The organism is Vibrio sp. B1FLJ16 (assembly GCF_905175385.1).
Taxonomy (GTDB): domain Bacteria; phylum Pseudomonadota; class Gammaproteobacteria; order Enterobacterales; family Vibrionaceae; genus Vibrio.
This window is the reverse complement of record NZ_HG992749.1, coordinates 2,768,230-2,825,900: the sequence shown is the minus strand read 5'-3', so window position 1 is coordinate 2,825,900 and position 57,671 is coordinate 2,768,230. Positions and strand designations below refer to the sequence as shown.

The 57,671-nt window shown below is 46.8% G+C and carries 51 protein-coding genes, 11 tRNA genes and 3 pseudogenes (2 of these 65 only partly in view); 46 read left to right on the top strand and 19 right to left on the bottom strand.

What is annotated here, in order from left to right; translation table 11 throughout:
• The 4 genes from cysE to KHN79_RS12920 form a co-directional block, all read right to left on the bottom strand.
• Nucleotides 1–425, bottom strand: partial view of a serine O-acetyltransferase gene (gene cysE, locus KHN79_RS12935; RefSeq protein ID WP_182011368.1) — the 5' portion only. It extends 397 nt beyond the left edge of the window; only the first 425 of its 822 coding nucleotides appear in the window; the start codon lies at nt 423–425; its stop codon lies off the left edge, out of view.
• A 72-nt stretch (nt 426–497) separates the two neighbouring features.
• Complete coding sequence (gene gpsA / locus KHN79_RS12930; RefSeq protein WP_182011369.1) at nt 498–1,535, bottom strand: NAD(P)H-dependent glycerol-3-phosphate dehydrogenase; 1,038 nt, start codon at nt 1,533–1,535, stop codon at nt 498–500.
• Nucleotides 1,536–2,000: 465 nt separating this feature from the next.
• Nucleotides 2,001–2,471 carry a protein-export chaperone SecB gene (gene secB / locus KHN79_RS12925; RefSeq protein ID WP_182011370.1) on the bottom strand — a complete coding sequence of 157 codons (471 nt, stop codon included), beginning with the start codon at nt 2,469–2,471 and terminating at the stop codon, nt 2,001–2,003.
• 201 nt (nt 2,472–2,672) lie between these two features.
• Nucleotides 2,673–3,110 carry a rhodanese-like domain-containing protein gene (locus KHN79_RS12920; RefSeq protein WP_182011371.1) on the bottom strand — a complete coding sequence of 146 codons (438 nt, stop codon included), beginning with the start codon at nt 3,108–3,110 and terminating at the stop codon, nt 2,673–2,675.
• A gap of 486 nt (nt 3,111–3,596) precedes the next feature.
• On the opposite strand from KHN79_RS12920, the gene gpmM reads away from it, so the two are divergent.
• A complete protein-coding gene (gene gpmM / locus KHN79_RS12915) occupies nt 3,597–5,129 on the top strand; it encodes a 2,3-bisphosphoglycerate-independent phosphoglycerate mutase (protein WP_182011372.1) in 1,533 nt (510 codons plus the stop codon).
• A gap of 85 nt (nt 5,130–5,214) precedes the next feature.
• Here gpmM and KHN79_RS12910 read toward each other — a convergent pair whose 3' ends face one another.
• From KHN79_RS12910 to rsgA, 4 genes are all read right to left on the bottom strand, one after another.
• Nucleotides 5,215–6,102, bottom strand: coding sequence for a DMT family transporter (locus KHN79_RS12910; protein WP_182011373.1), 888 nt, complete (start codon nt 6,100–6,102; stop codon nt 5,215–5,217).
• 263 nt (nt 6,103–6,365) lie between these two features.
• A complete protein-coding gene (locus KHN79_RS12905) occupies nt 6,366–7,781 on the bottom strand; it encodes an SLC13 family permease (protein WP_182011374.1) in 1,416 nt (471 codons plus the stop codon).
• A gap of 176 nt (nt 7,782–7,957) precedes the next feature.
• Nucleotides 7,958–8,815, bottom strand: a complete 858-nt coding sequence (gene asd, locus KHN79_RS12900) for an archaetidylserine decarboxylase (protein ID WP_182011375.1) — start codon at nt 8,813–8,815, stop codon at nt 7,958–7,960.
• A gap of 119 nt (nt 8,816–8,934) precedes the next feature.
• Nucleotides 8,935–9,999 carry a small ribosomal subunit biogenesis GTPase RsgA gene (gene rsgA, locus KHN79_RS12895; RefSeq protein WP_182011376.1) on the bottom strand — a complete coding sequence of 355 codons (1,065 nt, stop codon included), beginning with the start codon at nt 9,997–9,999 and terminating at the stop codon, nt 8,935–8,937.
• Nucleotides 10,000–10,128: 129 nt separating this feature from the next.
• On the opposite strand from rsgA, the gene orn reads away from it, so the two are divergent.
• The 12 genes from orn (at nt 10,129) to KHN79_RS12835 (ending at nt 12,231) form a co-directional block, all read left to right on the top strand.
• Nucleotides 10,129–10,674 (top strand): oligoribonuclease, encoded by a 546-nt coding sequence (gene orn, locus KHN79_RS12890; protein ID WP_182011377.1) that lies wholly within the window; start codon nt 10,129–10,131, stop codon nt 10,672–10,674.
• A gap of 156 nt (nt 10,675–10,830) precedes the next feature.
• A tRNA-Gly gene (locus tag KHN79_RS12885) sits at nt 10,831–10,906 on the top strand.
• A 55-nt stretch (nt 10,907–10,961) separates the two neighbouring features.
• Nucleotides 10,962–11,038: transfer RNA gene (locus KHN79_RS12880), tRNA-Met, on the top strand.
• A 30-nt stretch (nt 11,039–11,068) separates the two neighbouring features.
• Nucleotides 11,069–11,144 (top strand) — tRNA-Gly (locus tag KHN79_RS12875).
• A 39-nt stretch (nt 11,145–11,183) separates the two neighbouring features.
• Nucleotides 11,184–11,260, top strand: a tRNA-Met gene (locus tag KHN79_RS12870).
• 118 nt (nt 11,261–11,378) lie between these two features.
• Nucleotides 11,379–11,454, top strand: a tRNA-Gly gene (locus KHN79_RS12865).
• A gap of 50 nt (nt 11,455–11,504) precedes the next feature.
• Nucleotides 11,505–11,580: transfer RNA gene (locus tag KHN79_RS12860), tRNA-Gly, on the top strand.
• Between the two features lie 39 nt (nt 11,581–11,619).
• Nucleotides 11,620–11,696: transfer RNA gene (locus KHN79_RS12855), tRNA-Met, on the top strand.
• A 30-nt stretch (nt 11,697–11,726) separates the two neighbouring features.
• A tRNA-Gly gene (locus tag KHN79_RS12850) sits at nt 11,727–11,802 on the top strand.
• Nucleotides 11,803–11,857: 55 nt separating this feature from the next.
• Nucleotides 11,858–11,934: transfer RNA gene (locus KHN79_RS12845), tRNA-Met, on the top strand.
• 105 nt (nt 11,935–12,039) lie between these two features.
• Nucleotides 12,040–12,115: transfer RNA gene (locus KHN79_RS12840), tRNA-Gly, on the top strand.
• Nucleotides 12,116–12,154: 39 nt separating this feature from the next.
• Nucleotides 12,155–12,231 (top strand) — tRNA-Met (locus KHN79_RS12835).
• A 617-nt stretch (nt 12,232–12,848) separates the two neighbouring features.
• Here KHN79_RS12835 and queG read toward each other — a convergent pair.
• Nucleotides 12,849–13,976: a tRNA epoxyqueuosine(34) reductase QueG gene (gene queG, locus KHN79_RS12830; RefSeq protein WP_182011615.1), complete on the bottom strand. Its 1,128-nt coding sequence runs from the start codon at nt 13,974–13,976 to the stop codon at nt 12,849–12,851.
• Nucleotides 13,977–14,274: 298 nt separating this feature from the next.
• Here queG and tsaE point away from each other — a divergent pair, with 298 nt between their 5' ends.
• The 8 genes and pseudogenes from tsaE to hflC all read left to right on the top strand — a co-directional run bounded on the left by tsaE (nt 14,275) and on the right by hflC (nt 23,431).
• The gene (tsaE, locus tag KHN79_RS12825; protein WP_182011616.1) at nt 14,275–14,739 is read left to right on the top strand and encodes a tRNA (adenosine(37)-N6)-threonylcarbamoyltransferase complex ATPase subunit type 1 TsaE; all 465 of its coding nucleotides are present in this window, start codon (nt 14,275–14,277) and stop codon (nt 14,737–14,739) included.
• Nucleotides 14,733–16,448 (top strand): N-acetylmuramoyl-L-alanine amidase, encoded by a 1,716-nt coding sequence (locus KHN79_RS12820; protein ID WP_182011617.1) that lies wholly within the window; start codon nt 14,733–14,735, stop codon nt 16,446–16,448. The genes tsaE and KHN79_RS12820 overlap by 7 nt, the downstream gene beginning before the upstream one ends.
• Before the next feature lie 17 nt (nt 16,449–16,465).
• Nucleotides 16,466–18,482, top strand: a pseudogene (mutL, locus tag KHN79_RS12815) (DNA mismatch repair endonuclease MutL).
• Complete coding sequence (gene miaA / locus KHN79_RS12810) at nt 18,479–19,411, top strand: tRNA (adenosine(37)-N6)-dimethylallyltransferase MiaA (RefSeq protein ID WP_182011618.1); 933 nt, start codon at nt 18,479–18,481, stop codon at nt 19,409–19,411. Before mutL ends, miaA begins: the two are co-directional and overlap by 4 nt.
• A gap of 192 nt (nt 19,412–19,603) precedes the next feature.
• Nucleotides 19,604–19,867: an RNA chaperone Hfq gene (gene hfq / locus KHN79_RS12805; RefSeq protein ID WP_182011619.1), complete on the top strand. Its 264-nt coding sequence runs from the start codon at nt 19,604–19,606 to the stop codon at nt 19,865–19,867.
• 37 nt (nt 19,868–19,904) lie between these two features.
• On the top strand, nt 19,905–21,194 hold the full coding sequence (gene hflX, locus KHN79_RS12800; protein ID WP_182011620.1) for a ribosome rescue GTPase HflX: 1,290 nt from the start codon (nt 19,905–19,907) through the stop codon (nt 21,192–21,194).
• A gap of 45 nt (nt 21,195–21,239) precedes the next feature.
• Nucleotides 21,240–22,448 (top strand): FtsH protease activity modulator HflK, encoded by a 1,209-nt coding sequence (gene hflK / locus KHN79_RS12795; RefSeq protein WP_182011621.1) that lies wholly within the window; start codon nt 21,240–21,242, stop codon nt 22,446–22,448.
• 2 nt (nt 22,449–22,450) lie between these two features.
• The gene (gene hflC / locus KHN79_RS12790; RefSeq protein WP_182011622.1) at nt 22,451–23,431 is read left to right on the top strand and encodes a protease modulator HflC; all 981 of its coding nucleotides are present in this window, start codon (nt 22,451–22,453) and stop codon (nt 23,429–23,431) included.
• A gap of 233 nt (nt 23,432–23,664) precedes the next feature.
• On the opposite strand, the gene KHN79_RS12785 is transcribed toward hflC, so the two are convergent.
• Nucleotides 23,665–23,850: a DUF2065 domain-containing protein gene (locus KHN79_RS12785; RefSeq protein WP_182011623.1), complete on the bottom strand. Its 186-nt coding sequence runs from the start codon at nt 23,848–23,850 to the stop codon at nt 23,665–23,667.
• A gap of 162 nt (nt 23,851–24,012) precedes the next feature.
• Between KHN79_RS12785 and KHN79_RS12780 the strand changes: the two are divergent.
• Both KHN79_RS12780 and KHN79_RS12775 read left to right on the top strand, forming a co-directional pair.
• Nucleotides 24,013–25,328: pseudogene (locus tag KHN79_RS12780) on the top strand (adenylosuccinate synthase).
• A 236-nt stretch (nt 25,329–25,564) separates the two neighbouring features.
• Nucleotides 25,565–26,200 (top strand): tetratricopeptide repeat protein, encoded by a 636-nt coding sequence (locus KHN79_RS12775; RefSeq protein WP_182011624.1) that lies wholly within the window; start codon nt 25,565–25,567, stop codon nt 26,198–26,200.
• Nucleotides 26,201–26,278: 78 nt separating this feature from the next.
• Here the strand turns inward: KHN79_RS12775 and hmpA are convergent, their stop codons facing one another.
• Nucleotides 26,279–27,463 (bottom strand): NO-inducible flavohemoprotein, encoded by a 1,185-nt coding sequence (hmpA, locus tag KHN79_RS12770; RefSeq protein WP_182011625.1) that lies wholly within the window; start codon nt 27,461–27,463, stop codon nt 26,279–26,281.
• A 110-nt stretch (nt 27,464–27,573) separates the two neighbouring features.
• Between hmpA and nsrR the strand changes: the two genes are divergently transcribed.
• From nsrR to KHN79_RS12720, 10 genes are all read left to right on the top strand, one after another.
• Nucleotides 27,574–27,999 (top strand): nitric oxide-sensing transcriptional repressor NsrR, encoded by a 426-nt coding sequence (gene nsrR / locus KHN79_RS12765; RefSeq protein WP_182011626.1) that lies wholly within the window; start codon nt 27,574–27,576, stop codon nt 27,997–27,999.
• Between the two features lie 121 nt (nt 28,000–28,120).
• A complete protein-coding gene (gene rnr, locus KHN79_RS12760) occupies nt 28,121–30,640 on the top strand; it encodes a ribonuclease R (protein ID WP_182011627.1) in 2,520 nt (839 codons plus the stop codon).
• A gap of 98 nt (nt 30,641–30,738) precedes the next feature.
• Complete coding sequence (gene rlmB / locus KHN79_RS12755; protein WP_182011628.1) at nt 30,739–31,482, top strand: 23S rRNA (guanosine(2251)-2'-O)-methyltransferase RlmB; 744 nt, start codon at nt 30,739–30,741, stop codon at nt 31,480–31,482.
• A 92-nt stretch (nt 31,483–31,574) separates the two neighbouring features.
• A complete protein-coding gene (locus KHN79_RS12750) occupies nt 31,575–32,261 on the top strand; it encodes a phosphoglycolate phosphatase (RefSeq protein ID WP_182011629.1) in 687 nt (228 codons plus the stop codon).
• A 114-nt stretch (nt 32,262–32,375) separates the two neighbouring features.
• A complete protein-coding gene (gene trpS / locus KHN79_RS12745; RefSeq protein ID WP_182011630.1) occupies nt 32,376–33,392 on the top strand; it encodes a tryptophan--tRNA ligase in 1,017 nt (338 codons plus the stop codon).
• A gap of 214 nt (nt 33,393–33,606) precedes the next feature.
• Nucleotides 33,607–34,194: an aminodeoxychorismate/anthranilate synthase component II gene (locus KHN79_RS12740; protein ID WP_182011631.1), complete on the top strand. Its 588-nt coding sequence runs from the start codon at nt 33,607–33,609 to the stop codon at nt 34,192–34,194.
• Nucleotides 34,195–34,556: 362 nt separating this feature from the next.
• On the top strand, nt 34,557–35,768 hold the full coding sequence (locus tag KHN79_RS12735; protein WP_182011632.1) for an aspartate aminotransferase family protein: 1,212 nt from the start codon (nt 34,557–34,559) through the stop codon (nt 35,766–35,768).
• A gap of 308 nt (nt 35,769–36,076) precedes the next feature.
• Entirely contained in the window at nt 36,077–37,096 is a 1,020-nt protein-coding gene (gene astA / locus KHN79_RS12730; RefSeq protein WP_182011633.1) for an arginine N-succinyltransferase, read from the top strand.
• A 28-nt stretch (nt 37,097–37,124) separates the two neighbouring features.
• A complete protein-coding gene (gene astD, locus KHN79_RS12725; protein ID WP_182011634.1) occupies nt 37,125–38,582 on the top strand; it encodes a succinylglutamate-semialdehyde dehydrogenase in 1,458 nt (485 codons plus the stop codon).
• Between the two features lie 123 nt (nt 38,583–38,705).
• Nucleotides 38,706–39,497, top strand: a complete 792-nt coding sequence (locus tag KHN79_RS12720) for a DUF1338 domain-containing protein (RefSeq protein WP_182011635.1) — start codon at nt 38,706–38,708, stop codon at nt 39,495–39,497.
• 317 nt (nt 39,498–39,814) lie between these two features.
• Here KHN79_RS12720 and crp read toward each other — a convergent pair whose 3' ends face one another.
• From crp to KHN79_RS12690, 6 genes and pseudogenes are all read right to left on the bottom strand, one after another.
• The gene (gene crp, locus KHN79_RS12715) at nt 39,815–40,447 is read right to left on the bottom strand and encodes a cAMP-activated global transcriptional regulator CRP (protein WP_005381432.1); all 633 of its coding nucleotides are present in this window, start codon (nt 40,445–40,447) and stop codon (nt 39,815–39,817) included.
• Nucleotides 40,448–40,687: 240 nt separating this feature from the next.
• Complete coding sequence (locus KHN79_RS12710) at nt 40,688–41,557, bottom strand: phosphoribulokinase (protein ID WP_182011636.1); 870 nt, start codon at nt 41,555–41,557, stop codon at nt 40,688–40,690.
• A gap of 391 nt (nt 41,558–41,948) precedes the next feature.
• Nucleotides 41,949–42,161: a YheU family protein gene (locus tag KHN79_RS12705; protein ID WP_182011637.1), complete on the bottom strand. Its 213-nt coding sequence runs from the start codon at nt 42,159–42,161 to the stop codon at nt 41,949–41,951.
• A gap of 33 nt (nt 42,162–42,194) precedes the next feature.
• The gene (locus KHN79_RS12700) at nt 42,195–43,202 is read right to left on the bottom strand and encodes a hydrolase (protein WP_182011638.1); all 1,008 of its coding nucleotides are present in this window, start codon (nt 43,200–43,202) and stop codon (nt 42,195–42,197) included.
• A gap of 85 nt (nt 43,203–43,287) precedes the next feature.
• Entirely contained in the window at nt 43,288–43,776 is a 489-nt protein-coding gene (locus tag KHN79_RS12695; RefSeq protein WP_182011639.1) for a TIGR02444 family protein, read from the bottom strand.
• Nucleotides 43,773–45,693 (bottom strand): annotated as a pseudogene (locus tag KHN79_RS12690) (ABC transporter ATP-binding protein). Before KHN79_RS12690 ends, KHN79_RS12695 begins: the two are co-directional and overlap by 4 nt.
• 209 nt (nt 45,694–45,902) lie before the next feature.
• Here KHN79_RS12690 and kefG point away from each other — a divergent pair.
• The 5 genes from kefG (at nt 45,903) to KHN79_RS12665 (ending at nt 50,241) form a co-directional block, all read left to right on the top strand.
• Nucleotides 45,903–46,499: a glutathione-regulated potassium-efflux system ancillary protein KefG gene (gene kefG, locus KHN79_RS12685; protein WP_182011640.1), complete on the top strand. Its 597-nt coding sequence runs from the start codon at nt 45,903–45,905 to the stop codon at nt 46,497–46,499.
• Nucleotides 46,483–48,282 (top strand): glutathione-regulated potassium-efflux system protein KefB, encoded by a 1,800-nt coding sequence (gene kefB / locus KHN79_RS12680; RefSeq protein ID WP_182011641.1) that lies wholly within the window; start codon nt 46,483–46,485, stop codon nt 48,280–48,282. Before kefG ends, kefB begins: the two co-directional genes overlap by 17 nt.
• Before the next feature lie 33 nt (nt 48,283–48,315).
• Nucleotides 48,316–48,516 carry a YheV family putative zinc ribbon protein gene (locus KHN79_RS12675; protein ID WP_014233181.1) on the top strand — a complete coding sequence of 67 codons (201 nt, stop codon included), beginning with the start codon at nt 48,316–48,318 and terminating at the stop codon, nt 48,514–48,516.
• Between the two features lie 88 nt (nt 48,517–48,604).
• A complete protein-coding gene (gene slyD / locus KHN79_RS12670) occupies nt 48,605–49,174 on the top strand; it encodes a peptidylprolyl isomerase (RefSeq protein ID WP_182011642.1) in 570 nt (189 codons plus the stop codon).
• Nucleotides 49,175–49,299: 125 nt separating this feature from the next.
• Nucleotides 49,300–50,241, top strand: coding sequence for an isoaspartyl peptidase/L-asparaginase (locus KHN79_RS12665; RefSeq protein ID WP_182011643.1), 942 nt, complete (start codon nt 49,300–49,302; stop codon nt 50,239–50,241).
• Nucleotides 50,242–50,301: 60 nt separating this feature from the next.
• Here the strand turns inward: KHN79_RS12665 and KHN79_RS12660 are convergent, their stop codons facing one another.
• Nucleotides 50,302–50,529 carry a SlyX family protein gene (locus KHN79_RS12660; protein WP_182011644.1) on the bottom strand — a complete coding sequence of 76 codons (228 nt, stop codon included), beginning with the start codon at nt 50,527–50,529 and terminating at the stop codon, nt 50,302–50,304.
• Nucleotides 50,526–51,512 (bottom strand): PQQ-binding-like beta-propeller repeat protein, encoded by a 987-nt coding sequence (locus tag KHN79_RS12655; protein ID WP_182011652.1) that lies wholly within the window; start codon nt 51,510–51,512, stop codon nt 50,526–50,528. The genes KHN79_RS12660 and KHN79_RS12655 overlap by 4 nt, the downstream gene beginning before the upstream one ends.
• 128 nt (nt 51,513–51,640) lie before the next feature.
• Between KHN79_RS12655 and fkpA the strand changes: the two genes are divergently transcribed.
• From fkpA to fusA, 8 genes are all read left to right on the top strand, one after another.
• Nucleotides 51,641–52,420 carry an FKBP-type peptidyl-prolyl cis-trans isomerase gene (gene fkpA / locus KHN79_RS12650; RefSeq protein WP_182011645.1) on the top strand — a complete coding sequence of 260 codons (780 nt, stop codon included), beginning with the start codon at nt 51,641–51,643 and terminating at the stop codon, nt 52,418–52,420.
• A gap of 147 nt (nt 52,421–52,567) precedes the next feature.
• A complete protein-coding gene (locus KHN79_RS12645) occupies nt 52,568–53,284 on the top strand; it encodes a transcriptional regulator (protein WP_182011646.1) in 717 nt (238 codons plus the stop codon).
• 2 nt (nt 53,285–53,286) lie between these two features.
• Complete coding sequence (tusD, locus tag KHN79_RS12640; protein WP_182011647.1) at nt 53,287–53,682, top strand: sulfurtransferase complex subunit TusD; 396 nt, start codon at nt 53,287–53,289, stop codon at nt 53,680–53,682.
• Nucleotides 53,679–54,035 carry a sulfurtransferase complex subunit TusC gene (gene tusC / locus KHN79_RS12635; RefSeq protein ID WP_182011648.1) on the top strand — a complete coding sequence of 119 codons (357 nt, stop codon included), beginning with the start codon at nt 53,679–53,681 and terminating at the stop codon, nt 54,033–54,035. The genes tusD and tusC overlap by 4 nt, the downstream gene beginning before the upstream one ends.
• A gap of 7 nt (nt 54,036–54,042) precedes the next feature.
• The gene (gene tusB / locus KHN79_RS12630; protein ID WP_182011649.1) at nt 54,043–54,318 is read left to right on the top strand and encodes a sulfurtransferase complex subunit TusB; all 276 of its coding nucleotides are present in this window, start codon (nt 54,043–54,045) and stop codon (nt 54,316–54,318) included.
• Nucleotides 54,319–54,496: 178 nt separating this feature from the next.
• Nucleotides 54,497–54,871, top strand: coding sequence for a 30S ribosomal protein S12 (gene rpsL, locus KHN79_RS12625; RefSeq protein ID WP_004399892.1), 375 nt, complete (start codon nt 54,497–54,499; stop codon nt 54,869–54,871).
• A 100-nt stretch (nt 54,872–54,971) separates the two neighbouring features.
• Nucleotides 54,972–55,442 carry a 30S ribosomal protein S7 gene (gene rpsG / locus KHN79_RS12620; RefSeq protein WP_021707400.1) on the top strand — a complete coding sequence of 157 codons (471 nt, stop codon included), beginning with the start codon at nt 54,972–54,974 and terminating at the stop codon, nt 55,440–55,442.
• Nucleotides 55,443–55,578: 136 nt separating this feature from the next.
• Nucleotides 55,579–57,671: the 5' portion of an elongation factor G gene (gene fusA / locus KHN79_RS12615; RefSeq protein WP_182011650.1), read on the top strand. The gene runs 7 nt beyond the window's last position; only the first 2,093 of its 2,100 coding nucleotides appear in the window; it begins with the start codon at nt 55,579–55,581; its stop codon lies off the right edge, out of view.

The following is a 57,671-nucleotide window of genomic DNA, read 5'->3' as shown; positions in this document are numbered from 1 at the left end:
ACCTGACACGCGACGGAGATCTGGTTTTGCAGATAGGTCGCCAGTGCATGACGGCCTTGCGACCACAACCAGTTTGCTACGCGGTAGCCTTGCAGTGCGTGGTAGCCTTTCAGGTACAACAGTGGCATTGAGTACATAGAAACCGCTGGGTCACGGTTAACCGTTGCACAAATATCACATGCTGCGCAGTCGGTAATGCTTGGGTCAGCAGCAAAGGCTTCCTCAATCACTTCCCGCACTGCCATGGCAGGCATGGATGCTGTGTCTAGTTTATTAGCCAGAATGTAACTCAGAGCCGAACACAAACTGTCATGCTTGATGATCGTTGCATGGTAAAAGCTGGCCAGCATCGGCTCCTGCTCTGACATTTCGCGTGCTTCTGAAACAATTCTGTCCCAGACTTTCTGTTTTTCGCAGTGTTTCATTCTCAAAATCCTGAGTGGTTCTTCTTCCGTGACCCGACAACTTATATTCTTCTCAGATGAGGTGTTAGAGTGCTATTTGCCTTCTGACTTCTTATCACGGGCAAGTAAATCTTGCGCTGCCAGGCGCGCGTCTTTTCCTTGATACAGCACTTGATAAATTTGGTCAACAATTGGCATTTCTACGCCCATACGCTGGGATAGCATCCAGACCTCTTTGGTATTGCGATAACCTTCTACAACCTGACCAATTTCTTCTTGTGCGGTATCGACATCTTTGCCCTGACCTAATGCCAGACCAAAACGGCGGTTACGTGACTGGTTATCGGTACAAGTGAGTACTAGGTCACCTAAACCAGCCATACCCATGAAGGTTTCTGGTTTCGCACCAAGCGCGGCACCTAAACGGCTCATTTCTGCCAGGCCACGGGTGATAAGCGCAGTACGGGCATTCGCGCCAAAACCAATACCATCAGACATGCCCGCGCCAATCGCGATTACGTTTTTCACAGCGCCACCTAGCTGCATGCCGATGAAATCGTCGTTTGCGTATACACGGAAGGTTTTACTGCAGTGGATTTTTTCTTGCAGATCCGCGACAAACTGTGCGTCTGGTGAGGCCACTGAAATTGCAGTTGGTAAGCCCATCGCAAGTTCTTTGGCAAAGGTCGGCCCTGACAGTACAGCCAGTGAGTAATTCTCACCGATGATGTCGAAGGCTACCTCTTTAAGCAGACGGCCAGTTTCTGGTTCCAGACCTTTGGTCGCCCAACAGATACGAGTATCATCGCGCAGGAAAGGCTTGCAGCTTTTTAATACGATGCCAAATACGTGACTAGGGACTACTACCAATAAGTCACGGCTTGCCTGAACTGCTTTTTCTAAATCGGATTCAATAATCAGACTTTCAGGAAAATCGATGCCAGGCAAAAATTCGTGGTTGGCACGATCCGCTTCCAGGCGCGCCATGTGCTCTGGTTCGTGACCCCAAAGGATGACGTTGGCACCGTTACGCGCCAGAGAAATTGCCAGCGAGGTACCGTAAGAACCTGCGCCGATTACCGTCATTGCGATATCTTTGCCGTAAGCACTATTTGTTTTTGTTTGTGTCATGCTGCCGCCTAATAGTCTTTCTACTAGTAGAATCTAGTTCATAATCGCCAGATTTTACGCTGTCTAGAGGCTAGGAACTAGGGTCTGTTAACCTTTCGAGGTTAAATTTTGTTCGAGATAAAAGCGTTTTAATCGCGGCGAGAGGGTTGTAGCCTAGTCATTCTAAGCAAAACACCTCTCAACAAAGAGTAAAACGCTTTTAGCCGAACCCTTCGGGCAGCGTTTGTGGTTCCTTTTTACTGCGTTATCGGCTTATCAGGTAGGTCAACTACATTTCAAAGCCTCTGCCTTGTATAAAGAACCCACAAACTGCTGCGAAAATCAGCTCGAAAGGTCAACAGACCCTAAGAACTAATCAGAAATAAAAAATGCACATTGCATCACTAAGAGGATGCTTTGTGCATTTTCTTGGGTAGGTGACGCATTAAGCTGTGTTGAACATATTACGTCACTTACAAATGTGAATTACGCTTCAGCTTCGCCTTCACCTTGTTGAGCTTGCTGTTGCAGGTAGTTCATGAATAGCGCGTCAAAGTTAACTGGCGCTAGGTTCAGTTGCGGGAACGTACCTTTCACTACTAGGCTTGAGATAGTTTCGCGAGCGTATGGGAATAGGATGTTAGGACAGAATGCGCCCAGGCAATGCGCTAGCTGACCAGCTTCCATTTTTTCAGCTGTGAAGATACCACCTTGCTGAACTTCACATAGGAACGCATTCTCTTCTTCGTTCTTAACAGTAACTGTCAGACGCAGAACAACTTCGTAAACGCCTTCACCCAGCTCACGGCTTTGAGTGTCTAGGTCTAGTTTAACGTCTGGGTTCCATTCTTTTTGGAACACTACTGGAGAGTTTGGAGCTTCGAAAGATACGTCTTTCAGAAAGATACGTTGAATTGCGAAGTTTTGTTGTGCGTCTTGTGGTGTAGCTTCAGCCATTTTTAAATCCTTAAATAAATATTTATTGGGTTTAGAACGCCTAAACCCAGAAAACTGGTTTGTCCTGAGACTAACTGAGCAAGTCTACCTTGACTAGATGAAGCGTGTATTACGTGCAAAGCGTCACAACTTAAGACTTCAACTGCTTTCTATTTGCTCAGTTTATAATCCACGAGGCTCTAATTGCGATGAAGGTGAACCTTATTTTTTGTTACCACGTACCAAAGGAAGGTTCGCTTCGTTCCATGCAATCAAACCGCTCTTCAGTAGGCTTACATTGGTAAAGCCTGCTTTTGCCAGTAGGTTTGCGCTCTCCTGAGCGGTTTGGCCCGTCTTGCATACTATGATGATTGGGTCGGATTTATGGTTTTCAAGGCTACCGAAGCTACCCGCTTTGATGTCTGACGGCAAAATGTGAAGTGAGTCGGTGATATGACCTTTTTTGTATTCATCCTTGGTACGGATATCCACCACAACACCGTTTTCGCGGTTAATCAGGTGTGTCAGCTGGTTTACGTTGATTTCTTTATACGCAGCCGTTGCTGACTTCACGATATTCATGATTAATGCGATAAGAAGACCTACCCAAACCAAAGATAGAATCATGTTCTGTTGGAAAAATTGAATGTACTCTTGCATGTCTTGAGCTCTTGCACTGTTGGCGGAAAAATAAAGCAGAAGTATAGCGAGGTTAGGTCTCTTAGGCGAGAGGGTTAAAATTTTCTAACGAATAATTGAGATCTCAGCGCTTGCCTTGGGCTGCGTCCACACTTGTTGTTCTCGACAATTTATTATCACTGACTCCTATCAGTCTAATCGGTGTAATCGACTTTTCTTCCGCTCGTAAAAGCGCACAATGAACACGAATTGAAAGTTTTTCACCAAAGTAATTCGGCGGTCGTACAAAGCGTCTTGAAAGTGACTATGCTTGTTGAATAGGTTTGCTGACAAAGTTACGTTGCTCGCTAAACTGTAAGATAGCAACAATAAATCGCAAACATTATTTGATCTTAACCTACAGTTTTGGTTAAAAAGTGTAGTAAAATTACGCTAGTTTTGTTTCAAGGTTAGATGGGGCAGCTAAGTCCTACGCCAAAAGTTACTAAATTTGATGAGGTCATCACTATGTCAGCTAAGAAGCCATTGGCTCTAGTTATCCTTGACGGTTACGGTTACCGTGAAGACACAGCAAGTAACGCAATTGCAAATGCGAAAACTCCAGTAATGGATGCACTGATTGCGAACAACCCAAACACTCTAATCTCTGCATCAGGTATGGATGTTGGCCTTCCTGACGGTCAAATGGGTAACTCAGAAGTTGGTCACACTAACATTGGCGCAGGTCGCGTTGTATACCAGGATCTAACTCGTATCACTAAGTCTATCGCTGACGGCGAGTTTGCACAGACGCCAGCTCTGGTTGAAGCTATCGACGCTGCTGTGAAAGCAGAAAAAGCGGTACACATCATGGGGCTGATGTCTCCGGGTGGCGTACACTCTCACGAAGACCATATTTACGCGGCAGTTGAAATGGCGGCAGCACGTGGCGCTGAAAAAATCTACCTGCACTGCTTCCTGGACGGTCGTGATACGCCGCCACGCAGCGCACAAAATTCTTTGCAACGTTTCCAGGACCTGTTTGCGAAACTAGGTAAAGGCCGTGTTGCTTCTCTGGTTGGTCGTTACTACGCAATGGACCGTGACAACAACTGGGAACGTGTTCAGGTAGCTTACGATCTTCTAACTCAGGCGAAAGCAGAGTTCACTGCAGAAACGGCAGTAGCTGGTCTTGAGGCGGCTTACGCTCGCGAAGAAAATGATGAGTTCGTAAAAGCGACTGCAATTAAGGCAGAAGGCCAAGAAGACGCAGTTATGCAAGATGGCGATGCGGTTATCTTCATGAACTACCGCGCTGACCGTGCTCGTCAAATTACTCGTGCATTCGTTCCTGGATTTGACGGCTTCGAGCGCGCTGCATTCCCGGCAATCAACTTTGTAATGCTGACTCAATACGCGGCAGATATCCCTCTGGCGACAGCATTCCCACCTGCATCTCTGGAAAATACTTACGGTGAGTGGTTATCTAAGCAAGGTCAAACTCAGCTACGTATCTCTGAAACAGAGAAATACGCACACGTAACGTTCTTCTTCAACGGTGGTGTTGAGAACGAATTCGAAGGCGAAGAACGTCAGCTAGTTGCTTCTCCAAAAGTAGCGACTTACGACCTTCAACCAGAAATGAGTTCTCCAGAGCTAACTGAGAAGCTAGTTGCGGCTATCAAATCTGGCAAGTACGACACTATCATCTGTAACTACCCGAACGCAGATATGGTTGGTCACACTGGTGTTTACGAAGCGGCAGAAAAAGCTATCGAAGCACTAGATGAAAGCGTTGGTAAAGTGGTTGAAGCGATCAAAGAAGTTGGTGGCCAACTACTTATTACTGCTGACCACGGTAACGCAGAGATGATGGTTGACCCTGAAACTGGCGGTACTCACACTGCGCACACTAACCTGCCAGTACCACTAATCTACGTGGGTGACAAAGCGGTTGAGTTTAAACAAGGCGGTAAACTGTCTGACCTTGCGCCAACCATGCTTTCTCTGTCTGGCTTAGAAATTCCTGCAGAAATGTCTGGTGACATTCTGGTTAAGTAATTAATTAGAGAATGGAATATGAAAGCCCGAGTGAATCTCGGGCTTTTTTGTATTTCGCTTAAGTTGCTAGGTCTTGCTGGTGGCACTACTGTACCAGAATACCTGCTCCTATCACCGCTAAGGCTGCTCCTAACCAAGCAAATCGGTTTGGGCGGCGCTTGGTGTATATCCATAGCAGTGGCAGCAGCATGATAGGTGTTGTTGACGATAGTAGCGCGACCATGCCGACATTCCCTTCACGTAGTGCATAAAGAATCAGTGTCATCCCAATGGCCATCGCCAGAAAGCCGTTCAACGCGGTAATACCAAAGACTCGCCAGGTGATACGCTGTGTCGGTCTGGCGACTTTGACTCCGATGACAAGCAATAAGCAATGTGCAATGAACGCACTGATCATACGAATCGCCGACGCTGCAACAGGGTCAACACTGGTCTGCATCACTGGCTTGGCAATGATACCGCCGAGTGCCTGACACATCGCTGCTGTGAGTCCCAGGCCAATACCAATCCAGATATTGCCTTTTACCTCTTCGAGAACGTTGTTGGTTTGCCCTCGTCGCCCAAAGAAAATCGCCATCACCACGCCACTAAATACCAGTGCGGATCCAAGCAGTTCCATGGTAGTCATGCTTTCGCTGAACAAAAAGAAGCCTAATATGGTTGAGAATACTGCATGGCAGGAGAACAGGAGTCCTGCTTGTCTTGGCCCCATACGGTTCATACACGCGAACAGGGCTGTATCGCCAATAAAAATACCAATTAAGCCAGATGCCATCATCGGAGTAACATGCTCGACAGAAACACTCAGCCATCCGCCAGTTACCCATGCCATGGTAGTCAGGATTACTGCTGTGCACCCCATTCGCCAACGACTATAAGAAAATGCGCCCAGGTGTTGCGCTGGAATGACGGAGATTAGGCTGGAGATAGCCCACAAAAAAGCAGCACAGAGTGCTAGCCATTCATAACCCATGATTGAGTGAGATCCTGTTGGTTCGGGAAGAGGGCACTAATATGCATGAAATGTTATTGATGTAAAAGAACAAGTTATTGTTAAGAAAAAGTATCCCAGTTTATCTCGTCATTCTGAACAGCGAGGCACGAGCGTGATTCAGAATCTACTCTCGGAGCGCTATGTTGCCAAGGCAATGCCTGACTTTCAAAGCGCTGTTAATAGATTCCTAGTCTCGCTAAAGCTCGCTGGAATGACCCGGTAATGGTTCTAAAACGCAACAATTAAAACAGAATAAGAACAGCTCCATATACAATCAACAAACCGACAACGCCGAGGACAAGACCGACTTTTGCCATGTCTTTACTTTCAATTAATCCTGTCGAATAAGCCAGCGAGTTTGGCGGAGTTGAGACAGGCAAGATCATGCCCAGTGAAGCGGAGAAGGCGACTACAACCAGTAAGCCTTGAAGCCCTCCGATAGAGGCAAGGCTCGGCATTGACACGCCTATAGCCGCAGCGATAGGCATCAACAAGTTAGCCGTTGCGGTATTGGACATAAAGTTTGCCATCAGCCAACAGACTAAGGAGAGTGCGACCACAACCGCAAATGGAGAAAGGGCTTCGTAGTCAATAGCATGAGCAAGTGCCTCAGCCAAGCCGGTTTTATCCAGAGCGATACCTATTGCAATACCACCCGCAACCAGCCACAAAACGTCCCAGTTAATCAGTTTCAGTTCTTCCTTGCCCATGATGCCAGTTAAAGTAAAGACGGCCAGAGGAATAATCGCAACAACATAGGTGTTCATCCCGTGAGCCTTAGTCGTCATCCACAATAAAATTGTCAGAGCAAACGTCACATAGACCACATAAGCGCGCCAGCTTCTCTTAAACGTACCGTCTAGTTTGAGCTTCATTTCTGCTTCACTGGAAGGGAAGAGCTTCTGCAGTAAAAACCAGGCAATGGTGAGCTGAACTAGCACAAAGGGTAAGCCCATCATCATCCAGCTCAGAAAGTCGATGCTGTTTTCTCCGGTCAGATATTGCAACGCAATGGCATTGGGCGGAGTACCGATAGGTGTTGCTATCCCACCAGTATTAGCAGCAATAGGAATACACAGCACCAGCGCTTTAATGCCTAAATCGCCTTTCGGTGCGGACGCAACAATTGGACCGAGCAGAGCCAGCATCATGACCGTTGTCGCAGTATTGGACATAAACATGGAGAATACAGCAGTGATCAGCATCAGACCGAGCATGATGAACTTAGGTTGTGTACCAAACGGTTTGAGAAGCACTCGGGCTAAGTTGTTGTCGAGTTCATACTTGGAAGCGGCTATCGCCAGCGCAAATCCCCCCATGAACAGAATGATGATTGGAGATGAAAAGGCGGAAAAAATATCGGTGTAGGCGATTAAGTCACCGAGGTCATGACCCGCTGGAGGACTGCGGAATAGATGTAAGCCTTTATCGGATATCATGATCAGCTCTAGAGCGATGATCAGAATCGAGGTAGCGAAAACGGGTACAGGCTCCAGCACCCAAAGCAATGCAGCAAGGAGAAAGATAGCCAGCAGACGATGTTGAATTAAAGTGAGATCGTCAATAGGAATAGCGTCGATCGGCATCATCAGGACACCGAGAGGAATCAAAATACACACCAGCAGTTTGGCCAGTGTGTTTGCACTTATCTTTGGCATTGGCTGCCCCTTTAAATCATCGTCTATCAGCACAGATTAATGGATCGTGCTTTTATGTACTTAGAGGCAGGTATGAGTTTGTAAAAGAGGGGCCGGATTTCGCACAGAGTTTTGTTTTTCGTCAATAAAAAACCTCCGCATGCGGAGGTTCTTGTAATTTAAACTTATTTGATGGTTTACTGCTTGTGAGCGTAAGGAGTACCCATCACAGTTGGCTTACCATTATCCATACTTTCATCGAATGTGATTGCATCTTTCGCGAAAAGGTTGATAACAGTCGAGCCTAGCTTAAAGCGACCCATCTCTTCGCCTTTCTTCAGGATAACCGCCTTATTGCCTTCAGCAGGGTAGTCCCATTTGTAGACTGTGTTACCGCGTGGCGGAGTAATCGTGCCCGCCCAGACTTGCTCGATGCTGCCTACAATCGTTGCACCAACCAGTACTTGTGCCATTGGACCAAACTCGGTATCGAAGATACATACTACACGTTCGTTACGCGCAAATAGGTTTGGTACGTTTTCTGCTGTTAACGGGTTTACTGAGAACAGATCGCCCGGAACGTAAATCATCTGACGTAGTGTACCGTCACATGGCATATGTACACGGTGGTAATCTCGCGGTGACAGGTATAGTGTTGCAAATGACCCGTCCTGGAACTCTTCTGCCAGCTTTGCGTCACCGCCGAGCAGTTCTTGTGCTGAGAAGTTATGACCTTTTGCCTGAATCAATTGGCCGTCTTCTATCGGACCGAACTGACTGACACACGCATCTGCAGGGTGAGTGATCACGCCTTCGTCTTCAGTAATCGAACGCGCGCCTTCTTTTAGCTCACGAACAAAAAACTCGTTGAATGTTTTAAAGTGCTTAGGATCAGAGTGCTTAGCCTCGTCCATGTTCACATTGTACTGTTTGATAAACCAGCGAATAACTGCTGTGGTCAGACTGCCAGCTTCTGATGAAGCCAGTTTACCCATCAGGCGAGTTAAACCATGTTGTGGGATCCAGTACTGCAGTCCAACTTTAATCTTGTCCATCTTTAATTCCGATACTTCTATTATTAGATTCGCGCTTTAGGGCGCGTGATGTTACTGAAATTTGATTTGCTTGTCAGTATACAGTGAAGAATTATTACACAGTTGCGGTAACTGTCCGGTTACAGGTCCGCCTTCTTATTGCGTGAATATTGACGATTTGCCTTATTCTCCACCATGCTTTCGAGAATGCGATGGTAATTTTCAAATCGAACTTCACTGACCTCACCTTTCTCTACTGCTTCGCGTAAAATACAGCCCGGATCATCATTGTGTTTACAGTCTCGGAATTTACAGCCGCCAAGATATGGGCGGAATTCAACGAACGCTTTCGTTACTTCTTCGGCTTCTAAGTGCCACAGGCCAAACTCACGAACCCCCGGAGAATCAATCAAATCACCACCGGTTGGAATGTGATACAAGCGTGCTGCGGTGGTGGTGTGCTGTCCTAAACCAGAGTTCTCGGAAATTTCACCTTCTTCAACTTCTTGTTCTAATTCAGGCATCAGTGCATTAACTAAGCTGGATTTGCCCACGCCAGACTGGCCGACAAAGACGTTGATACCACCATGCAGCTTCTCTTCTAGCGCCTTAATGCCTTCGCCGGATTTTTTACTGACAAACAGAACTTGATAGCCGATACGTTGGTACTCTTTAAGCCACTCTTCATAAGTCGCTCGATCGCCGGCTTCTAGCAGGTCGACTTTGTTAAGAACCAGTAATGGCGCGATGTTAAGCGTTTCTGCTGCAACCAGGTAACGATCGATGATATTAAGTGACAGTTCAGGCAGGACCGATGATACGATCACCATCTGATCAATGTTTGCAGCAACAGGTTTAAGACCATCGTAGTAATCAGGGCGCGTCAGTACTGATGTTCGGGGCTCAACCGCCTCCACCACACCAGATATTCCTGCCATTGACTCAAGACCCTCACGCCATAGTACGCGATCACCAGAGACGAGTGATTCTATACCACGACGAAGATTACAGCGCTGAACCTCGCCGGTTTCCAGATCTTCGATGTCAGCATGCTGGCCAAAACGAGTAATCACTAAACCCTGCTTACTGGCGCCAAGCATGTTTTCATCCCACTGGATGGAGTCTTCTTGCTTTTTAAGACGTTTTTGTTGGTTACTACGAACGCGTCGTACCTGACCTTTGGTTAACTTTTTCTTTTTTGTCACAATTCTGTACTTAATGTGAATTAACTCAAACGATTGAGCTTGTTTTTGGCTCAGTCTAGTGAGTATCGTGTTTCAACGGTTTTAAGGTATAGTACCTCTTTTAGCGATAAACAAATAGGCGGCGTAACCATGTCCTTTAGCGATCAAAACCTGATTTGGGTGGATTTAGAGATGACGGGGCTCGATCCTGAAACGCACAAAATCATCGAAATTGCTTCTATCGTCACTGACAGTGAGCTGAATATATTGGCGGAAGGGCCTGTGCTTGCTGTTCATCAACCGGAAGACGAGTTGGCGAAAATGGACGATTGGTGTACCAATACGCATACAGCAAGTGGTCTGGTTGAGCGTGTGCGCAACAGCAAAGTTTCTGAGCAAGATGCGATTGAGCAAACTATCGCTTTTCTTGAAAAGTGGGTGCCGAAAGGGGTTTCGCCGATTTGTGGTAACAGCATCGGTCAGGATCGTCGGTTCTTATACAAACATATGCCTGAGCTGGAAGAATATTTCCATTACCGTTATGTGGATGTAAGCACACTGAAAGAGCTAACGCGTCGTTGGAAGCCAGAAGTACTGGATGGTTTTTCAAAACAGGGTACGCATTTGGCATTGGATGATATTCGTGAATCCATTGCTGAGTTAAAGTACTATCGCGAGACGATCTTCAAGATCTAACGATTACGGCTGCGATCTAAATCCTGTCATTGATAACTGTTTTGCTTGCTTTTTCATCGTTTAGAGAAAATTTGAAGTTTTTTTTGAAGGAAGGACTTGCATCACAAAAAAATGCTCTTATAATTCGCAGCCCTGAACAGCGGAAACGTTGTTGATGCGACACTAGCTCAGTTGGTAGAGCGCAACCTTGCCAAGGTTGAGGTCACGAGTTCGAACCTCGTGTGTCGCTCCACTTTCTTTTAAATAGAAAGTGATAGCTCTCATTGTGCTTAACAATGAAATACGGACGCGGGGTGGAGCAGCTTGGTAGCTCGTCGGGCTCATAACCCGAAGGTCGTCGGTTCAAATCCGGCCCCCGCAACCAAATTTAATCAATAGCTCTTGCTGTTGATATGCGACACTAGCTCAGTTGGTAGAGCGCAACCTTGCCAAGGTTGAGGTCACGAGTTCGAACCTCGTGTGTCGCTCCAGTTTGATAGCTCTCATTGTGCTTAACAATGAAATACGGACGCGGGATGGAGCAGCTTGGTAGCTCGTCGGGCTCATAACCCGAAGGTCGTCGGTTCAAATCCGGCTCCCGCAACCAAATTCAAGATAGTTTGATTGTTATTTATCATAACCCTCATGCCGTCGACGGATGCGCCGCCCGGATCAAATCCCGGCTCCCGCAACCAAATTTATTCAATAGCACTTGCTGTTGATATGCGACACTAGCTCAGTTGGTAGAGCGCAACCTTGCCAAGGTTGAGGTCACGAGTTCGAACCTCGTGTGTCGCTCCACTTTCTTTTAAATAGAAAGTGATAGCTCTCATTGTGCTTAACAGTGACATGCGACACTAGCTCAGTTGGTAGAGCGCAACCTTGCCAAGGTTGAGGTCACGAGTTCGAACCTCGTGTGTCGCTCCAGTTTGATAGCTCTCATTGTGCTTAACAATGAAATACGGACGCGGGATGGAGCAGCTTGGTAGCTCGTCGGGCTCATAACCCGAAGGTCGTCGGTTCAAATCCGGCTCCCGCAACCAAATTTAATCAATAGCTCTTGCTGTTGATATGCGACACTAGCTCAGTTGGTAGAGCGCAACCTTGCCAAGGTTGAGGTCACGAGTTCGAACCTCGTGTGTCGCTCCACTTTCTTTTAAATAGAAAGTGATAGCTCTCATTGTGCTTAACAATGAAATACGGACGCGGGGTGGAGCAGCTTGGTAGCTCGTCGGGCTCATAACCCGAAGGTCGTCGGTTCAAATCCGGCCCCCGCAACCAAATTCAAGATAGTTTGATTGTTATTTATCATAACCCTCAAGCCGTCGACGGATGCGCCGCCCGGATCAAATCCCGGCCCCGCAACCAATTCTCTTATGAGAATATGCGACACTAGCTCAGTTGGTAGAGCGCAACCTTGCCAAGGTTGAGGTCACGAGTTCGAACCTCGTGTGTCGCTCCAATTTGATAGCCCTCATTGTGCTTAACAATGAAATACGGACGCGGGATGGAGCAGCTTGGTAGCTCGTCGGGCTCATAACCCGAAGGTCGTCGGTTCAAATCCGGCTCCCGCAACCAATTTCAAGATAGTTTGATTGTTATTTATCATAACCCTCAGGCTGTCGACGGATGCGCCGCCCGGAACAAATCTCGGCTCCCGCAACCAATTCCACATCGCTCTTTTCATTATTGCTGTGAAGCATGAATCCCCTAAAACTAAAGTTTAATCCGCATTATATGATGTCGGACTATTTCGTTTGTGTAAAAAACACGATTTGAATCGGAAGACACTAGAATATTCTGGTTTGCGGAGTGTTTTGCTATGTTTCATTAACAGAGTTATCCACATACGACGTTCTGTGGATAAGTTAGTTGATAAAGTGTTTTTAGCTTGACAATTTTTGTTAGTAAACGAAGATCTTTTCACTTGGAAATATTAGAAATAGTGCTCTAATTTTATTTAAGTTGCTGTTTTTAAAAGGTTTGGTGTGGGTTTTTCTGGATCGAGTACGTTAAAATACGATCATTAGGTTGTTTTTTTTTTGATCCTAGTCATTTACTACGATTGTGTTTAACTTTTTTCTCAGCCACACTTTTTACTAAATCTCAAAATTTTTTCCACATTACAAAATTGAGAACGAAGTCATGGATTGTGCGCGTAAAAGTATTCTCACTTTTTTGTGTATAGACTACGACTAAGCATCTCTTGGTAGACCTTTCTCGATAATTCTGATTAGCCTGTTTTTCTTGATTTCAATTGATTCAATATCTTCGCCCGGAAGTTGACTTAGGTGCTGAGTTAATGCCCAATTGATATGCTGATCGAGTAAGTCACTTTCCCCCTGACGAGATGTTAATGCATCTATGATTCGCTGACTGTATTCAGCGTTGCCAAGTGCCACTGCAATATTACGTAGCCATTGTAAGTGACCAATGCGACGAATTGCTGAGCCTTCCATGTTCTTCAAAAAGGTTGCTTCATCCCAATAAAACATATCGACTAAATCTGGGTGTTGAAAACTATCGCGGCGGTGGAAATCCTCTTGTTCGGTGATCTCTGCATACCGGTTCCATGGGCATACGAGCTGGCAGTCATCACAGCCGTAAATACGATTGCCCATAGCGCTACGGAATTCTTCTGGAATTACACCATCAAACTCAATCGTCAGATAAGAGATGCAACGCCGAGCGTCCACGACCTTATCTTCGACTATCGCTTGAGTTGGACAAGATGTGATGCACGCTTTGCATTTTTCACATTGGTCGATACTAGGCTGATCGACGGGTAACGGTATATCTACCAGTAACTCTCCTAGGAAGAACCACGACCCACACTCTTTATCTAAAATTAGTGAGTGTTTTCCCGTCCACCCCAGTCCGGCTTTTTGTGCCAAAGGCCGTTCTAAAATAGGTGCAGAGTCGACAAAAGGTCGGTAGCCAAACTGGCCGACTTCTTCTTCGATTAATCTACCAAGTTTATTGAGCTGTTTTCTCACTAGCTTGTGATAATCACGTCCTAGCGCATAACGACTAATATAAGCGTGATTTTTATTCGCGAGATTAGAAGCGAATTGCGCTTCAGGTGGGAGGTAATCCATACGAGCACTAATCACACGTACCGTATTTGGTAGTAATTCATGTGGTCTCGCGCGCATCATTCCGTGACGAGCCATCCAGTCCATGGAGCCGTGATAACCTGCGTCCAGCCATTTTTCCAGCATGGCTTCATGTTCGCTAAGATTAACATCGCAGATCCCTACTTTCTGAAAGCCGAGCTCTTTTCCCCAAAGTTTGATTTGTTGTGCGAGTTGTTCGTAGTTCATGTGTACCACCGAAAAAAAGGGGAGCGGATCTTAACGGATCTATGACATTGGTGCTACCACAAACTGGAGATCGAATGTGTTTTCTCGTGGAACCTTTAGTAATCCGCTGCATTCTTAAAAGTGTGGGTTAAACTCTTAATTGCTTGAAACAGATGTGCGTGACAATAAGATACCGTTATCCGGTTACTTTTTTCGTATATATGACATTTGAAAGCTTGTCTCCCAAAACCAACACAGTTTACTATTCTTGTCCTTTTGATTTTTATATAGTCAATGATCATTAGTTAGAGAAGTATCAATGAGCACGAAACATTTTAATTTGAAAGATGAGCACGAAACGGTCGCGTTAGGTACCGCGTTGGCTCAACTTTGTTCTCAACAAACGACCATTTACCTGCATGGCGATTTAGGTGCAGGTAAAACAACCTTCAGTCGTGGTTTTGTCCGTGCTCTTGGGCACCAGGGAAACGTTAAAAGTCCTACCTATACCTTGGTTGAACCTTATCAATTAGACAAATGGCAAGTTTATCACTTCGATCTTTATCGTCTTGCAGACCCTGAAGAACTTGAGTTCATGGGCATTCGAGATTATTTCACTGATGATGCAATTTGTCTGGTTGAGTGGCCTGAAAAAGGGCATGGCTTGCTACCAAAGCCCGATCTTGATGTAAACATTCGCTATCAGGGTGAAGCGCGTATTGCCGAACTTATCGCGAATAATGATTATGGTGTGCAGTTACTCAGTAAACTGGAGTTATGTTGAGTTTTTTAAAATTTAGAGTAGTGGCGGCATTTGTCGCCACTTTTCTCCTTATTATTCCCAATTTAGCGTTGGCTAACGTTGTTAAAAGTTTCCGGGTTTGGCCTTCACCTGATGAGACTCGCGTTGTCATCGACTTGGGCTCGGAAGCTGACTACTCCTATTTCTCTTTGTCTGGACCGGATCGTTTGGTTGTGGATTTGAAAAACACCACCATGCAAGCTAAATTGCCGGTTTCTGTTTCGGACAGCCCGGTACTAAAACTGGTTCGAAAAAGCTCGCCACCAGAGAAAGGCACCTACCGTTTAGTATTTGAGTTGAAAAAAAGCGTTCGTGCCGATCTGTTCAAATTAAGCCCGACACCTGGCGGGCAATATGGCCATCGATTGGTCATTGATCTGCCTCATAGTAAAAAATCCCCGGCAGCAGAATCAAAACCAGCTAACACGACGTCTTCCGGTAAAGACATGAGTTCCGTGAAACGTGCTCAAGAGGTGTTGATTGTTATTGACCCTGGGCATGGTGGAGAGGATCCTGGCTCGATTGGCCCTTCGCGTCGTAAGTATGAGAAAGATGCAGTACTGAGCATCTCCCACAAGATCGCAGCACAGCTTAATGCAACTCCGGGGATCAAAACTCGTCTGACACGCAGCGGGGATTACTTTGTTAACCTTAACCGACGGGTTGCATTCGCTCGTGAAAATGATGCTCACTTACTTATTTCGATTCACGCGGATGCGTTTACTTCACCAAAACCTCGTGGTGGCTCGGTTTTCGTATTGAATACACGTCGAGCGAATACTGAGATTGCTCGTTGGGTAGAAAATCATGAGAAACAGTCAGAGCTTTTAGGTGGTTCTGGCAACGCTTTTGTTACAAATACCAAAGATCGTAATGTTAACCAGACCTTGCTGGATCTTCAGTTCAGCCATTCACAGAAAGAAGGCTACAAATTAGCGACAGATATCCTGGGTGAAATGGGACGTGTTGCTCATTTACACAACAGCAAGCCGATCAATACCAGTCTGGCGGTATTGCGTTCACCTCAAATTCCGTCGGTACTAGTAGAAACAGGATTTATCTCTAACCCTACTGAAGAGAAGTTGTTATTCCAGCGTGCGCACCAAGACAAATTAGCCCAAGCGATATCAAGAGCGGTGGTTAAGTACCTGAAAGATAATCCACCAGAGGGAACAGTATTCTCGTCTTCAGTGAAGCCAATGGTGCATATTGTGAAGAGTGGTGAATCACTGTCGGTGATCGCAAACAAATACGGTACAAGCACTAAGACATTGATGGCTGAAAATAACTTGAAATCGACCGGTTTGGCCGTAGGGCAGAAACTACGAATTCCTACCGTCGGCAGCATTAAGGTACCGAGCCAGCCGATCACCGTTGAAACTGAAACCATTACTCACACAGTTAAATCAGGCGAGTTCTTAGGTAAGATAGCTAACCACTACAAAGTGAAGATCTCAGATATTCGCCGCGAAAATAATCTCAAATGGGACACGTTGTGGGTTGGTCAGAAACTCAAGATTACGGTTGCCGTTAAAGATAAGCCGATCCGAAAACACAAAGTCTCCCGAGGTGAGTTCCTTGGTAAGATTGCATCTAAGTACGGTGTAAGCGTAGAGAGTATTCGTCAGGCGAATAAGTTACGCTCAGATCAACTCGCCGTAGGGCAAGTGTTGATAATCCCAAATAAGTAAGTGAGCGCTAACGTATTATGACGATTAAAATTCTGCCAGCCAGGCTTGCCAACCAGATAGCCGCAGGAGAGGTGGTAGAAAGACCGGCTTCTGTTATTAAAGAATTGGTTGAGAACAGCTTAGATTCTGGTGCAACCCGTATCGATATCGATATTGAGAAGGGGGGGCGCTAAGCTGATTCGTGTTCGCGATAATGGTAAAGGTATCGCGAAAGACGAGTTGGGGCTGGCATTAAGTCGTCATGCAACGTCTAAGATCCATACCTTAGATGATTTAGAAGCAATCATGAGTCTGGGTTTCCGGGGAGAAGCACTCGCAAGTATCAGCTCGGTTTCCCGACTGACGTTAACCTCACGCCCGGCGGCGCAAGAGGAAGCCTGGAGCGCTTACTCTGAAGGACGCGATATGCAGGTTAAACTTCAACCTGCTGCTCACCCGATTGGTACTACAGTGGAGGTGTTGGATCTTTTCTTCAACACGCCGGCTCGCCGCAAGTTTCTGCGTACTGAGAAAACGGAGTTTTCTCATATTGATGAGCTGTTAAAACGTATCGCACTTAGCCGTTTTGATGTGTCGATTAATGTTCGTCACAACGGCAAAATCATTCGCCAATACCGAGCGGCAAAAAATCAGCTGCAAACTGAAAAACGTATCGCTGCTGTGTGCGGCAATGGGTTCGTGAGCAATATGCTCCGTATTGAGCTTGAGCATCAAGGGTTAAAGCTGCACGGTTGGATTACGACACCTGACGGTGCCCGTCAGCAAAGCGATTTACAATACTGTTATGTGAATGGTCGCATGATGCGCGACAAGCTGATCAATCATGCTATCCGTCAGAGCTATGAAATGAGCCTGAAGCCGGATCAGTTTGCAGCCTATGTGCTGTTTATTGAACTCGATCCTCATCAGGTTGACGTGAATGTGCATCCGGCTAAACATGAGGTTCGTTTTCATCAGGCTCGACTGGTGCATGATTTTATCTATCAGGCATTATCGGATGCGCTGGTGCAAAGCGCTGTGATTGAACAGCCGCACGTCAATGAGTCTGCATTTTATCACTCAGATACATCCGAGAACCGCCAGGCAAGTCAATCAGCTTCCGAAGCTCCGTTGGAACAAACAGAGGTCTCGTCTCCAGTTCCGGAGTGTGTTTATCAAGCGATAGAGAATACGCCTGCGTATCCCGGTCGGGGAGATTACGAAGCGAAGCCACGTGAGAGATCTGGCTCTGGCCCTTCAGTAAGGGAAGCCAGACAGTCTGATTCTTATCAGCGTTCGGATTGGATTGAATCCAAGCCAGCACCTAAACCTGTACACAGCAAAGAGCGCCATGCAGACCCCGCTCCGAGTAAACAGGAAGTCAGTGCTTATCATGAGCTATTAAAAACGCCAGACTTTGAGCCGGGGGCGGTGCCTAAGGCTGCAGTAGTGAGATCCGATGCAGAAGTGGCATCTCCTCAGGTTACTGTATTAGCTAAAGCATTAACTGTCGTGGACGATCAGTTTGCCCTGATGAGCAGTGACAGTGGCGTTGCATTGGTGTCATTGTCCCGAGCGGAGTTTTACAGAACCAAAGGCCAGTTAACGCCATCTGAAGGTGCATTAAAAGCGCAGCCATTGCTGGTTCCGTTATCAATAACACTGGATGCGGATTTGGTGCAACTTGCTCAGGATTACCAGCAAGACTTTGCTCAGCTTGGTATCCAGTTGAAAGCCAGAAATGATAAGGCACTAATGGTCATGGGTGTGCCTGCTCCATTACGTCAACAAAACTTACAAAAACTGGTGCCAGATCTGTTATCTTACGCGCAAACTTGGGTAAGGGGAGAGCAGGCTGTGACTAATATGATGTCTGCGATGATCGATTGGCTTGCTGTGCAGGTAACGACAGTAAAGAGCCACTATACTCTCTCCGAAGCCATTCAAATTATTGCGGAACTTGAACAGTTAGGAAATGGTCAATTACCATTAAAAGATACCCAGTTTGTATCTGCTGTTGATTTCTCTGCCACGATAGCCAAATTAACACCATGACAGAAAAACTACCTTTGGCTCTGTTTTTAATGGGGCCTACTGCATCAGGTAAAACAGAGCTTGCGATTCGACTGAGACAAAAATTCCCGATTGAAATCATCAGTGTTGATTCTGCATTGATTTATAAAGGGATGGATATTGGTACCGCAAAGCCTGATGAGCGTGAGTTGAGCTTAGCTCCTCACCGGTTAATTGATATTTTAGACCCGAGTGAATCCTATTCTGCGGCGGACTTTCGCCGTGATGCCCTACAGGCGATGGATGATATTGTTGCAGAAGGGAAAATTCCGTTACTTGTTGGCGGTACAATGCTGTATTACAAAGCATTACTTGAAGGTTTATCACCTCTTCCTGCTGCAAACCCTGAAATTCGTCAGCAAATTGAACAAGAAGCATTGACTAAGGGTTGGTCGGTGTTGCACGATGAACTGCAAGAGATTGACCCTGTGTCTGCTGCGAGAATTCACCCTAATGATCCTCAGCGATTATCCAGGGCATTGGAAGTTTTCCGCATTTCAGGTAAAACTCTTACTGAGTTGACTCAGACTAAAGGTGAAAGCCTGCCGTATCGAGTCAAGCAGTTTGCTATAGCTCCCAAGGACAGGGCAGAACTCCACCGTCGTATTGAACTGCGTTTCGAGAAAATGATGGAAGCGGGTTTCGAAGATGAAATGAACGCATTATATGCGCGCAAAGATCTTCATCCGGATCTTCCTTCTATCCGATGCGTAGGTTACAGGCAGATGTGGGAGTATTTAGACGGAGAGTGCACGCGAGACGAAGCTGTGTTTCGTGGCGTATGTGCGACTCGTCAATTGGCCAAGCGTCAAATCACCTGGTTACGCAGCTGGGATGACTTAACTTGGTTGGATAGTGAGAACATTGAGCAGGCTCTAGAAACCATTTCGGAAGCGATAGCATCTGAATGAGATAGCTGTGTATAATGTGATCGTTTTTGCGTGAACGCACTCAAGGGATCTGTTGTTGGCGGTTTTATACTATTCTGCTAATTACTCAGAGTGCATTTTGATTCGTTTAGCTCAGATGCAAAAGCAGTATATTTTGCATTGCACCACTAGCTAAATAATTACAACTACAAATATTAAATAAGGAAAATAAAAATGGCTAAGGGGCAATCTCTACAGGACCCATTTCTAAATGCGCTACGTCGTGAGCGTATTCCGGTATCTATCTACCTTGTGAACGGTATCAAACTACAAGGTCAGATTGAATCATTTGATCAGTTCGTGATCCTTTTGAAAAACACAGTTAACCAGATGGTGTACAAGCACGCGATTTCAACAGTTGTGCCGGCTCGTCCAGTGAGCCACCACAGCGGTGAACGTAGCCAAGGTGATCGTCCACAAGAAAAATCAGAAGATTAATTTTTTATCGAATATTTTAAAGTAAGGAGTTGATTGCTTGTTTGACCGTTATGAATCCGGTGAGCGAGCCGTACTTGTTCATATCAACTTCACGCAAGAAGGTGAGTGGGAAGATCTGGCTGAATTCGAAATGCTGGTATCTTCCGCTGGGGTAGAGACGCTACAAGTGGTAACTGGTAGTCGTCAATCCCCGCACCCGAAATACTATGTCGGAGAGGGCAAGGCACAGGAAATTGCTACTACGGTACAATTAACTGGTGCTGAAATTGTGATCTTTAATCACTCCCTCTCTCCTGCCCAAGAACGTAACCTCGAAGCACTGTGCAAATGTCGAGTTCTCGACCGCACTGGTCTTATCCTCGATATCTTTGCTCAACGAGCGCGAACACATGAAGGTAAGCTACAGGTAGAGCTGGCTCAGCTTCGTCATATCTCTACTCGTTTGATTCGTGGTTGGACGCACCTGGAAAGGCAGAAAGGTGGTATAGGTTTACGCGGTCCGGGTGAAACCCAGTTAGAAACTGACCGTCGTTTATTGCGTGATAGAATCAAAGCCATTCTGCGCCGCTTAGAAAAAGTGGCCAAGCAGCGTGAACAAGGGCGTCGCGCCCGAAATAGAGCAGAAATCCCAACGATTTCTCTCGTGGGCTACACCAACGCGGGTAAGTCGACACTGTTTAACCGCATAACCGAAGCGGGTGTCTATGCCGCAGACCAATTATTTGCAACTTTGGATCCTACATTACGTAAGATTGAGTTAGCCGATGTAGGGCCTGCGATACTTGCCGACACGGTTGGTTTTATTCGACATTTACCTCACGATCTGGTCGCTGCCTTTAAGGCAACCTTGCAAGAAACGCAAGAAGCTGACATTTTGTTACATGTTGTTGATGCCAGTGATGAGCGTTTTCGTGAGAATATTCAAGCTGTTCATGAAGTATTAGAAGAGATTGACGCGCACGAAGTGCCAAGTCTCGTCGTTATGAACAAAATTGACAATCTAGAATCGCAGAAGCCTCGCATAGAGCGTGACGAGGAAGGCGTACCTCGCGCGGTCTGGGTATCTGCAATGGAAGGAATAGGCATCGACCTCCTGTTTGAAGCGCTGACTGAACGTCTTGCGTCTCAGATGGTTGAGCATAAGCTGTGTATTCCTCCACAGTATCAAGGACGGTTCCGTAGTACATTCTTCCAAATGAAGTGTATTCAAAGTGAAGAATATGACCAGGAAGGTAACTTGTTGATCGATGTTCGAATGCAGCAAGTAGATTGGTCTAGACTTGAAAAAAGAGAAGGGGCAGTTTTGACTGGCTTTATAGTCACTTAAAGGACTGCTACAGTATAACGTCATATCAAATGATGGAGCTTTCTAATGGCGTGGAATGAGCCTGGAAATAACAACGGCAATGATGGCCGCGATAACGACCCTTGGGGTAATAATAATCGTGGTGGCCAGCGTCCTGGTGGCCGAGATCAGGGTCCGCCAGATTTAGATGAAGTGTTCAGTAAACTGAGTCAAAAGCTGGGTGGCAAGTTTGGTAAAAAAGGTGGTGGCGGTGGTTCCTCTATCGGCGGTGGCGGCAGCGCAATTGGCTTTGGTGTCATTGCACTGATTGCTGTTGCAGTTTGGTTCTTTGCTGGTTTTTACACCATCGGTGAAGCAGAGCGTGGGGTTGTATTACGTTTAGGTAAATACGATCGTATCGTAGAGCCGGGTCTGAACTGGCGTCCTCGCTTTATTGATGAATATGAGGCAGTTAACGTACAGGCGATCCGTTCACTTCGTGCATCTGGTCTAATGCTGACTAAAGATGAAAACGTTGTAACGGTGGGAATGGATGTTCAGTACCGTGTTACTGACCCGTACAAATACCTGTATCGTGTAACTAATGCGGACGATAGCTTGCGCCAGGCGACGGATTCTGCTCTTCGCGCTGTCATTGGTGACTCGCTGATGGATAGTATCCTGACCAGTGGTCGTCAGCAAATTCGTCAGACTACCCAAGAAACACTGAACCAAATCATCGATAGTTATGATATGGGACTTGTACTTGTTGACGTAAACTTCCAGTCCGCACGTCCGCCAGAGCAGGTTAAAGATGCGTTTGATGATGCTATTGCAGCACGTGAGGATGAAGAGCGTTTCATCCGTGAAGCAGAAGCATACAAAAACGAGATTCTGCCGAAAGCAACAGGCCGTGCTGAGCGTTTGAAGAAAGAGGCGCAAGGTTACAACGAACGTGTAACTAACGAAGCTCTTGGTCAGGTAGCGCAGTTTGAACAGTTACTACCAGAATATCAGGCAGCTCCGGGCGTAACCCGTGACCGTCTGTACATCGACGCGATGGAAGAGGTTTACACAAGCACATCTAAAGTGCTGATTGACTCTGAATCAAGCGGCAACCTGCTTTACCTGCCAATTGATAAGTTAGCGGGTCAGGAAGGTCAAACTGACACTAAACGTAAGTCGAGATCTTCGTCAGCCTACGACCAGATTGAACTTGAATCTGATCGTACACAACAAGAAGACACCTCGAACCCGCAGTCTCGTTCAACTGGTTCACGTCAAGGGAGATACTAAGAATGCGTAAGTTAATGATCCCTGTACTGGTAATTGCACTGGCATTGTTGCTGATGTCTCTGTTTGTGATTCCTGAAGGTGAGCGCGGTATCGTGGTTCGATTTGGTCGTGTTCTGAAAGACAATAACGATATCACTCGTATTTACGAGCCTGGTCTGCATTTCAAAATGCCACTGTTTGATCGCGTAAAAACACTGGATGCACGTATCCAAACAATGGATGGCCGAGCTGACCGTTTTGTAACGTCTGAGAAAAAAGATGTCATCATTGATACCTACGTAAAGTGGCGTATTGAAGACTTTGGGCGTTATTACCTGGCAACAGGTGGCGGTAATGCACTGACGGCAGAAGCGCTTCTTGAGCGTAAAGTGACCGACGTGCTTCGTTCTGAAATCGGTGCTCGTGAAATCAAGCAAATCGTTTCTGGTCCACGAAACAACGACGTGTTACCAGAAGACGCAAGCAGTGAGGAAGTGACCACAGAAGCAGCGCGTGAAGCATTAGAGATTGATGGTGAGCGCGACCTAATCATGTCTAACGTGTTGAGAGACACACGTGAAAGCGCGATGAAAGACTTAGGTGTGCGTGTGGTTGATTTCCGTATGAAGAAAATCAACCTGCCAGATGAGATTAGTGAATCTATCTACCGTCGTATGCGTGCAGAGCGTGAGTCGGTAGCTCGTAAGCACCGTTCTCAAGGTCGTGAGAAAGCGGAAGTTATCCGTGCTCAGGCTGAACTGGAAGTGGCGACAATTCTGGCTGAAGCAGACAAAACAGCGCGTGTAACGCGAGGTCAAGCGGATGCAGAAGCGGCGAAGATTTACGCCAATGCTTACAACAAGGATCCTGAATTCTTCAGCTTCCTGCGTTCACTGAGAGCATACGAAAAATCGTTCAGCTCTAAGAACGATATTCTTGTTCTGGATCCGAAGAGTGACTTCTTCCAGTACATGAATAACGCGAAAGGCGTAAAAGCTGAGTAGTAATCACACCAGTAATTAAAAAGGCTCCGTCAGGAGCCTTTTTTGTATCTGTAGTTCTGAAACGGTGTTATACCAATTCCAGTAATTATCTAATCATTCTTGCTGGTTAAAATCGCTGATAGCTACGTTAGGATTTTTGCAATTAGAACCACTAGTTACTGCAAATTCTGCCTTGCTCTAAGCGATTTTTCCTGCGTAACTTTCTGATCATTAAATTACAGGCATTGGTATTATTAACTCATCATGATAGTGATCACTATTCCCGCAACGACCAGGCATCCACCAATCCGGCGTAGCTGATTATCTGGCTGCTCGCTCAACTGGGAAACCATCGCACGCCAGCCATTTGGGGCGATTAGCGGACCGATGCCTTCAACAATCAAAACAAGCCCTATCGCTAGCCATATAGACTCAGACATAACCTTTCCTAGTTTAATTCTTAAAGCCAAATAATATCAGTGATATGCTGATTTCTAAATGTACGATTACTCTGAGCCTGTTAGTCTGTGAACAAAAAATGACTGCAAGAACTGTGATTTGGTGCTAGAATCCATTTTTAACTAGCTATCAGACTTGGAAAGATGGGAAATAACGTAGTCGTTCTAGGCACCCAATGGGGTGACGAAGGTAAAGGTAAAATCGTAGACCTTTTAACTGAAGATGCAAAGTACGTGGTACGCTACCAGGGCGGTCACAATGCAGGTCACACTCTCGTAATTGACGGTGAAAAAACCGTTCTTCACTTAATTCCATCAGGTATCCTTCGCGATAACGTAAAATGTGTTATCGGTAATGGTGTAGTACTATCACCTGAAGCGCTACTTAAAGAAATGAAACCTCTTGAAGAGCGTGGTATTCCTGTACGCGAGCGTCTTTTCATTTCTGAAGCATGTCCTCTGATTCTTCCTTACCACGTTGCAATGGACCAACTCGCGAAATCGCTCGCGGTAAAAAAGCTATCGGTACAACAGGTCGTGGTATCGGTCCAGCATACGAAGATAAAGTTGCTCGTCGCGGTCTGCGCGTTGGCGATCTATTCGATATGGAAGCATTCGCTGAGAAACTAAAAGAAGTAATGGAATTCCATAACTTCCAGCTAGTGAACTTCTACAAAGCTGAGCCTGTAAGCTACGAAGCAGTACTTGAAGAAGCAAAAGGCTACGCTGAGCTACTGACTTCAATGGTTATCGACGTAACTGACGAACTAGACGCAGCACGTAAGCGCGGCGACAAGATTATGTTCGAAGGTGCTCAAGGTACGCTACTGGATATCGACCATGGTACTTACCCGTACGTAACGTCTTCTAACACGACTGCTGGTGGTGTTGCTGCAGGTTCTGGTTTCGGTCCTCGTCACATCGGTTACATTCTGGGGATCGCGAAAGCATACTGTACTCGTGTAGGTGCTGGTCCATTCCCGACTGAACTATACGACGGTTTAGACAAGCAAGACCCAGTTGGTAAACACCTTGGTACTGTTGGCCATGAGTTTGGTGCAACGACTGGTCGTCTGCGCCGTACAGGTTGGTTCGATGCTGTTGCAATGCGTCGCGCAATTCAAATCAACTCAGTATCTGGTTTCTGTCTAACCAAACTAGACGTACTAGATGGCCTAGAAGAGCTAAAAATCTGTACTGGTTACAAGATGGAAGATGGTTCTGTAATGGAAGTGTCTCCAATGGCTGCTGAAGCATTCGAAAAAGCAACGCCAATCTACGAAACTATGCCAGGTTGGTCTGAGAACACATTTGGTGCTAAGACACTGGACGCTCTACCTAAAGCGGCTCTAGACTACATCAAGCGTATTGAAGAGCTAACTGGTGTGCCAGTCGATATCATCTCAACTGGTCCAGATCGTAACGAAACTATCATCAAGGTTCACCCATTCGAATCTTAATGAATATTCGCTAGATATTTTTATGAAAGCCGACCGATTTAAGGTCGGCTTTTTTGTATCTAATGAAAAATAGCAGTTGTGGAATGAGCTTCTCACTGTGGCAATCTGTTGCCGCTGAGCCTGAGGTAAGAGGCAAGAATTGTCTAAAGATTAGCAGGGTCTTGCCGATACTCTTATCAAGCAGAGCAGATCCATCAGCGATCTTTTGTTTTTCAGATACCTTGAAGAGAAAGTTTATGAAGTTACGGACAGTGGCTGCTTCACTGTTATTGATGCTGGCGACGAATGCAACAAACGCGAGTACCGCGGATATCGGAGCGCCGGTTCCAATCTATACCGAAGCAGAACTGATAACGCTTATTGAGCAGAATAAGCATCTGCAGCGTGTACGCGCTGACAACTGCCAACTGGTAGAAGACATTGTTGCGCGCGCGACGCGAATTAGCCTGCCTGCGTATGAGTTCCTTTATGGTGACATGCTGGCCTGGGGTGTTTGTGTCGAGCAGGACGTAGAGCTCGGTCTGTACTATATGGAGAATGCAGCACACCAAGGCTTACCTGCCGCACTTGAGCAAATAGGACGTTACTACTCTCTTGGTACGCTGGTTCAGCAAGATAAAGAACGTGCGATACCATACTTGCGAGAAGCTGCATCCATGGGTAACCTGAATGCGCGTATTCACCTAGCGGAGTTACTGCTGCGTGATTACGGCAGCCCGCTTGATTATGAAGATGCCTACCGCTGGTTATATAACTCAGTCACCGCTGATACAAGACAGCATAAACGCATTGCCATTTTACGTAATGGTCTCGAACAGCGTATGCCACAAAACATTATCGCTCGAGCTAAGCGGCGCGAGACCTTCTGGTAGAATAGCGACAAAGTAACTTCATACAACAAAGCCCACATTTGGTGGGCTTTGTTGTATTTAGCAGGGATGGTTTTAGTCTTAAATGATTTTATGTGGCCCAAAGCATTCGTAATGGAACTGTTCTTGCGGAACGCCCATCTTGAGCAGTTGATTAGATACATACTGCATAAATCCGGCTGGGCCGCAGAAGTAAATCTGAACATGACTTTGTTTGAGTAACATTTCAATTTCTTTCAGTTCAACGAATCCTGTGAAGTGGTAGTCCTCTCCAAATTTGTCTTCGGCTGTCGGTTGGTTATACCAGACGAACGCATTCATATTGTCGTGTTGACTGACAAGTTGGTTTACATGCTGTTTGAAAGCATGTTGCGGACCATTTTCTGTTGCATGTACCCAGGTCACTGGTGCGTTATGCGTGGTCAAGCTTTCCAGCATAGATAGAGTGGGTGTAAATCCAACACCGGCAGAGATCAGCACGACAGGAGTGTCAGGCTCGATGTCCATAAAGAAATCACCTGCCGGAGCGGTCAGTTTTACTGTATCACCTATGCTCAGCTTATCATGCAGATAGTTGGATATTTTGCCATCTTGTTCACGTTTGACGGAGATGCGGTAAGTGTTTTCCTGAGCTGCTGAAGAAAGGCTGTATTGGCGGATTTCTTGGTTATCAAACGTATCGCTGTTGATGTAAATGCCCACATATTGCCCGGGTTTATGGGCTGCTACGTATTGACCATCAGTTGGTTTAAATACAAAACTACAAATGTGCTCACTCTCCGGATGCTTGGCTACTAATTCAAACTCGCGCAGACCTCGCCAGCCGCCTTTGGCATCTTCATTGGCCTGATAAATTTGCTCTTCTTTTTGAATAAATACGTTGGCCAGCACGCTATAAGCTTCTCCCCACGCATCCAGCACCTCCTGACCAGGACTGAACAACTCATCAATGGTCGCCAGTAGGTGTGTGCCGACAATTTGATATTGGTCTGCTGTGATTAAAAAACTGGTGTGTTTGTGTGCAATCTTCTCTACTGCACCAAGTAGAGCGGGCAAGTTCTCAATATTCGCTGCATAAGCGCAGATGGCGTTAAACAGCGCTTCACGCTGGTCACCGTTACGCTGGTTACTCATATTGAAAATATCTTTCAGCTCGGGGTTGTGGGCAAACATGCGGTCATAAAAGTGCTCGGTCAGTTTTGGTCCTGTTTGGGCGATAAGCGGTGCGGTTGCTTTTACGATTTCTATGGTTTGATTGCTGAGCATGGCGCTTCCTAATTTAAGTTGTATTTATAATGCATGTTTAAAGTTGTATCTCAAATGTATCTTTCGATCAAGAAAAGACTTACACTTTTCCTATCATAGAGGATAGCAATATGCAGTTAACCAGCTTCACCGATTACGCACTGAGAACCCTTATCTATCTGGCTTCATTGCCAAAAGATGAACTGACTAACATTACGGAAGTAACTGATTTATTTGGTGTGTCACGTAACCATATGGTGAAGGTGATCAATCGTTTAGGACAGTTGGGTTATGTACAGACTGTGCGGGGGAAAAACGGAGGTATCCGGCTGATGAGGCCAGCCTCAGAGATATCGGTTGGTGGTGTCGTCCGCGATCTGGAGCCGTTAGATTTGGTGAACTGCAGCACTGACTTTTGTCATATCACTCCTGCCTGCCGGCTAAAAGAGAAGTTGGCTAAAGCCAAAAGCGCGTTTCTCGCCGAATTGGATTACTGCACGATCGATGAATTACTCAGGGACAACTCTGAACTTTTGATCTTATTAGAGCGGGCATAAAATATTTTTCCCGTTGGTGCCGAACTCGGAGCATTCTTTCTTTTTTTCAAAGCATTTCTGTAGGTTATCGGGAGACTCGGATATACTAGCTCTATACCTTCCTTGCTAGATAGGCGTGCCTATGTCAGACAATATTCCAAACGATCCATTCGCAGATCGTGAATCCCAAAATTACGAAAATCCAATTCCAAGCCGCGAGTTCATCCTCGAGTTCTTAACTCAGGCCGGTGTTCCAATGAATCGCAATGACTTATTCGAAGCGCTGAAGCTAGAGGGCGAAGAGCAATACGAAGGGTTGCGTCGTCGTTTACGTGCTATGGAGCGTGATGGCCAGTTGGTATTTACCCGCCGTCAGTGCTACGCGTTGCCTGAAAAGCTCGAAATGGTGAAAGGATACGTAATTGGCCACAAAGATGGCCACGGTTGGGTGCGCCCAGACGGCAGTGTTGGCAAGGATAATGACATTGTATTACCACACCACCAGATGAAGAACATTATTCATGGTGATTACGTGTTGGTTCAGCCGACTGACAACAGTAAGCGTGGTCGCCGGGAAGGTCGTTTAGTGCGCGTGCTTGAAGAACGTAATGATCAAATCGTTGGTCGCTTTTTTCTTGAATATGGCTACTCGTATGTCGTGCCGGACGATTCTCGTATCAGCCAAGATATTCTGATCCCGAATGAGCACAAAGCTGGAGCCCGTATGGGTAACGTTGTGGTGATTGAAATTACCGACCGTGGCTCTCGTTCGCGCGGTATGATGGGTAAAGTGGTTGAAGTACTTGGTGAAAATATGGCGCCAGGCATGGAAACTCAAATTGCGATTCGTACCCATCAGATTCCGCATGAATGGCCGGAAGAAGTCGATAAGCAGATCGCTGATTTAGGTGAAGAAGTTCCGGAAGAAGCAAAAGTCGGGCGTGTTGATTTACGTGAGCTGCCATTGGTGACAATCGATGGTGAAGATGCGCGAGATTTTGATGACGCGGTTTTCTGTGAGAAGAAGAAAAGTGGTGGCTGGCGTTTGTGGGTAGCCATCGCGGACGTCAGTTATTACGTCCGTCCGGATTCAGCTCTGGATAAAGAGGCAATTAACCGCGGTAACTCGGTCTACTTCCCGTCTCAGGTAGTACCTATGCTGCCAGAAGTGCTCTCTAACGGTCTCTGTTCCCTTAACCCGCAAGTGGATCGCTTGTGTATGGTTTGTGAGATGACCATCTCCGAAACGGGTAAGCTTACCGGTTACAAGCACTACGAAGCGGTGATGAATTCACATGCCCGTCTGACGTACACCAAAGTACATCATATTCTGGAAGGTGATGAAGAGCTGCGTGAACGCTACAAAGAGCTGGTTTCGCATCTTGAAGAGCTTCACCGTATGTATAAGGTTTTGAAAAGCGCCCGTGACCAGCGTGGTGCGATTGAATTCGAAACCGTTGAAACGAAATTTATCTTTAATGCCGAGCGTAAGATTGAAAGCATTGAGCCGCTGGAGCGCAATGATGCCCACAAGCTTATTGAAGAGTGCATGATTATGGCCAACGTTGCGTCGGCATCGCTGGTGGAAAAAGCCAAAGAGCCTGCTCTGTACCGTATCCACGAGACTCCGGGTGAAGAGCGCTTGATGGGCTTCCGAGATTTCCTTGCTGAACTGGGGCTTGAGCTTGGTGGTGGTCTTGAACCTTCTCCAACGGATTATGCACATCTAATGAGTCAGGTTGGCGATCGCCCGGATCAGGAGCTGATTCAGACTATGCTGCTGCGTTCGATGAAGCAGGCGGTGTACAACGCTGACAATGCGGGTCACTTCGGTCTGGCACTGCAGCGATACGCGCACTTTACCTCGCCAATTCGTCGTTACCCTGATTTGTTGCTGCACCGTGCAATCAAGTATTTGATTGCGAAACATGAAGGTCGTAATCAAGATCGCTGGACTCCAACTGGTGGTTATCACTACTCGTTTGATGACATGGACTTCTACGGTGAACAGTGTTCAATGACAGAACGCCGGGCCGATGATGCAACCCGTGACGTAGCAGACTGGTTAAAATGTGAGTACATGCAAGACCATGTGGGTGCAGAGCTGGATGGTGTGATTGCCAACGTGACCAGTTTTGGCTTCTTTGTCCGCTTAACCGATCTGCATATCGACGGTCTGGTGCACATTTCGACCCTGGCCAATGATTACTATCAGTTTGATCCTATTGGTCAACGACTTATCGGAGAGAGCTTCGGTAACATCTATCGTTTGGGCGATGCGGTAAAAGTAAAAGTGCTGGCTGTTAACCTAAATGACAAGCAAATTGACTTTGAATTGGTTGAAACAAGTCGTAAGCTACGCGGCGAAGGTAAGACCGCGAAGAAACGTGCGGCAGAAGCAAAACGCAAAGCCAAAGAGAAAAAACGCACCGCATCGCGTGGGGCATCTCAGGAAAATGGTGCCAAACGTGCGGTACCTGCGATTGAGCCAACCAAACGTCCGGAAGGCAGTGCTGCCGCAAGTAAGCGTGATGGCGCTAAGCGCGGTGCTAAAAATGGTGACACTGAAGGTCAGAAGAAGCCTAAGGTGAGAAAAGCCAGTAAGAAAAAGCCTCACAGTAAGCCAAAGAAAACTAAGCGCTCTAAACAAGACGAACAGTAGGCTGAAGCGCGAATCTGATCACCGTCAGATTGGAAAGGCATAGATACCTGTCTGAGAAATTTATCCAGATAGGTATAACCAGAACAACAGGTTAAATAATGAGTAACGAATTTATTTACGGTATTCATGCCGTCAAAGCGGTATTGGAACGTGAACCAGAGCGTTTTATCGAAGCATACGTATTAAAAGGACGCCAGGATGACCGCTTAATGCCAATCCTGAATGACTTACAGGTATGTGGTGTGTCTATTCAGCAAATGACACGTAAAACCCTGGATGACAAAGCGAATGGTGCGAATCATCAGGGCATCATTGCACGCGTAAAAGCGGCGAAACAACTGAATGAAAACGACATCGATGCGATTCTGGCGCAACATGAAACACCGTTGCTACTCGTACTTGACGGGGTTACCGATCCGCATAACCTGGGTGCTTGCCTGCGTAATGCGGATGCGGCAGGTGTGGCGGCGATTATCGTTCCAAAAGATCGTTCAGCTCCGATGAATGCGACCGTAAGTAAGGTTGCCTGTGGCGCTGCCGAAGTTGTACCACTAATTCGCGTCACCAACCTTGCACGTACTATGCGTACCTTGCAAGAGCAGGGGATCTGGTTTGTCGGTACCGCTGGCGAAGCTACTCACGATATTTACCAGGCGAAACTGACTGGTCCGCTTGCGATTGTGATGGGTGCAGAAGGCGATGGTATGCGCCGCTTAACGCGTGAGACCTGTGATGACTTGATTAAAATCCCGATGGCAGGCAGCGTATCAAGCCTGAATGTATCGGTGGCGTCGGGCATCTGCCTGTTTGAAGCGGTTCGTCAGCGACTGGCCGTCAAATAGCGTATAAACAATTACTTAATTAAAGGTCAGCAACAATGACCAATACTCAGGATGGGCAACCATCCTTTGTTATTTTTATCTGTAGGGAAGTTATGACTCAACAATCTAGAAAATTCATCGTGTTTGATTTGGATGGCACTCTGCTCGACAGCGTACCGGATTTGGCCGTTGCAGCGGATCAGGCTGTTCGGGCATTAGGTTTTCCATCAGTAACGGAAGAGCAAGTGCGTGATTACGTGGGTAACGGTGCCGACGTGCTGATTGGCCGCTCGTTAAGCCAGAGTCTGACAATCAACCCTGATCTGACTGACAAGGTTCGCGCAGAAGCACGAGTATTGTTTGATGATTTCTACGAACAAAGCGGTCATAAACTGAGCCACCTTTACCCAACGGTAAAAGAGACCCTGGAAGAGCTACACCAGTCGGGCTTTTCGATGGCAATTGTGACTAACAAGCCGTCAAAATTTGTACCGCACATTTTAGAGCAGCACGGTATTGCAAAATATTTTGTGGATGTACTGGGAGGCGATGCTTTCCCTGAGAAAAAGCCAAACCCGGTCGCACTGAACTGGTTGATGAACAAGCATCAGATCCAGCCAGGTGACATGCTTATGGTCGGGGATTCTAAAAATGACATTCTTGCTGCGAAAAACGCTGGCTGTGCTTCTTTCGGTTTGACCTACGGCTATAACCACGGTGAGCCTATTGCAGCGTCTAACCCTGACTTTGTTGCTGACAAGTTGTCGGAATTGTTGGAGATAGTCGCCGTTTCTGCATAGCGACGACAAAAATTCTTCCAAATTACTTGTTAATGAGTACACTGAGCTAACCGTGCTTTGAAACTGCACGGTTTTTTCATTTAATTAGATTAAGAAGTCAAAGGAATCATTCTAATGAGCAAACCCATTGTATTGAGTGGTGTTCAACCATCAGGTGAACTAAGTATCGGTAACTACTTGGGTGCTCTACGTCAATGGCACCAGATGCAAGACGATTATGATTGCCAATACTGTGTAGTAGACCTTCATGCGGTGACGGTTCGTCAGGACCCGAAAGCACTGCATGAAGCGACCTTAGATGCACTGGCGATATGTCTGGCGGTGGGTGTTGACCCGAAGAAGAGCACGCTATTTGTTCAGTCACACGTACCAGAGCATGCTCAACTTGGTTGGCTTCTTAACTGTTACACGCAAATGGGCGAGCTGAGCCGTATGACTCAGTTTAAAGACAAATCAGCGCGTTACGCAAACGACGTAAACGTCGGCTTGTTTGATTACCCAGTGCTGATGGCGGCTGATATCCTGCTTTATGGTGCGCATCAGGTACCGGTAGGCAGCGACCAGAAGCAACATCTGGAGCTGGCTCGTGACATCGCAACACGTTTCAACAATATCTACTCGCCGGAAAGCCCAATTTTCACGGTTCCAGAGCCATACATTCCAACGGTGAACGCGCGTGTAATGAGCCTTCAGGATGCGACTAAGAAAATGTCGAAGTCGGACGACAACCGTAAGAACGTAATCACTCTGCTCGAAGAGCCAAAATCGATCATCAAGAAGATCAACAAGGCGCAAACGGATACGGAAACACCACCTAGCATCCGTCATGATATCGAGAACAAAGCGGGTATTGCGAACCTGATGGGTCTTTACTCTGCGGCGACAGGTATGAGCTTTGAAGAGATCGAAGCGAAATACAAAGGCGTTGAAATGTACGGCCCGTTCAAGAAAGATGTGGGCGAAGCGGTTGTGGCGATGCTTGAACCAATTCAGGGAGAGTACCATCGTATCCGTGCTGATCGTGCATATATGAATGAAGTGATGAAGCAGGGTGCAGAGAAAGCATCGGCTCGCGCTGCAGTAACACTTAAGAAAGCTTATGAAGCTGTGGGTTTTGTTACCCGTCCATAACCAACATCAGCACCAAGCCTTTCAGAAAGCCCCAACAATTTGGGGCTTTTTTCTTTCTGCCCGATTATTGCCTTGTTGGCTATCCCACCTTTGAGTATCTACGCGAAGGGCTTTTTATTAAGTAAACACTTGCCTTTCTTAACTGCTGTTGCAAAATGTCGCCGTCAATAATCTTGAGCAGTATTGCCAAACGGACTGGAGCAACCGATATCTTATGTTGTTGATCATCGATAACTATGACTCTTTTACCTATAACTTGTATCAGTATTTTTGCGAGCTTGGCGCAGAGGTTAAGGTAGTACGCAATGATGAAACCGACATTGCGGGTATTGAGGCACTTAATCCGACCCACCTAGTGATCTCGCCTGGTCCTTGTACGCCGAATGAAGCGGGAATCTCTTTACAGGCAATAAAGCACTTTGCAGGTAAACTGCCGATACTTGGGGTCTGTCTGGGGCATCAGGCCATTGCACAGGTCTTCGGAGGTCAGGTAGTCCGTGCGCGGCAAGTGATGCATGGCAAAACCTCACCAATTCGTCATAATGGGCGCAGCGTGTTTAAAAACCTTAATAACCCTCTTACGGTAACCCGCTACCACTCTCTTGTGGTGAAAAATGGCACGTTGCCAAGTGTGTTTGAATTGACCGCATGGACAGAGCTACCGGATGGCAGTATGGATGAAATTATGGGTTATCAGCACAAAACCTTACCGATTGATGCGGTGCAATTTCACCCTGAATCAATCAAGACAGAACAAGGTCATGAGCTTCTCGCGAACTTTCTTGAGCGTAAAATGATCTGATCTCGATCACTTTTCTTAACAAATAATTCATCTTTTGGTCAGTTGTAGTGGATTGCAAAACTATGCGTTTCACTATTCTGTCTCTGTTTATTCATACCGCTTTTTTTCTCCTAGCCTCTGTATTAACTAGCTTTAATAAAAAAAATCTTCGCTATTTTTGTTTCTTCATGCATAAATAATCATGAGTGGTGACTACTGGTGGTTTCGTTCCAAAGTAAAAAGAACAAATCACTATTGAAATGGTTAATTGAATGTAAATACAATGCCGAGATAGCTTAAATGCAAAACATTATTTGCTGGTTAAGGGAACCCGATTAAGTTCGCTTATCTACGAGGCATGCAGTATTAAGAAGGAAAGTGCGATGACAACGGAAATTAAAGTAGAGCGCGGTTTATTTGATGAGGTAATGGTACCTTGTTATAACCCGATGGAAATGATCCCTGTGAAAGGTAAAGGTTCACGCATCTGGGATCAGCAGGACAATGAATACATCGACTTTGCTGGTGGTATTGCGGTGAGCTGTCTGGGTCATTGTCACCCAGCGATGGTTGAGGCGTTGACTGAACAGGGTAATAAGCTTTGGCACCTGAGTAACGTGATGACTAACGAGCCGGCACTTCGCCTGGCTAAGACACTGACAGAGTTGAGTTTTGCTGAGCGTGTTTTCTTCTCTAACTCTGGTGCAGAAGCAAACGAAGCTGCTTTGAAACTGGCTCGCCGTTACGCTGCTGATGTATTTGGTCCTGAAAAATCAGAAATCATCGCATTCAAACAAGGTTTCCACGGTCGTACGTTCTTTACTGTAACGGTTGGTGGCCAAGAAGCTTATTCTGATGGCTTCGGTCCTAAGCCTGGTGATGTAACTCACCTTCCATACAACGATATTGAAGCGCTGCAAGCGCATATCTCAGACCGCACATGTGCCGTTATGATGGAGCCACTGCAAGGTGAAGGCGGTATCGTGCCTCCGACACCAGAATTCGCTCAAGCAGTACGTGAACTTTGTGATAAGCACAACGCACTGCTGATTTTCGATGAAGTTCAGACAGGTAACGGCCGTACAGGTCACTTCTACGCATACCAAGGTCTAGGTATCACTCCGGATATCCTGAGCACTGCTAAATCGCTTGGTGGCGGCTTCCCAATTGGAGCAATGCTGACGACAGCAAAACTGGCTGAGCATTTGAAAGTTGGTACTCACGGTTCAACATACGGCGGAAATCCGCTGGCATGTGCAGTAGCAGAAGCTGTAGTTAACGAAGTCACTAAGCCTGAAACATTGGCTGGCGTTCTTGAGCGTGAAGCAATGTTCCGTGAAGGTCTGGAAGCGATCAACGCAAAATACAACATCTTCGCTGAAGTACGTGGTAAAGGTCTGTTACTGGGTGCGGCTCTGAATGACGAGTGGCAAGGTCGCGCACGTGATGTACTGGTTGCCGCTGGTAAAGAAGGCCTGCTAGTGCTGATCGCGGGTGCAAACGTAGTACGTTTCACTCCGTCACTGGTTATTACACCACAAGAAATTGAAGAAGGTTTGGCGAAACTGGATAAAGCGATCGCTACTCTGGTTTAAGCGATACAACCGAATAAACCTCAACATATTTACCCCCGTCAAGAACCTCTGACGGGGGATTTTTCCTACAATTTACATAACCTCAGTTCGGGATAATTAAAGTCAGTCGCAACAGCGCTTTTAGCGTCTAACTGCGTTAAAGTCACCGCAATAGACTCGCTATTGAGATGTGATTTTGCCTTGTTGTACATCTGAAATTGCAGTACTGACTCATAGATTTGAGTAACTGTATGAGAGTCTGGGCTATTTCGACTTTCTTGTCCTGGGTAAGGTTAGTTAGGATTTTCTTGCATCTGGAGGGAGTATTGATGCTAGTAGTTCGCCCTATCGCGATGTCGGATTATGATTCACTGCATACTTGTGCGGTTGAGTCTGGTCACGGATTTACATCTCTACCGGTTAACGAAGAACTGTTAACCAATCGAATCAAACATTCAGAGTACAGCTTTGGCAAGCCGGACGTTACCGAGCCGGGTGATGAAGGCTACCTGATGGTCGGCTTTGACTCTGAAACGGGTGAAGTTGCAGGCACTACCGGAGTTGAAGCCTCAATAGGCTGGGATGTACCTTTCTACTCTTACCACATCAGTAAAGTGGTTCACTCGTCACCTAAGTTAGGTGTAAACAACGTAGTGAAGTTGCTGACATTCGGTAACAACTACACGGGTAACAGCGAAATCTGTACTCTTTTCTTGCGTGAGAAATTCCGCCAGGGTCTGAACGGCCGTCTAATGTCTAAGTGCCGTTTCTTAATGATGGCTGAGCATCCAGAGCGTTTCTCGCAAACCATTTTTGCCGAGATGCGTGGTGTCTCAGATGCAGAAGGAAATTCGCCATTCTGGCAGTGGCTGCAGGAGCACTTCTTCTCGATTGATTTCACTCTGGCTGATTACCTGACGGGTATAGGCAAGAAAGGTTTTATCGCAGATTTGATGCCTAAGCTGCCGATCTACATCAACTTACTGAGCCCGGAAGCGCAAGCAGTGATTGGTCAGGTGCATGACAATACGCGCCCGGCACTCAAATTACTGGAACGCGAAGGCTTCACCAACCGCGGCTATGTCGACATTTTTGATGCAGGCCCAACGGTAGAATGTGACCTGCGTAATATTGAGTCTGTGCGACATTCATTCCGTGCACGAGTAAAAGTCGCGGCACATAACAGCACGCAAGATTTCCTGATGTGCAATTCATCGTTCGAAAACTTCCGTGCCGCAGCAGCAAAAGCAGCGTATGACGCTGAAACAAAAACGGTTGTACTTGCACCGGAACTTGCCGATGCACTCTTGGTAGAGGAAGGAGACTTTGTTCGCCTTCTACCGCAGTAACTGAGAACAGAATTTAAGGATAGTAACAATGACACATTGGATTGCAGGTGAATGGGTAGAAGGTCAGGGTGAAGAGTTCACATCTCTGTCTCCGTACAACCTGGAAGTGATTTGGCACGGTAAAGGCGCAACAGCTGAGCAAGTTAACCAGGCAGTTGCTGCTGCCCGCGTTGCTTTTGTAGATTGGAAAAACCTTCCATTTTCAGAACGTGAAGCTATCGTTCTGGCGTTTGCGGAAAAGGTAAAAGAAAATAGCGAAAAGATTGCTGAAGTGATCGCCAAAGAGACGGGTAAGCCTATCTGGGAAACCCGCACTGAAGCGGCAGCAATGGCAGGTAAAATCGCAATTTCAATTCGCGCCTACCATGAACGTACCGGTGAAGCGACACGTGAAGCCGCAGGTAACCAAATTGTTCTTCGTCACCGACCTCTGGGTGTAATGGCAGTATTTGGGCCGTACAACTTCCCTGGTCACTTACCTAACGGTCACATTGTTCCTGCACTATTGGCGGGTAATACCGTGGTATTCAAACCATCGGAGCAGACGCCGTGGACTGGCGAAATAGCGATGAAACTATGGGAAGAAGCTGGTCTGCCTAAAGGTGTGCTGAACCTGGTTCAAGGTGCGAAAGAGACAGGTATCGCTCTGGCTGACGCGAAGGGCATTGACGGTGTGCTGTTTACCGGTAGCGCAAACACAGGTCATATTCTGCACCGCCAGTTCGCAGGTCAACCTGGCAAAATGCTGGCGCTGGAAATGGGCGGCAACAACCCGATGGTTATCTCTGATAACTACGGTGATATAGACGCAACGGTCTACACCATCATTCAATCCGCATTCATCAGTGCAGGCCAACGTTGTACGTGTGCGCGTCGTCTGTATGTGCCGCTTGGTGAGAAAGGCGATGCATTAATCACTAAGCTGGTAGAAGCAACAAATAATATCCGCGTTGATCAGCCATTTGCTGAGCCTGCGCCGTTTATGGGTCCACAAATTTCTGTTGCAGCGGCGAAATTCATTCTCGATGCACAGGCAAACCTTCAGTCACTGGGCGGCGAGAGCCTGATTCTGGCGAAAGCGGGTGAAGCGGCGTTTGTTACTCCGGGTATCATCGATGTAACCAATATCGCTGATCTGCCAGATGAAGAGTACTTTGGTCCGTTACTGCAGGTAGTGCGTTACGAAGGCCTGGAAAAAGCAGTGGAACTGGCAAATGACACGCGCTTCGGCCTGTCTGCGGGTCTGGTTTCAACAGACGACCAGGAATGGGATTACTTTGTTGACCATATCCGTGCGGGTATTGTAAACCGCAACCGTCAGCTGACAGGTGCAAGTGGTGACGCACCATTTGGTGGCCCTGGCGCATCGGGTAACCTTCGCCCAAGCGCATTCTACGCCGCAGACTACTGTGCTTACCCGATGGCTTCAATGGAAGGTGACGAAACCTTGTTACCTGCAACACTGAGCCCTGGTGTAACACTTTAATTTCAATGACAGAGCCACAACGATGAATTGTGGCTCAGTTTGCCAGCGCAGGTTAACGGATGGAGTATTAATCAGCGTTGGCAGGCAACTCACTTACCCTACATCTCGTAACAAGGAGCCGTTATGACCCCTGATGTGTTATTTGAATCACTGTGGCAAGACTACATTCAACGTCTTTGTCCTTCTGCTGCAAAAGTTCATCAACTTCTTCAAGAAGATGAGCCGTTAATCAATGACCATATTGCTCTGCGCACCTTCAATGTCGAGCCTCTTGGTATTGAGACGCTGGCGAAGCCGTTTCTGGCGATAGGCTACAAGGCATGTGGTGATTATCTGTTTGAGAGCAAGAAACTGGTTGCCAAGCACTACGAGCACCCAGATCCAAAACAGCCTAAAGTGTTCATTAGTGAGCTCAAGGTAGAAGAGTGCTCTGCGGAGCTGCAAGCGATTGTGGCGAAGCTGGTTGAGCAGGTGGATGCAGATAAACTCGCGGGTAGCGCATTTTTGCATGGCGGCCGTTTGTGGGATCTGAGTTTTGCCGATTATCAGACACTAGCGAAAGAGAGTGAGTACGCTTCCTGGCTTGCTGCACATGGCTACGGTGCGAATCACTTCACGGTCAGTGTGAATCAGCTCAATCAGCATGATGAAGTGAAGCAAGTGAATGATCACCTGCGTCAGGCTGGCTTTGTGATTAATGAGTCAGGTGGTGAAGTAAAGGGCTCACCAGAAGTGTTGCTGGAGCAATCTTCAACTATGGCAGATAAAGTATCGGTTAACTTTACTGAAGGCTCTGAAACCATTCCGGGGGGCTTTTACGAATTTGCTAAACGTTACTCGATGGAAAATGGTGAACTCTACCCGGGCTTTGTTGCTGCATCGGCAGACAAAATCTTTGAAAGCACGAATGGCTAACTGAGAGCGTTATTCAATTCCCAATAGTGATGCTGTTGGGAGTGATACCAATCGTAGTAAACAACTGGTCATTCTAGCTTGCTAAAATACTCGATAACTGCGTTAACTTTTCGTTTCAAAGTAAGTTGATTGTAGAATAACTACTTATCGAAAATTTTCGCCTTGTTCTCAAGCATTTTTTTCTACGCTATTTCTGATCACTTATTTACTGTGATTGGAATTAAACTTCCTAATCAGTATGTTACTCAAAAAGAAAAAGCCACCAATGTTGCCATTGGTGGCTTTTATTATTCTATTTACGTTATTCGAATCAGAGATTAACGAGTACCGTAAACAACGATAGTTTTACCGTGCGCAGAGATCAGGTTCTGCTCTTCCAGCATCTTTAAGATACGGCCTACTGTCTCACGAGAACAGCCAACGATTTGACCGATTTCCTGACGAGTGATCTTGATTTGCATGCCATCTGGGTGAGTCATCGCGTCTGGTTGTTTTGCAAGGTTCAGAAGCGTCTGAGCGATACGACCAGTTACGTCTAGGAACGCTAGGTCACCCACTTTTTGGCTGGTTACCTGAAGGCGACGAGCCATCTGCGCAGAAAGACGCATCAGGATGTCTGGGTTTACTTGGATAAGTTGGCGGAATTTCTTAAAAGAAATTTCAGCAACTTCACAAGGAGATTTAGCTCGAACCCAAGCTGTACGCTCTTGGTCTTCCTCGAATAGACCAAGTTCACCAATAAAGTCACCTTGGTTTAGGTAAGAAAGGATCATCTCCTTACCTTCTTCGTCTTTGATAAGAACCGCAACAGAACCTTTAACGATGTAGTACAACGTTTCAGCTTTTTCACCCGCGTGAATCAGCGTGCTCTTTGATGGGTACTTATGAATATGACAGTGTGAAAGAAACCACTCTAATGTTGGGTCGGTTTGAGGTTTACCTAGAACCATAATATCTCACTTCCTCTGCAGGGTACGCTTGCGCTATCCATATTTTAGCTAAGCCTGAATTAGGCTTACTAGAATAAGAGCACTTTTTATATGCTGCAAGCTCTCTTGTGTTTCGGTAAGAAATAGTATCCTTTTTCGAGGATGATTTCTTGATTTTAATCGTGCCACTGTTGGTATTTTCTACGCAAAATTGTGCACATAATCACAGTATGAAAAGTAAACATTCTGAAAGCGAGATTTTTAGCCGATTTTTCCTGTTTCTATCAGTTGTTGTAGGATAGGCCTCACAATGAGCTCCATCGCAAAACTCATCTTCCCGCCCGGTACGACGATAGTATTGTGGCGCGACATAAAAGAACCATCAATCATGGCCAGCAGGTAAGGGAAGTCGACATTTTTAATCCCGCGCAGCCGGATTACGACAAAACTCTCATCCAGGCTCGGAATGCCTTTTGCGTTAAGCGGGTTAGATGTGTCCACGGTCGGGACGCGCTGAAAGTTAATATGAGTACGCGAGAACTGCGGTGTAATGTAGTTCAGGTAGTCATCCATCGAACGCACGATGGAATCCATGACCGCTTCCCGGGAATGGCCTCGGTCGCGAGTATCGCGGACGAACTTCTGAATCCATTCCAGGTTTACAATCGGCACCATGCCAATCAGGAAGTCGACGTGCTGTGCGACATTGACCTCGCCGTCCACGACACCACCATGCAATCCCTCATAGAAAAGAACATCGCTGTTTTCTGGCAAGTCTTGCCAGGGTGTGAATGTACCCGGCATTTGATTGTAGGGTACTGCCTCATCAAACGTATGCAGATAGCGACGTATGCTGCCTGTACCATCTGAGCCAAACTGAGAAAAAAACTTTTCCAGACCGGGAAAGTCATTGGCTTGTGGTCCGAAGTAACTGATATGTTTGCCTTGCTCACGCGCTTTGCGAATTTCGATGTCCATTTCTGGGCGTGTAAAGCGGTGGAAACTGTCACCTTCAACCCATGCAGGTTTGACGTTCATCATATTGAACATCTTGCGAAAGGCTTCAGATGTAGTGGTTGTGCCGGCTCCTGATGAACCGGTAACCGCAATAATAGGGTGTTTAGCTGACATGACAAACCTTGTCGAAAATTGCTTTCCTGAATTATGCAGCAGATGTCTGCTGCACAGATGTTAACCCACTATAGCACGTAACAATGGCTTGTCATCGGGCGAGCGACGGCAAAGTGTGAAGGGGCTAGGGGCTATTTACCTTTTGAGGTGATTTTTGCAGCAGTTTGTGGGTTCTATATACAAGGCAGAGGCTTTGAAATGTAGTTACTCTACCTGATAAGCCGATAACGCAGTAGAGAGGAGCCACAAACGCTGCCCGAAGGGTTCGGCTAAAAGCGTTTTACTCTTTGTTGAGAGGTCTTTTGCTTAGAATGACTAGGCTACAAACCTCTCGCCGCGATTAAAACGCTTTTATCTCGAACAAAAATTCACCACGAAAGATAAACAGACCCTAGAATTTTGCTTTTGTTTGAATATCCACAGTTTCATGCAGTTCAGAAAATACGATGACCGCATCTCCGCTCTCTAGCTGAGACTTTACCTGGTCTATTTTGTCCTGAAGGGAAACTTCGACCGTGCCGTAATCTGTTCCCTCACGGAGAACGAACTCACGAATCAGGTTTTCCAGTGTGTCTGGCGCAATATCTTGCCAAGGAATAATCATAAATACCTCTGAATTTTATGATGGATGGCTATTTTATAGCGTCTTACGCTTTGATTCAGCACAAAGCTGATCTGCGGCGATGCACTCGTAGTACGATGGTAGAGCTTCTTCCAGCCAAAATTTCGGTTTTAGAGCAGTCCCAGAGATAAAACCAACATGTCCGCCATGATCATACAGGCGGTAGTCTATGTTGTCTGGCAGGACAAATTTCGGAATCACGTCATCAGTCATGAACGGGTCATCTTTAGCGTGAATGATCAGCGTTGGTAGTTTGATTTGCTGTAACTTGCTCAAGCCAGAGCACTGGGTGTAATAGTCGTGAGCATCCTTAAAACCGTGCAGAGGCGCAGTGATCAAATCATCAAATTCCTGTAAGCGCGTAACGCGTTTGATTGAGCTATAGGAGAGTGCCAGCTCACCATGAAGTAATTTATGTTTTTGTAAAGCATTACGTTTTAGCGATGAGAGTAAGTAACGTCGGTAGACTTTAGAAAAACCCTGCTCAATCCGGTTAGCACATGCGGCTAAGTCAAGTGGTGCAGACACGATGGATGCCGCTTTAAGAATTGGGTCATCACGGTATTGCGCCAGGTAGTTCGCCAGCATATTACCGCCAAGGGAAATACCCACTGCGACTTTGGGATTATTTGGGAAACGTTGTTCAAGGTGTTCAAGAAAATGCCGCGCATCTGTTACTTCACCAGAATGATAAGCACGGGCTTTTTTGTTCGGTTTGCCGCTGCAGCCACGAAAGTGCATCATTACTGAAAGCCAGCCTGACTGTGCGAATGCATTCATCAGTCCATTGGCATAAGGGCTATAGAAGCAACCTTCCAGACCATGAAAAAGAATGAAAATTGGTTTGTGATGAGCCAGTTCTTTGTCCGGATCTTCGCTCCAGGCGAGGTCAAGAAAATCACCATCGGAAGTATCCAGCGTTTGCCAGATTGGAGTAAACAGCGCTTTCTTACGTATAAAGCGCGGAAGAAGGGTCTGAAGGTGCGGGTTTTTTATCCCTGCGGCTGCAAAAAATTGTGTCATACCTAACTGCTCTTTTATGCCCTCAGCATCCATGTGAGGACTTATTAATATAACCGTTTATAAATAGTATAGGTATTTTACCGATTTATGGATGTTTTGGTGGTTGAATGTTTGGCACCGGGATAGCAAAAGCTTGCTGTAAATGCTCGCCACCTAACTGGCGGCAGTATCTTAGTGTGAGGGGAGCACCGTCATTCTGAACCAGGGCTAAGGAATTAATACAGTCAACTAAGTCGGACTGCTGTTGTTTCTCAAGCTGCAGTTCAAACTGCAGAGACTCACGATACAAAGCGTCATTAACCTGTGATTTGAGGTGGCGGCGCAGCTCGCGGAAAGAGTGGAGTAAAGCTTCGCTGCGGCCAAGGCAGCTTTGCACCAGATGCCAGTCTTTCTCCTGGAAGATGAGTTGCTGCTCGTCGAGCCAGCGAAGCAGCAACAGAAGATTTACGTTACCGTGATAGTTATTCTGTAATGACAAGCACGCTTCTTTTACTTCACGCACGCCATAAAACTGCAGACTGAACTGCCATAAGTGTTCCAGGGTAAGTGTGTATTGTGCGTGCTTATTTGTCATAGATTAAACTCGGTCTCCATCTGCTCCAGTTCTTCCTGAGCAGTCATCCATTCCATTTCGACCTCTTCAAGCTCCGACTTACTCGAAGCCTGAAGTGCCAACACTTCGTTTAGTTTAGCTTTATTTTCGGCTTCATACAGGGAGTTATCTCCCAATTGTTCTTCCGCAGTGGCCAATGCTTCGCCCAGTTTGTCCATTTTATTTTCTAATCGTGTCAGTGTCTTGCGAATTGGAGCGGTGAGTTTACGAAACTCTGCTTCTCGGCGTTTTTGCTCTTTCTTCGAAGCGGCACTGTTCGCAGTATCTTTCTCCGGTTGAGATGCCTGGGCCTCCCTGCGCTCCACTTTCTGTTGCTCAGTTAGCCATTTGTAGTAGTCAGTCAGGTCGCCATCAAATGGGGCTACCTGGCGGTCATGAACAAGGTACAGATCATCTGTCGTGGCGCGCAGCAAGTAACGGTCGTGCGAAACAATCACCATTGCGCCTTCGAACGTTTGCAGTGCAAGAGTCAACGCTTGTCGCATGTCCAGATCCAGGTGGTTGGTCGGCTCATCGAGTAGTAGCAGGTTAGGCTTTTGCCAGACAATTAACGCCAGTACTAAACGCGCCTTTTCGCCACCGGAGAAAGGAGCGACTTTTTCCAGTGCTTTATCGCCCTGGAAGCCAAAACTGCCTAGGTAATCACGCAACTGCTGCTCGGTTTGATCCGGCGCGATTTGCATCAGGTGCTGCAACGGAGTCTCTTCAGGATGTAAGGTCTCTAGCTGATGCTGGGCAAAGTAGCCAATTTTGACACCTTGAGAGTAGGTTAGATCCCCCCCCTTGTGCGTTCAGTTCACCCGAAAGGAGTTTGATCAGGGTGGATTTACCTGCACCGTTACGACCGAGCAGACCGATACGACTACCTGGTACGAGGTTAAGGCGGATTTTCTCCAGAATTAAATTGTCGCCGTAACCTGCTGAGACGTCATCCATCATCATGATTGGATTTGGCAGCGCAGCCGGCTGACGGAATTCAAAGCTGAACGGGTTATCAAACTGAGCCGGTAAAACTTTTTCCATGCGCTCCAAAGCCTTAATACGGCTTTGTGCCTGGCGCGCTTTGGATGCTTTGTAACGGAAGCGGTCGATGTAGCTCTGCATGTGAGACATCTGCTTTTGCTGCTTCTGATACATCGCTTGCTGCAGAATCATTTTCTGTGCGCGTTGGTTTTCGAATGAGGAGTAGTTACCTGTGTATTCGTTTAGCTGCTGGTTTTCGATGTGAATTATACGGCCCACAATAGGGTCTAGGAAATCACGGTCATGCGAGATAAGGATCAGCGTGCCAGGGTAGTTCTGCAACCAGCGCTCCAGCCACATAACTGCATCCAGATCCAAGTGGTTGGTCGGTTCATCAAGCAGCAGAAGATCAGAGCGGCATAATAGTGCCTGAGCTAAGTTAAGGCGCATACGCCAGCCACCGGAGAACTGAGTCAGGCTCCAGCTCATCTGTTCCTGACGGAATCCTAAACCGTCGAGTAGCTCAGCAGCACGGGCACGAATGCTGTAGCCGCCAATAGTCTCGATCTTACCGTGGATTTCCGCAACCAGTGTGCCGTTGTCCTGCTCTTCAGCGATGACAAGTTGCTTTTCAAGATCACGGAACTCACGATCACCATCAATGACGTATTCTAACGCACTGCGTTCCAGGGCCGGTGTTTCCTGTGCTACCCATGCCAGCTCCCAGTGTTGTGGTTGGCTGAATGAGCCAGCATCGATGGACAGTTCATCTTTCATCAGGGCAAAAAGGGTTGATTTACCACAGCCATTTTTGCCAACCAAGCCTACTTTGTCACCCGGGTGGATAGTGGCAGAAGCTTGATCTAAAAGAGGTTTACCGCCGCGCAGTAACTGAATATCAGAGAAGGTAATCATAAAGTTGTCGTTCACTTTGCGCTATGCGCGTTGCTTGGTCACTTAGCGAAGTGACCTCAATGATCTTTGAAGCCACTTGGGTATTTATCTAGCCGTGAATAGTAGGGCTATTGGCGCGAAAAGTCGATCTCTGACCGTGAATTGCATTATGCTGTACAAAAAAGTATAACAATTTGATAACGGATAAAAATTACTACAAGGACGACCATTTGGCTGCTGCTCCGTCAATTTCCCCAAGAGTTCTGGTCATTTATGCTCACCCAGAGCCACAAAACTCGATTGCTAATCAGGTGATGATCAAACGAATTGAGTCACTTGAGCACGTGACGGTGCACGATTTGTACGGTGCTTATCCGGACTTCTTTATTGATATCAATTACGAACATGAACTCTTGATGGAACATGAAGTGATCGTGTTTCATCATCCTCTCTATATGTATTCCTGTCCGGCACTGTTAAAAGAGTGGCTGGACCGGGTGCTGGGTAAGGGGTTTGCTTTCGGTGACGGAGCTGCGCTGAAAGGCAAGTACTGGCGCAGTGTCATCACCACAGGAGGCAAAGAAGAAGCGTTCAGTACCAAAGGCTACAACAAATATCCGTTAGAGCAGATCTTGCAGCCGTTTGAGCTGACTGCTGCTCTGTGTCAGATGCACTGGCTTGAGCCTATGGTGCTGTACTGGTCGCGTAATGTCTCCGATATTGAGCGCTATGAGCATGCAGAGCAGTATCGTCAGTGGTTGGGCGATCCTCTGAGAGATTGGAACGCAGCAAATGAACAGGGAGTTCAGCATGGCAGTAACCAGTGAGTTTCTTCAGAGCAGTGTGGTCTTTCTGTCTGCTGCAGTTATTGCAGTGCCGCTTGCCCAGCGGTTCGGTTTGGGCTCGGTTCTGGGTTATCTGCTGGCTGGTGTATTGATCGGGCCCTGGGGGTTGGGGCTGATAAGCGATGTGGATGCGATTTTGCACTTTGCCGAGCTCGGAGTGGTATTACTGCTGTTCCTGATTGGTCTGGAACTTAATCCGAAAAAACTGTGGCAGATGCGCGGGCCAATTTTAGGGCTTGGCGGTGCTCAGGTTGTCGTAACCACTGGAGTGATCAGCAGCATTGTCATTCTTGTGTTCGGTTTGAGCATGCAAACCAGTCTGGTGATCGGTATGGGGCTGGCATTGTCCTCAACTGCGATTGCTTTACGGGTGATTGATGAGCAGGGCTTAAACGGCACCGAGACCGGCCAGTCGGGTTTCGCCGTTCTGTTGTTTCAGGATATAGCTGTGATCCCGATGCTGGCAGCATTGCCGTTGCTGGCAGGAGAGCAGAGTGTTGGCAACTGGTTTGATGTACTGACTGTACTAGCCAGCGTTATCGGGCTATTGATCGGTGGTCACTTTTTGTTGCGTCCGCTGTTTCGTTTTGTGGTGATGAGTGGGGTTCGTGAACTCTTTACGGTTGCAGCTCTGCTGGTGGTGCTTGGTATCTCGGTGGTGATGCAAAAACTTGGCTTGTCGATGGCGCTGGGTACTTTCTTGGCTGGTGTACTGCTGGCAGAAAGTGAATACCGCCATGAACTGGAAATTGCTATCGAACCATTCAAAGGGTTGTTACTTGGCCTGTTTTTCATAGCCGTAGGTATGGCGGTGAACCTCGGTTTACTGGTTTTACAGCCTGTGGAGATTTTGGCGGCAGTTTTGGCGTTAGTTACCGTTAAAGGGCTGGTATTGTACGCTTTAGCGCGAGCCGCCCGGGTAAGGGAAAAAGCCCGCAGTCGTATGGCTGCCATATTGAGTCAAGGCGGTGAGTTTGCGTTTGTGATTTTTACCGCTGCGAGTCAGGAGGGTATCTTAACCAAAGAGCAGGTGGCGTTCCTGTTGGTGGTGGTCAGTTTGTCGATGGTCACCACTCCTCTGTTGCTGATGGGGCAAAAGAAGTGGTTCGCGCATACGCTGAATCAGGAGGAAGAAAGTGTCACCAGTCATGTGGTTGATCGTCGTCCCCGGGTTATCATTGCGGGCTTTGGTCGTTTTGGTCAGATCGTCGGTCGTCTGATGTATGCCAACAAAATTAAAGTGACGGTTCTGGAAAGTGATGCCAGCCAGATCCACTTGCTGCGTAAGTACGGTTACAAGGTGTTTTATGGTGACGCAACCCAGATTGATCTATTGCGTGCTGCAGGTGCCGATAAAGCGGAAGCTATGGTGATTTGTACCGACTCGCCGGATGAGGTGATGGCAATCGTCGATATCTGCCGTAAGCATTTCCCCAAGCTCAAATTACTCGCCCGCGCCCGAAGCAGGGTCGAGGCCTATCAACTGATGAGTCATGACGTGCAGAACTATTCGCGTGAAACCTTCCTCGGCGCACTTGATCTTGGCCGCCAGACACTTGTACAACTCGGCATGCATCCATATCAAGCAAAGCGGGCAGAAGCACATTTTCGCCGGCTGGATAATGCTATGCTTAAAGACTTGCTGCCTCAGCACAGTGAAGATAAGAAACTCGCTCAACGAGCGAAAGAAGCCCGTAAAGAGCTCGAAGAAATTTTTGGTCGTGAAATGGAAAGCGATCATCAGTCGCCCAATCATTGGAAGTAGTACTTGAGCCGAGGCTCAAGATAAGGAAGTAACGTGAAAATTAAGAAACGTTTTATTGCCGGTGCAAGTTGTCCGCAATGCAGCCAGCAAGATACCCTCCGCTGGTGGATAGAAAATAATATTGAATTAGTGGAGTGCGTCGAGTGTGATTACACCGAGCAGCGTAAACCGCAATCTGTAGAGAAAAATAAACACTCTGGGCAGGAAATGATCGGTATTTTTAAGCCGGAATAATTGAATCTCAGTAATAGATCCCCATAATACTACCATCTCAGTGCTTAACCCCATTTAGGTTAAGTCAGTTAATCTCTCTGGAGTTAGTATGAAAATTGAAAAGAACGTTGTTGCAAGCCTTGCATACAAAGTAATGTTGGAAGACGGTGTAGTTGTTGATCAGTCAACAACTGAAGCGCCTCTGGATTACCTTCACGGTCACAACAACCTGATCACTGGTCTTGAAAAAGAACTTGAAGGCAAAGTGGCTGGCGACAAGTTTTCTGCAACGGTAGCTCCTGAAGATGCTTACGGTGAGCACAACGATGCTATGGTTCAGCGCGTTCCGGCAGAAGTATTCCAGGGTGTTGACCAAATCGAAGTTGGCATGCGTTTCCTTGCTGATACTGACCAAGGTCCAATTCCTGTAGAAGTAACTGAAGTTGATGGCGACGAAGTTGTAGTAGACGGCAACCACATGCTAGCTGGCCAAACGCTAACATTCGAAGTTGAAGTAGTAGCAACGCGCGAAGCAACTGCTGAAGAAATCGAACACGGTCATGTTCACCAAGCTGGTGGTTGTGGTCACGACCATGATCATGAAGGCGGCTGCTGTGGTGGCGAAGAGAAAGGCGACGACCACGAATGTTGTGGCGGCGGCGGTTGCGGTTCTCACTAATTCGCAACCAACACTAGATAATTTTATCTAGTTGTGGGATTTCAGAAGCGCAAGTTGATGTTCAGCTTGCGCTTTTTGTTTATCTGCGGTTTAGTTGCACAAAGAACAGTCGTTGGAAAAATGCTATGAACAAACCTTTCTCCATCGCCATTCATGGTGGCGCTGGCACCATCTTACGTGAACAAATGAGCGATACACTTCAGCAATCCATCTTGGCGGATTTAGAAGTTGCGGTAAAAGCGGGTCATCAAATATTGTCCAGCGGCGGAGAGGCACTTGATGCGGTGGTTACTGCGGTCAAAGTGCTGGAAGATTCGCCTCACTTCAATGCCGGTAAAGGTTCCGTGCTGACGCACAATGAAATGGTTGAGATGGATGCCTCTGTAATGGACGGTAAAAATCTTTCCGCAGGTGCGGTGGCGGGCGTAAGGCATATTAAAAACCCCATTGAACTGGCTCGTGACGTGATGCAAAACAGCAATCATGTGCTGTTAGCCGGTGAAGGGGCAGAAAAATTCGCTTTTGAGCATGGCCACCAATACACCGAGCAGGATTATTTCTTTACGGATCGTCGTTATGAGCAGTTACTGTCGATGCGTGAGAAAGGGGAGTTCGCGCTTTCTGAATCCCGTTATCCGGATGACCGTAAGCACGGAACTGTCGGCGCAGTAGCACTGGATCAGCATGGTAATCTTGCAGCGGCCACAAGTACTGGCGGTGTTACCAATAAAAAATACGGGCGGGTTGGTGACTCCGCGTTGATTGGTTGTGGCACCGTGGCAGAGAATGGCGTGGTGGCAGTTTCAACGACAGGTGTCGGTGAGTTCTTCATTCGCAAACGTGTGGCAGAAGATGTTGCTGCGAGAATTCGTTACCTCAGAGAAGATGTACATACTGCGTGTGAGAGTGTGATTCAGGGAGAGCTAAAAACCATGGGCGGAGAAGGCGGTTTGATTGCCATCGATGCGCAGGGGGAACTTCATTTTGCAATGAACAGCTCCGGTATGTACCGGGCCGGCATCAACACGCAAGGCGAATTGAGCGTCAAAATCTACGCTGACGATTAGTCTTATGACCGAAAATATAAAGCCCAGCAAGAGCTGGGCTTTATATATTATGATTAAACATCAGTAGTGTGGCGGCGGCGGTTCATTGGCTGGATCTTCCATATTTGACGAATCCATATTTTTCACTTTACCCACTACGTACTTCATCTGATCTTGCATCTTAGTGATCAGCAGTTGCTGCTGAGATAACGCTTCGTTCAGATCTTCAATGGTCTGTTCTTGGAAGGCGGCCTGACACTCAAGGTCATTAATACGCGCTTCCAGTTGCTGAATAAGTTTTTCTGTCATGATCCGGTCTCTAGCTGCCAAGCCTGGGCGATGCCTGCGGAGGTGGCAGTAATTACACGTTGCTTGGAATCAAAGGCTGCATCATACACGACCGCACGAGGAGGGCGAGTATCTTTTTTCGGCTCGACTTCGAACACATCTACTTGCTTTCCGCTTTGAGTATCCCACACGGATACGCGACCAGAAGGGCTTCCCGTGACCAATTGCGAGCCGTCATCAGAGAAGCGGGCAGTTGAGAAAATCAGCTGACGAGACCAGCTACGCAGCTGCGCGATTTCTTCCCCAGTTTCCAAATTCCAGATAATAGCCTGGTTACCGCCGTCTGAGCTCATGGCCAGCTTGCCATCGCGCTGCAGAGCCACGCGCACAACTCTATGCTCATGCTCAAAGGTCCTTAGAATCTGTCCTGACTCAGTATCCCAGAGGTAAGCTTTATAATCATTACCGCCAGTGAGGGCAAATCGGCCATTGGGCGATATCGCAACGGTGTTGACTTTTTCTTGGTGAGCAAGGAACTCTAAACGCCGTCCGGTGACTAAGTTGACATAAATTGCTTTGCCGTTTGAGAGACCGAGCAACACTTGTTCGCCGTTACTGGTGATATCAACATCGCGGATCAATGCGTCTGAAACAGACCAAAGGCCTGTGGCTTGTGTCCAGCCGAGATCCCACACGGCGAAGTTCATCTGACCTGCGGTTACGGCAAAACGGCCGTTATCTGAGATGCGAATATGCGACACGACATTAGCGTCAGCATCAAGTTCGCCAAGCTGAGCTAACCGCTTATTTTGCTCAAGATCCCACAAAACTAAGTGATCTTGTCCTGAATAGAGCAGAGCAAATCGTCCGTCTCGGCTCAGAGCAAAACTGGTTGAACCTTGCGGTTCAAGTGGCCAGCGTTGCACTTCAGACCCGGTAAAAAAGCAACCATTTAACGTGGTGATGACAATTAAATATAGGAATAAATGAGAAATTCTTTGTATCACATCTAATAATCCGGTTTGTGTCTTAAGACATATAGCTAGTATATTGGTATAACGATTGTCTTCACCAGTCTCATGGAAGATTTGTGCACAACAACCAATGGCGAAGCCATTATTGGGAGAATTTAATGAAATCAGTTTTAAAAGTGTCACTACTTGCAGCAACAGTTATGCTGGCGGTAGGTTGTCAGAAAGAAGAAACCAAAACAGAAGCAGCACCTCAGGCAGAGCAAGTTCAGGCAGAAACCGGCAAAGCAGTCCACTTTAAAACCGACGATGACAAAGCGGCTTACGCAATTGGTGTTTCATTTGCTAACTACCTGAGTACTAGTATTGAGAAGCCAAGCGAAATCGGCATCGATCTGAACAAAGACCTTGTTCTTAAAGGTATCGAAGATGTATTCAAAGGTAGTGCAGAGCTAAATGAAGAAGAAACCCGCGCTGCATTAGAACTTCTAGACAAGCGTGTTGCTGAGAAGATGCAGGCACAAGCAGCAGAAAAAGCAGCAGCCGCGAAGAAAGCAGGCGATGACTTCCGCGCTGATTTTGAGAAGCAAGAAGGTGTAGTGAAAACTGACACAGGTCTACTTTACCAAGTGATCACGCCAGCTGAAGGTGAGCAGCCAAAAGATACTGACACAGTACAGGTTCACTACAAAGGTACATTGATTGACGGTACTCAGTTTGACAGTTCATACGATCGTGGCGAACCAGCTACATTCCCTCTGAATCGTGTTATCCCTGGTTGGACAGAAGGTGTACAGTTAATGCCTGTAGGTTCTAAGTTCAAGTTCGTTATCCCGCCAGAGCTGGCTTACGGTGACCAGGACACACCAAGCATTCCTGCTAACTCAACGCTGGTATTCGAAGTTGAGCTGTTAAAAGTAGAGAATGACAAAGCAGAGTAATCTGAAAGGATTAAGCTAACTTATTGAAAAAAGGCTCGTTTAACGAGCCTTTTTTGTTCCATGTCACTAGTTGGAGAGTTTGCTAGGTTGATTTTCAAATTTTCTGATAAACTTACACCAATTTGTTGATTTTTCGCTCGAAGGCTTATGACAACTACAGAAACATTAAATGCAGAGATGCTGCTCGAAATGGAATCCGTTCACGTGATGCCGTTTACCGAGCACGATAAAATCATCTTGAGATCATACGAAGCGGTCGTTGACGGTATTGCCAGCTTGATTGGTCCGTTCTGTGAAATCGTTCTTCATTCTCTGGAAGATCTGAATACCTCTGCGATTAAAATTGCCAATGGTGAAAATACCGGCCGACAGGTTGGTTCACCTATCACTGACTTAGCACTGAAGATGCTTAAAGACATTGAGGGATCTGAGCGTAACTTCTCACGTTCGTACTTCACACGTGCAAAAGGCGGCGTGTTAATGAAGTCAATCACGGTCGCTATCCGTAACGGTGAGAACCGCGTGATTGGCCTGCTTTGTGTTAACGTCAACCTTGATGCGCCATTCTCACAAGTATTACAGTCTTTTATGCCAACACAAGAAGCGAAAGAAGCCGCTTCATCAGTGAATTTTGCCAGTGACGTTGAAGAGCTGGTGGATCAAACCGTCGAGCGTACGATAGAAGAGATTAACGCAGATAAATCTGTATCGAATAATACCAAAAACCGTCAGATCGTCATGGAGCTGTACGATAAAGGTATTTTTGATATCAAAGACGCGATTAACCGCGTAGCTGATCGTCTGAATATCTCTAAACACACCGTCTACCTATATATCCGTCAGCGTAAAACTGAGGATGAATAGGCGTGAGTGGATTAACCTACACGTTAGTTGTTAATGGTTCGGTATACGGGAGCCAGTCTGCTCGCAGTGCCTATCAGTTTGCCAAGGCCGTCGTTGAACAGGGGCACACCTTAGTCAGTGTGTTCTTTTATCAAGATGGTGTGACGAACGGCAGTGCGCTGAGTGTCCCTGCAAACGATGAGTTCGATCTCAATAAAGCATGGCAAAACTTAGCAGAAGAACATAACGTGCGCCTTGAGACCTGTGTGGCAGCAGCGCTGCGACGGGGGATTATCAGTGAAGACGAAGCTAACCAGCACGGGTTAATTCAAAACAACTTGGCGCAGGGGTTTTCTCAGGCAGGATTAGGCAGTTTAGCCGAAGCGATGTTAGTCCAGGACAGAGTGGTGCAGTTTTGAGTCAGTTAACCTATCTATTTCGCAGCGCGCCTCATGGGCAATCTTCCGGACGCGAGGGCGTTGATGCTCTGCTGGCTGCTTCCGCCTATTGCGAAGATATAAGCGTGATCTTTACCGGAGACGGCGTCTACCAGCTTTTGCTGGGGCAAGACCCAAGTGCCATTCTAAGCAAAGATTACGCACCCATGCTCAAACTGTTTGATTTGTATGATATCGAGAAAGTGTTCGTTTGTTCTTATTCACTGGCACAGCGGGGGCTAGCAAAAGCTGACCTGGTTATTGATGCTCAGGCATTAACGCTTGAGCAAGTGAAAGAGAAACTGCAGCAAGCAGGCAAACTCCTGTCATTCTGAGGACGTTATGTTACATATCATCAAAACCGTCTCCGCCTTAGAAGATGCCTTAGCATTGTGTAGTGAGCAAGATGACCTCTTACTCATTGAAGATGCCGTGTACGCTGCAAATCCGCAGCATCAAGCGTTCAGCAAGGTTAAACACAGCAACGTATATGTGCTAGAGAGCGACATTCAGGCTCGTGGTATGGTAAATCGAATCAGCCCGTCTGTTACAGTCGTTAATTACCAGGGCTTCGTTCAATTAACTGCAAACCAAGAGAAATCCCTGACCTGGGATTGAACCTCATTTCCTGTCGATAACGCTTTACGGACGAATTACTCTAATTGGACAAAAAAGATCCGTATATTTCTTGACACACCTCTCACTGCTGCATAGAATTTTGCGTCCCTAACTGCCAACGGTAGTTTGGGATAGATTTTTCACAAAGCTTACTTTCAAGTAAATCAGGAGCTAGTTAATGGCAACTATTAACCAGTTGGTACGTAAGCCTCGTGCAAAGCAAGTTGTTAAAAGCAACGTGCCTGCACTAGAAGCGTGCCCACAAAAACGTGGTGTATGTACTCGTGTTTACACTACTACACCTAAAAAACCTAACTCAGCACTTCGTAAAGTTTGTCGTGTACGTCTGACAAACGGTTTCGAAGTTACTTCGTACATCGGTGGTGAAGGTCACAACCTTCAAGAGCACTCAGTTGTTCTAATCCGTGGTGGTCGTGTTAAAGACCTTCCGGGTGTACGTTACCACACTGTTCGCGGCGCACTAGACTGTGCTGGCGTAAATGACCGTAAACAAGGTCGTTCTAAGTACGGTGTGAAGCGTCCTAAGTCTTAATGGATTCCGTTAAGTAAGGCCAAACACTAAATTATTTTTAATTTTTTGAAAAAACTGAAAAGTTTTGGATAAAACCTGAAGAAGACAACGGAGAAAATCCATGCCACGTCGTCGCGTCATTGGTCAGCGTAAGATCCTTCCAGATCCAAAATTCAAATCTGAATTGCTGGCAAAATTCGTTAACATCCTAATGGTTGACGGTAAAAAATCTACTGCAGAGAAAATCGTTTACACTGCACTAGATGCTATGGCTGAAAAGTCTGGTAAAGACCACTTAGCTATTTTTGAAGAAGCTCTTGAAAACGTACGCCCTGCGGTAGAAGTTAAATCTCGCCGTGTTGGTGGTTCAACTTACCAAGTTCCTGTAGAAGTTCGTCCGGTTCGCCGTAACGCGCTTGCTATGCGTTGGTTGGTTGAAGCTGCGCGCAAGCGTGGTGAAAAATCTATGGCTCAACGCCTAGCTGCTGAAATGCTAGACGCGTCTGAGAACAAAGGTACTGCTGTTAAGAAACGTGAAGACGTTCACCGTATGGCAGAAGCGAACAAAGCGTTTGCTCATTACCGCTGGTAATACCTTTTCAGTGCTGCAAGGTTCCTTGCAGCACTTCTTTAGTTCCTATGCCTATGCTAGGAACTATTGCTATATCTAGAGGACAGCATTTTAGCTATAGCAATAGTCCCTATCTCTAAGTTAAGAGGATTCAATCGTGGCTCGCAAAACTCCTATTGAGCACTACCGTAATATCGGTATCTGTGCTCACGTAGATGCAGGTAAAACAACCACTACAGAGCGTATTCTGTTCTACACTGGTCTGTCTCATAAAATCGGTGAAGTTCACGATGGTGCAGCAACCATGGACTGGATGGAGCAGGAGCAGGAACGTGGTATCACTATCACTTCAGCTGCGACGACTACTTTCTGGCGCGGTATGGAAGCACAGTTCCCTGAACATCGCGTGAACATCATTGATACTCCTGGACACGTTGACTTTACTATCGAAGTTGAACGTTCTCTTCGTGTACTTGATGGTGCTGTAGTTGTGTTCTGTGGCTCATCTGGTGTTGAACCTCAGTCTGAAACTGTATGGCGTCAAGCAGACAAATACCATGTTCCGCGTATGGTGTTTGTAAACAAGATGGACCGTGCAGGCGCAGACTTCCTACGCGTTGTGGACCAAATTAAAAATCGTCTTGGTGCGAATCCTGTTCCAATCCAGCTAAACGTTGGTGCAGAAGAGAACTTCAGAGGTGTTATCGACCTTATCAAGATGAAAATGATCAACTGGAATGAAGCCGACCAAGGCATGTCGTTTACATACGAAGACATTCCGGCTGACATGATCGAGCTTGCTGAAGAGTGGCGCAACCATATGGTTGAGTCGGCTGCTGAAGCGACTGAAGAGCTAATGGATAAGTACCTTGAAGAAGGTGAACTGACTGAAGCTGAGATCAAACAAGCGCTACGTACTCGCACACTAAATAACGAAATCGTACTTGCCACTTGTGGTAGTGCGTTCAAGAACAAAGGTGTTCAGGCGGTACTGGATGCAGTAATCGACTTCTTACCATCGCCAGTTGATGTACCGGCTATTAAAGGTATCGATGAGAAAGAGAATGAAGTTGAGCGTCACGCTGACGACAACGAACCGTTCTCTGCGCTAGCGTTTAAGATCGCGACTGACCCATTTGTGGGGACGCTTACTTTCATGCGTGTTTACTCAGGTGTAGTAAACTCAGGTGATGGTGTCTACAACTCTGTCAAAGAGAAGAAAGAGCGTTTTGGTCGTATTGTTCAGATGCATGCAAACAAGCGTGAAGAAGTAAAAGAAGTTCGCGCTGGTGATATCGCCGCTGCAATCGGTCTGAAAGACGTAACCACAGGTGACACACTGTGTGACCAGAACCACAAGGTGATTCTGGAGCGCATGGAGTTCCCTGAACCGGTTATTCAGATTGCCGTAGAACCTCGTTCTAAGGCAGACCAAGAGAAAATGGGTATCGCGCTGGGTAAACTGGCTGCGGAAGACCCATCGTTCCGCGTGGAAACGGACGACGAGACAGGTCAGACTCTGATCTCAGGTATGGGTGAGCTTCACCTGGACATCATCGTAGACCGTATGAAGCGTGAATTCAGCGTTGATTGTAACGTTGGTAAACCTCAGGTTGCTTACCGTGAAACCATTCGTGGTAAAGCGGAAGTGGAAGGCAAGTTTGTTCGTCAGTCAGGTGGTCGTGGTCAATACGGTCATGTGTGGATTAAGCTTGAACCTTCAGAGCCTGGTGAAGGTTTCGTATTCGTAGACGAAATCGTGGGTGGTGTGGTTCCTAAGGAATACATCAGTTCGGTATCGAAAGGTATCGAAGAGCAAATGAATAGTGGTGTTCTGGCGGGTTATCCTGTTCTGGATATTAAAGCTACACTATTTGATGGTTCGTACCACGATGTAGACTCTAGTGAGATGGCGTTCAAGATCGCTGGCTCAATGGCATTCAAGAAAGGTGCACTAGAAGCGCAACCTGTGATTCTAGAACCAATGATGAATGTCGAAGTAACCACTCCGGAAGATTGGATGGGTGACGTTGTTGGTGACCTAAACCGTCGTCGCGGCATTATCGAAGGTATGGACGAAGGCGTAGCTGGTCTTAAGATCATCCGTGCGCAAGTCCCACTATCTGAGATGTTTGGTTACGCAACTGACCTACGTTCTGCAACTCAAGGCCGTGCGTCTTACTCTATGGAGTTCCATGAGTACGCTGAAGTGCCTAAGAACTTTGCAGATGCAATCATTGCAGAGCGTGG

Bases quoted from the DNA above. Each gene is read 5' to 3' on its own strand.
- astA (WP_182011633.1), top strand. From the start codon at position 36,077: ATGCTAGTAGTTCGCCCTATCGCGATGTCGGATTATGATTCACTGCAT.
- KHN79_RS12700 (WP_182011638.1), bottom strand. From the start codon at position 43,202: ATGACACAATTTTTTGCAGCCGCAGGGATAAAAAACCCGCACCTTCAG.
- trpS (WP_182011630.1), top strand. From the start codon at position 32,376: ATGAGCAAACCCATTGTATTGAGTGGTGTTCAACCATCAGGTGAACTA.
- KHN79_RS12645 (WP_182011646.1), top strand. From the start codon at position 52,568: ATGACAACTACAGAAACATTAAATGCAGAGATGCTGCTCGAAATGGAA.
- KHN79_RS12775 (WP_182011624.1), top strand. From the start codon at position 25,565: ATGAAGTTACGGACAGTGGCTGCTTCACTGTTATTGATGCTGGCGACG.
- KHN79_RS12660 (WP_182011644.1), bottom strand. From the start codon at position 50,529: ATGACAGAAAAACTTATTCAGCAACTGGAAGCGCGTATTAATGACCTT.
- gpmM (WP_182011372.1), top strand. From the start codon at position 3,597: ATGTCAGCTAAGAAGCCATTGGCTCTAGTTATCCTTGACGGTTACGGT.
- fkpA (WP_182011645.1), top strand. From the start codon at position 51,641: ATGAAATCAGTTTTAAAAGTGTCACTACTTGCAGCAACAGTTATGCTG.
- KHN79_RS12820 (WP_182011617.1), top strand. From the start codon at position 14,733: ATGTTGAGTTTTTTAAAATTTAGAGTAGTGGCGGCATTTGTCGCCACT.
- hflC (WP_182011622.1), top strand. From the start codon at position 22,451: ATGCGTAAGTTAATGATCCCTGTACTGGTAATTGCACTGGCATTGTTG.
- KHN79_RS12705 (WP_182011637.1), bottom strand. From the start codon at position 42,161: ATGATTATTCCTTGGCAAGATATTGCGCCAGACACACTGGAAAACCTG.
- KHN79_RS12695 (WP_182011639.1), bottom strand. From the start codon at position 43,776: ATGACAAATAAGCACGCACAATACACACTTACCCTGGAACACTTATGG.
- tusB (WP_182011649.1), top strand. From the start codon at position 54,043: ATGTTACATATCATCAAAACCGTCTCCGCCTTAGAAGATGCCTTAGCA.
- asd (WP_182011375.1), bottom strand. From the start codon at position 8,815: ATGGACAAGATTAAAGTTGGACTGCAGTACTGGATCCCACAACATGGT.
- kefB (WP_182011641.1), top strand. From the start codon at position 46,483: ATGGCAGTAACCAGTGAGTTTCTTCAGAGCAGTGTGGTCTTTCTGTCT.
- orn (WP_182011377.1), top strand. From the start codon at position 10,129: ATGTCCTTTAGCGATCAAAACCTGATTTGGGTGGATTTAGAGATGACG.
- KHN79_RS12740 (WP_182011631.1), top strand. From the start codon at position 33,607: ATGTTGTTGATCATCGATAACTATGACTCTTTTACCTATAACTTGTAT.
- nsrR (WP_182011626.1), top strand. From the start codon at position 27,574: ATGCAGTTAACCAGCTTCACCGATTACGCACTGAGAACCCTTATCTAT.
- slyD (WP_182011642.1), top strand. From the start codon at position 48,605: ATGAAAATTGAAAAGAACGTTGTTGCAAGCCTTGCATACAAAGTAATG.
- KHN79_RS12750 (WP_182011629.1), top strand. From the start codon at position 31,575: ATGACTCAACAATCTAGAAAATTCATCGTGTTTGATTTGGATGGCACT.
- astD (WP_182011634.1), top strand. From the start codon at position 37,125: ATGACACATTGGATTGCAGGTGAATGGGTAGAAGGTCAGGGTGAAGAG.
- hmpA (WP_182011625.1), bottom strand. From the start codon at position 27,463: ATGCTCAGCAATCAAACCATAGAAATCGTAAAAGCAACCGCACCGCTT.
- rnr (WP_182011627.1), top strand. From the start codon at position 28,121: ATGTCAGACAATATTCCAAACGATCCATTCGCAGATCGTGAATCCCAA.
- KHN79_RS12910 (WP_182011373.1), bottom strand. From the start codon at position 6,102: ATGGGTTATGAATGGCTAGCACTCTGTGCTGCTTTTTTGTGGGCTATC.
- KHN79_RS12920 (WP_182011371.1), bottom strand. From the start codon at position 3,110: ATGCAAGAGTACATTCAATTTTTCCAACAGAACATGATTCTATCTTTG.
- KHN79_RS12720 (WP_182011635.1), top strand. From the start codon at position 38,706: ATGACCCCTGATGTGTTATTTGAATCACTGTGGCAAGACTACATTCAA.
- KHN79_RS12665 (WP_182011643.1), top strand. From the start codon at position 49,300: ATGAACAAACCTTTCTCCATCGCCATTCATGGTGGCGCTGGCACCATC.
- KHN79_RS12905 (WP_182011374.1), bottom strand. From the start codon at position 7,781: ATGCCAAAGATAAGTGCAAACACACTGGCCAAACTGCTGGTGTGTATT.
- miaA (WP_182011618.1), top strand. From the start codon at position 18,479: ATGACAGAAAAACTACCTTTGGCTCTGTTTTTAATGGGGCCTACTGCA.
- hflK (WP_182011621.1), top strand. From the start codon at position 21,240: ATGGCGTGGAATGAGCCTGGAAATAACAACGGCAATGATGGCCGCGAT.
- rlmB (WP_182011628.1), top strand. From the start codon at position 30,739: ATGAGTAACGAATTTATTTACGGTATTCATGCCGTCAAAGCGGTATTG.
- tsaE (WP_182011616.1), top strand. From the start codon at position 14,275: ATGAGCACGAAACATTTTAATTTGAAAGATGAGCACGAAACGGTCGCG.
- crp (WP_005381432.1), bottom strand. From the start codon at position 40,447: ATGGTTCTAGGTAAACCTCAAACCGACCCAACATTAGAGTGGTTTCTT.
- secB (WP_182011370.1), bottom strand. From the start codon at position 2,471: ATGGCTGAAGCTACACCACAAGACGCACAACAAAACTTCGCAATTCAA.
- rpsG (WP_021707400.1), top strand. From the start codon at position 54,972: ATGCCACGTCGTCGCGTCATTGGTCAGCGTAAGATCCTTCCAGATCCA.
- gpsA (WP_182011369.1), bottom strand. From the start codon at position 1,535: ATGACACAAACAAAAACAAATAGTGCTTACGGCAAAGATATCGCAATG.
- KHN79_RS12735 (WP_182011632.1), top strand. From the start codon at position 34,557: ATGACAACGGAAATTAAAGTAGAGCGCGGTTTATTTGATGAGGTAATG.
- KHN79_RS12710 (WP_182011636.1), bottom strand. From the start codon at position 41,557: ATGTCAGCTAAACACCCTATTATTGCGGTTACCGGTTCATCAGGAGCC.
- hfq (WP_182011619.1), top strand. From the start codon at position 19,604: ATGGCTAAGGGGCAATCTCTACAGGACCCATTTCTAAATGCGCTACGT.
- rpsL (WP_004399892.1), top strand. From the start codon at position 54,497: ATGGCAACTATTAACCAGTTGGTACGTAAGCCTCGTGCAAAGCAAGTT.
- KHN79_RS12785 (WP_182011623.1), bottom strand. From the start codon at position 23,850: ATGTCTGAGTCTATATGGCTAGCGATAGGGCTTGTTTTGATTGTTGAA.
- queG (WP_182011615.1), bottom strand. From the start codon at position 13,976: ATGAACTACGAACAACTCGCACAACAAATCAAACTTTGGGGAAAAGAG.